This window comes from Candidatus Methanoperedens sp., assembly GCA_012026795.1.
Lineage (GTDB): Archaea > Halobacteriota > Methanosarcinia > Methanosarcinales > Methanoperedenaceae > Methanoperedens.
Genome location: VEPM01000010.1, coordinates 57672 through 114968, shown reverse-complemented (window position 1 = coordinate 114968; position 57297 = coordinate 57672). Strand labels below are relative to the sequence as shown.

Here is a 57297-nt window from a genome sequence, read left to right as displayed (position 1 = left end):
AAGTGCTGCCATCGTGCATGACAGCATGATACATGATATTCCCCGGGGTGTTCTTGAAGTGGGAGGCGGCTTGCCAAAGAATTTCCTTCAGCAGACAGGCCCGATGATATCCCAGATCATAGGGATGGAATGCCCTGGAGAGAATTATGTTGTCCAGGTAACTGTTGACCGCCCGGATACAGGCGGACTCTCAGGAGCCACCATAAACGAAGGCAAATCATGGGGTAAAATACCGAAGGCTGGAGAAGGAAATGTAATTCCCTATCTTGATGCAACTGTGGGTATCCCCATAATCTTTGCGTATGCTCTTGAAAACTGCAAACCCAGAAAACATAAGAAGTTGAGTGAGAGGCTGCCTGAGATTACGAGAGAATTGATAAAAGCGGCAAGGCTGAATGTTTAACTTTTCATTATCATCGGCCACAAACGCCCTTCTCTCTCATGCAACTCGACCGGTACTTCAAAAGTCTCACTGAGAACAGTATTTGTAAGAACATCTTCTCTTTTACCGCTTGCTATTATCCTTCCATTTCGCAAAGCCAGAGCATGGGTAATCGCGGGGATGATCTCCTCAATATGATGTGTGATATATATTAAAGTCGGACCATTGCGTTTAGTGCACATTTCCTGCACAGCATCCAGTAATCCTTCTCTGGCTTTCAGGTCAAGTCCTGCACATGGCTCGTCAAGGACAAGTAATTCCGGCTCAGGCATCAGCGCCCTTGCAAGAAGGGTTCTTTGCTTCTCACCGTCCGAAAGTGTATTGAATATGCATCCTGCCATATCAGACATTCCCAGTGAATCAAGTAAATAAGCTGCACGTTCATGATCTTTTGAATCCGGTTTCTCATACAGGCCAATACTTGCAAACCTGCCTGAAAGCACAATATCCCTTACTGTTTCCCACCCATGGATCATATCACGTATCTCGGAACTGCATTCTCCTATCTGTAAGCGGAGTTCCCGAAGATCAGTAGAACCGAATTTTTTACCCAGGACACGGGCTTTTCCTTCCGATGGATAGTGATAGCCATTGATTATACTGATAAGGCTTGTTTTACCCGAACCGTTTTGCCCGATTATCACCCAGTGCTGGCCTGGCTCTATACGCAATGATATATTTTGCAGGATCGCTTTGCCATTTCTAATGAATGATACGTTGTCCAGGCGGACAATTTGATATAAGAGCATAATGGTTTCATTATAATTTTACATGACTATAATTATATGCTTTGATATATTTGATTTAATTATCTGTATTAATATCACATTTATTATCAGATTTGTTACCAAAATATTTAAATCATTATTATCATTATGTATCTTTATAAGATATCGGTGTTCGAAACATATGTGGAAGGATAAAAAATGCTAGAGACAATTGAGGAAAGAATAAAATTGTTAAAAAAGGGTTTTACACAAAAACAAATGGAAGAGTTATATATTGAAGGAAATAATTTCAAACTTGTTAATACGCCCGTATTTTTTGAGTTAATTGAAATTAATGATCTATATGGCAGGGATATATGCATGAATTGTATAGAGGCAGTTGAATATGCCCAATCGATATGTTCTGAAGTGATAAATCTCTGTGATATTTCTAATTACATGAAAGCATATACAAAAATATTGCCATGAGTTGAATGATTTCCCGCATAAGAAAAAGAGTAAAACCATTTAAAGCATTAATAATAATTTAGAGGCTAATGGTCAAAGTTGATAAATTCATTCATGATAGCATTGAAAAAATTAGGAAAGATATTAAAGGCCGGGCAATAATCGCCCTTTCAGGTGGAGTTGATAGTTCTGTCTGTGCCGTACTTGCGCACAGGGCAATAGGAGATATGCTGACACCCATTTACATTGACACTGGCCTTATGCGAAAGGGTGAAACTGAGAGGATTAAGACAATATTTTCCGATATGAACCTCCGGGTCGTGGATGGAAAAGTAAATTTCCTCAAAGCCCTGAAAGGACAAACCGATCCTGAGAAAAAAAGAAAAGCAGTAGGTGAGGCTTTTATCAGGGAATTTGAAAAGGAAGCCAGGAAACTCGGAGCACGATATCTTATCCAGGGAACAATTTATCCGGACAGGATAGAGTCAGAAGGCGGGATAAAGAGTCACCATAATGTTGGCGGCCTGCCATCAGTTATTGATTTTGAAGGTATTGTCGAACCGATAGCAGACCTTTACAAAGATGAAGTGCGGGAGGTTGCAAGAGCGCTTGGCCTTCCGAAGGAAATCTCGGACAGGATGCCATTCCCCGGGCCTGGCCTTTCAGTCAGGATAATTGGAGAAGTCACCGAGGAAAAGCTGGATGTGATAAGGGAAGCAAATGCAATTGTTGAAGAAGAACTTGTGGAGCAATTTGCCCCATGGCAGACATTTGCTGCGCTTATTGAAAAGGGAACTGGTGTAAAAGGAGATGTGAGGGTGCATGGATGGATAATCGCAGTGCGCGCCGTAAGTTCAAGGGACGGGATGACGGCAGAGTCCATGGAATTGCCGTGGAGTGTGCTTCGAAGGATCGAGTCCAGGATAACAAGCCAGATACCAGGTGTTTCAAGGGTTCTTTATGACCTGACACCGAAACCTCCGGCGACGATTGAATTTGAGTAAAGCCATGTCACTCACAACAGTTATACGAAATATCCGCGCAAAGCAAAAGATCAAATTCACTCCCCCTGACAGGCCTACCGCTGTCTGGACAGGGAAAGACCTGCTTGATGGAAAGCCTGTAACCGCGTTAACCATTATTTTCCAGACCTCAGGCTGCCGCTGGAACAACTGCACCATGTGCGGGTATGTTTATGATAGCGCGCGCTCACCCCCATCGCATGATGACCTGATGAAGCAATTCGATTATGCAATGTCGTGCTGCAAGGATGAAGAATTCATTGTAAAAATATTCACATCAGGCAGTTTTCTTGATGATAGCGAGATCGGATCTTCAACGCGTATCGAGATGCTGTCACGGTTAAGAGAAAATGACCGGGTAAAAAAAGTGATCGCAGAGACAAGACCGGAATACGTAACTGACGAGAAGCTGGCAGAAGCAAGAGAGGCTCTTGGCAAGAGGTTTGAAGTGGCAATGGGTCTTGAAACCAGTAATGACATGATCAGAAAGGACTGCATCAATAAAGGTTTTTCATTTTCTGATTTTACAGGGGCAAGCGAAGTTGCAGGAAGGAATGATGTGACCGTAAAAGCGTACCTTATGCAAAAACCGCCATTTCTTTCAGAAGGGATCGCCATGAATGACATGATTAATTCCATTAATGATGCCGCGCCCTTTGTCAGGACAATATCCATGAACCTGTGCAATGTCCAGAAGGGAACACTTGTGGATGAGATGTTCGAGCGCGGTGATTACAGGCCGCCGTGGTTATGGAGCGCTGTTGAAGCGCTTAAGGTCGGAAAGGAATCATCCCCGGGAACGGTTATAATGTCAGACCCGGTGGGCGCAGGTTCAATGCGCGGCCCCCATAATTGCGGTAAATGCGATAATGATGTGGCAGAGGCCATCCGTATTTTCTCGCTGACCCAGGATACTGCTGTTTTTAAGAATCTTGATTGTGACTGCAAAGAGTTATGGAAAAAAGTAGTTGAGCTTGAGGATTTCACATTCGGGGCGCCGCTTGTGAAATAGACAGGATTATTTTTCATACGTCATCGATTTCCAGCATGAGGAAAGGGTAAGCCGCCACCTCAGAACTGAACACCCTGTCTGGCATAGCAGAGAGTTCTGCGCCACAGCAAGGTGAAGTGAGTCCAGCGGGGTCTAAGACTCTACAAGCTATACTTTGCGATAAAACCCGAAAAGGCAAATTCAAGCTTGGGCGGAAGACCTCACGTAAGAAATTCGTATAGAAGATGAAAGATATGAATCTATTGTTGAAGAGTCTCCGAAATCGTATTGAACTGAAAGTCTTCAATCATATCGATCACATCGTTCCTCTGGTGCCCATCTCATTATCTTTGGATTCATGGTTAATCGATTCATCATTGAATCCGCGTTCATATTGCAAACATCTTTATTATTTCATTTAACTTACCTCCATAATTCATCACTCATCATCCCATCACCCATCATTCCACCATCCATCATCCCATCACTCATCATGTCTCCCATTCCCGTTGGGTTCTCTGGAACTTCAGTTCCATACCACTCTTTGTACCAGGAGCGCATGTCATCGATTTCTTTGGCCTGTGCAGTTTTTATGTCTGCCGCAATTTTCTTTATCTCTTCACGCTCTGCCTTTTGCAGCGCAATATCAGCCATCATGATTGCCATTTGATGGTGGTGGATCATTTGTTCGATGAACTCTTTATCAAAATTATCGGTATTATTGAGGCGTTCAATGCTTGTATCCCCGCTCATCATGCCCATTCCCGTTGGATATTCCGGGACTTCGGTTCCATACCACTCTTTGTACCAGGAACGCATGTCATCGATTTCTTTGGCCTGTGCAGTTTTTATATCCGTCGCAAGTTTCTTTATCTCTTCATGCTCTGCCTTTTGCAGCGCAATATCAGCCTCCGTGATCGCCATCTTATGATGAGGAATCATCTGCTCGATGAAGTTGCGATCTATGTCTCCCATCATTCTGCCACCCATCATTGTATTACTGTAACCGGACATTATATCCTTCGGATAGTCCGCTTCCATATTTGTCATCATTTCGGAAGAACACTTATGATTTTGCATATCTCCTGTATTTCCGTCGCTTATATTTCCGGCCATTACAGAGGTCATACCAGATACCAGTAATATCCCGGTTATAATAGCCACAGTTAATATTTTATTTCTCATATTTCACCCCTTAAAGTATATTCTCACCAAAAATACCACGATCATTATACTCTCCCCACAATCGCCGTAATTTTGATATATCGTTATTACTTTTAGGATTATCTTTTTCTAATACAAAATGATTTTGGTTTAAATTTTGAAAATATTTCACCAAATTTATTCTATTTTTAAATTTTCTTTTTCCTCCCGGTCATAATAAAAAATTTCATTTTTCACCCCCTCAAAAACATTAAACACGATCGGGCAGATTGAACAATTTACAATTATATTTATCAATCTTGAAGTGAACTCATTCTTATGCAAATGAGGATAAGCCACACAATCCTTGGGACGATAGGCATAGCATGAACATGAATTATTTTTGAGGAAAGGGCATGGTATCTTATTAAAAGTGTAATCGTTTGATCCTTTATTTTTTACAAGATACCTGCTTTTGAATTCAGCAACAGGAATCCCTGAACTTTTTGAGAATTTATCTATATCTTCATTATCCAGGATTGGTACCATTTCTACGCAGCAATTGGCGCACTTTTGACAATCTATTTCTGAAACGATATCACGATATAATTTATGGACAACCGAATCTATTTTTTCATCCGATATATTGCACATTTTCAAAAATGACCGGAATTTCCAATTCTCCTCTTCTTTTTGTCTTGATATCTTCTTTATCTTATTGATGTCAGTTTCCATGCAACAACTCGCCTATCCTCACAAGCGGTATTAACTCAACGCCTTCATCCGCCAGTGCCTCCACCGCTCCCTCCTCGCGATCAACAACAACAATAACATGCCGGACCACCAGGCCCTCACCTTTTAAGAGTTTGATCGCTTTCAAAACAGAGCCGCCTGTCGTTGCAACATCTTCAACCATGATTACTGTGCTGTTTTTGATAAAATCCCCTACAATCTGCCTTTTTGTCCCATATTCCTTGGCTTCTTTCCTGATAATTATAAGGGGCAGGTCGGTTTCAAGCGATACCGCAACGGCTATCGGGACGCCGCCAAGCGCCACACATCCGATATAATCCGCTTTAATTGAATGGTGCTTCATCTTTCCTGAAATCTCAGCAGCGACCTGTTTCAAAATATGAGGAGATGCGCTTGCTTTTTTAATATCGATATAATATTTGCTCTTCTTTCCTGAGGCAAGGGTAAAATCCCCGAATTTAATTGCCCCGCATTCTTTAAGTGATTCTTTAAGTGAAGTCATTACCAGGGCTCCTTTTTTAATCTGGCATAATATCCGATAATATTAGTCAGCCGATGTAAAAGCGGTGTGAAAAGAACAACAGTGACCATTATCCATGGCGCTGCAAGGAAATTATCTGAAAACCACACCGGGTCAAAGAGATATGTTAATATCCAGGCGCCTGCCACAAAATCAAGCTGGTCAACAAGAGGAAATTCTGCACCGCGTTCATACCCAAGCCTCCTTTTAAAAAAACTTTTTGCCATATCGCCAAGAAGAGCGCCAAAAGACAGCGTGAATATCGATATGAAAGTGAATGTACCGAGATATTGCAGTGGCGTGAACTGCATCTGGATAAAACCTGCGATAACGCCGCATGCAGTACCCCCCACAAGACCGTGAAAGGTCTTGCCATCGCCAAATATTCTTCTGCCGTCTTTCCAGTTCTTCCCCAGGTCAATGGGTGTCCCACCCCCGAAAACAACAGCAGTCGGGTTCGCCATGTAAGCCGGAAGCATCAGCCATGACGCTTTCAGGATCAATCCGAAAATAGTTACAAAAATTTCAAACATTAACCTCACTGCTCATGGATTGGAGGTGTAAATTGCTCAACCTTAACACCTGCTTTATCAAAAAAAACCAGGGATTCTTTATCAGGATATACCGTCCCATACACGATTTTTTCAATTCTTGAATTGATCAGCATCTTTGCACACAGGATGCATGGCTGGTGAGTGCAATAAACAGTAGCGTTCTCAATACTCACACCATGAAGCGCAGCCTGGATAATGGCATTTTGTTCCGCATGGACGGCGCGGCACAGTTCATGACGCGTCCCCGACGCAATATTGTTTTGCTGTCTGATACATCCTATATCAAGACAGTGTTCAAGATTCCTTGGTGCGCCATTATAACCTGTGGAAAGTATCCTCTTATCTTTCACTATTACCGCCCCTACCTGGTTCCTGAGGCATGTGGAGCGTTTTGCAACAATCGTTGCTATTTCCATGAAATATTCATCCAGTGTGGGTCGCATCGGCAATTAATAACCACCAAACGATAAATATTTACTGCTTAAAGAATCAATTGTTCAATATGAAACCCATAGTTTTACTTTCATCTGGTCTTGATTCCACAGTCGCCTTCAAAGAAGCATATGATATAAGTGATGAAATCCTGTGCGTAACTTTTGATTATGGCCAGAAAGCACGAGGAAAAGAGATCTCATTTGCAAAGACGATTTGTGAGCGATATAAAGCAGGACACGTTGTCATAGAACTTCCATGGTACAGGACCTTCCGGGGTGCTCTGACCGGAGGAAGTGCTCTGCCGGAAATATCAGAGAATGAACTCGATGATAAGGAAATTACGAAAAAATCAGCGGAAAATGTCTGGGTACCGGCGCGTAATGTTGTTTTTCTTTCAATAGGAGCAGCACTTGCCGAAAACTTTAAATATGACACAATTGTCACGGGTTTTGATGTCGAAGAAGCTGCAACGTTCCCGGATAATACGATCGAATTCGTTAAGCGTTTCAATGAAATGTTAAAATTCGGAACCCTCACAAAAACTTCGGTCTATGCCCCCCTGATCTCCATGAATAAATCCGATATCGTGAAGCGCGGTCTTGAAATCGGGGCGCCTCTTGAATGGTCATGGTCATGTTACGATGGATCGGAAAAACCCTGTGGAACGTGCGAATCCTGTCTGAGGAGAAAACGCGCTTTTGAAATATCCGGCACAAAAGATCCTTTACTTGAAAGATTAGAAACTCGGGTCAAGGGGTAGAGAAAACCCGTTCCTGTAGGACGGGGATGAATCTGACCCCTGCAATTGTAATATCTATCCCGAAAAAGTAGTTGTCGATTCTGCATTTTAGGGATATACAAAACATAAATAGCATCAAAACAATATAAGGCTTGTAGATTTTGCATGAAAAAAACATATCAATTCAGGATATATCCAACTAAGAATCAAGAGGTAATCCTAAATAGAACACTTTCCACATGCAGACACCTCTATAATGATTCTCTTTCTGAACGAAAAAGAGAATCGGAACTTAATGAATTAAAGCGGTCTTTTGATGTAACTCCCTGGGGAAAACCAGAATGGATGAACTATTACGACCAGGCTAATAGCCTGTCAGGGTCAAAGACAGATTTCCAGAAAGAAGTATTCTCTCAAGTACTCCAGAACGTCCTGAAAAGAGTTGATAGAAGCTTTAAGAATTTCTTTAACGGCTTTGGCTATCCTCGATTCCAGGGAAGGAACAGGTATAATAGTTTCACATATCCACAATCAGGTTTTTCACTCAAAAAGGAAAAACTCAACTTATCGAAAATCGGAGCTATCAAGATAATATTACATCGAGAAATCGAAGGAAAAATCAAGACCTGTACGATCAAGAAGGATATTGACCACTGGTATGTTACTTTTTCCTGTGAAATCGAAATACCCGTAATATCTGTTGAGATCAAGACCAAAACAGGAATTGATGTTGGCTTAAATTCCTTAATAACAATGAGCAATGGGACACAGATAGAACCACCTGAATTTCTAAGGGCATCTGAAAAAAGACTATCAAGGGAACAGATACATCTATCAAAAAAGAAACTTCGTTCAAAGAACCGGGATAATCAGAGAATCGTTGTAGCAAAAGTACATCGAAGAATCAGGAATCAGAGGAAAGATTTCAATCAAAAATTAAGTACGAATCTTGTTAAGAAATATGATCATATTGTATTTGAGGATTTACAAGTACAAAACATGGTACAGAACCATCATCTTGCCAAATCCATATTAGATGCAGGATGGTCACAGTTAATTAATTTAACAAAGTCCAAAGCAGAATACGCTGGGAAAATAGTTGAATTTGTTAATCCGAGAAATACGAGTCAGAGTTGTAGCAATTGTGGTAAATCAGTCTCAAAAGACCTGAAAGTTCGGGTGCATAGTTGTCCTTTTTGTGGCCTTATTCTGGATAGAGATCATAATGCTGCAATCAATATTAAAAATAGATCAATCAGTACCGTAGGAACTACGGGATTTCAAGCCTGCCTGAGCAATCTCAATAGAGAAGCAATGAAGCAGGAAGCTCCCTTGCTTTAGCAGGGAGTATTTCACTCGAGTTCAAACTTGATAGTACACTCTCCCACTGTTCCGGGTTTATCAACACCTTTAGTAATAACGTTCCTTCCGATTTTCTTAACAGCCGCGTATTTTGCTGCCTGGACTATGGGACATGCTGTTGCTATGCCTTCCTTCCTGAGTATTTCATTACCATGGCAAATTGCACATCCTTTGATATCAAGAGTATAATTATTCTCGTCGCAGTTGACCTTTACATATTTTGCGAATTCCAGGTCATTCTTGAGATAATCCTCAAAACTCTTTGCAAATTCGCCCTGGTTTTTTATATCTCCTGCTTTATCAGCCCAGTTATCGGCAAATATTGAACCCACTTTTGCATTTACTTTCCTGGCATCCTCGCCCAGTGCTTTTATTACAGTGCTGTGATATTGTTTAAAGAAATTCAGGCTTGCTGTCATGTTACCTCCGATTTGATGTCATGTTTTGACAAAACTATACATAACCGTAATCCGATATAAAGATTATGGTGTTTTCAGGATCAAAATTCTATGATCAAAAGTGTGACACCTTTTTCACACCTTTAGTTAATATATTGTTCATTCAAAGTGTTGTTTAAAATATCAGGCTTACTTGAATACATTTGATCATGCGATTTGATAGGAATAATCCAGGAATTAACATAAGAGGGGCTTTGAAACACCTCCTGAAGTTAATATTGATAATAGTAATGATTTTATTCATCGGCTATCTGATTGGAAATAGCCAGTATATTCATGGGATGCTCGGTCCTTTTGATCTTTTAATAGAATTCTTTTTTGTTTTTGTCTCCTTATCCATTTTTGCTATGACGTGGTTTGCATACAGCCAGAACCAGAATGATCATACGCTATTCATGGGAGCCACTTTTTTAATAATAGGGATTTTTGAACTATTCCATATACTTTCTTATCCTTTCATGCCTGATTTTTTTACCCCGAACTCAGTTCAAAAAGCAAGGATTTTCAGTGATGTTGTTCAGGTAATTATCGCACCATTATTCCTGATAAGTGCATACCTGTTTAAGGATAGCCTGAGATTGCTCAACAAAAGTATTCTTCTTATTTCAGCAATTATCCTGTCAGTACTGCCATTTATAACAATGTATTATCTGAGGTTCCTGCTGAATGAATATCCGAAAATATATTCAGGGGGCGGACCATCTGAATTAAGAGTATCATTGGTACTGTTAAGCATATTAATAACATTATATGCAAGTTACCTGTATGCAAAAAGACTCCAACTAAATAAAGACCAGGATATTATTAATCTCATTTATGGATTTAATATCATAGTATTTAGCTACCTTATCCTGAATACATTAGAATTTCCAGGGCTCTTATTAAAAGGTGCAGGTTTCTATTTTGCATATCTTGCCCTTCATCAATCGTATATAGAGTTACCATATAAAAAATTAATGATAGCTGAAGAATCATTAAAAGTATCAAAGGAAGAAGCTGAGCGTGCAAACCAGATAAAATCCGAATTCCTGTCAACGATGAGCCACGAACTTCGCACACCTTTGAATTCTATAATTGGTTTTTCCGACCTGTTGAAACAAAAAATGATGGGAGATCTAAACGAGAAACAGGAACATTATATAGATAATATAATCAAGAGCAGTAAACATCTTCTTGATCTGATCAACGATATTCTTGACCTGAGCAAGATAGAAGCTGGAAAGATAGATTTGAACGTTGAGAAGATTTATTTATCCCCGATGATAAATGATACTATGGAACTTATAAAAGCTACAGCCGCAAAACATAATATTGCCCTGAAGAAAGAATTTGATCCTCAGGTCGAGTTCATTGAAGGTGATAAACAGAATTTTAAACAAATACTTTTCAATCTGCTGAGCAATGCAGTCAAATTCAGCCAGAAAGATGGCGGGATTATAACCATAACCACAAGAAAAGATAGTGAAATGGTGCAAATTTCAGTATCAGATACTGGTATTGGAATCAAGAAAGAGGATCTGGACAAGCTCTTCAATAAGTTCCAGCAGGTCGATTCCGGCACTTCCAGGAAATATGGTGGTACAGGTCTTGGTCTTGCTATTTCAAAGCATCTGGTGGAACTACACGGGGGCAGGATATGGGCCGAGAGTAAATACGGGAAAGGGAGTACTTTCATTTTTCAATTACCGCTGACTGTAAAAAAGAAGGTTGGGAATTAAATGGCGCAAATGAAAATACTCATTGTAGAAGATAATCCCCTGAATATGGAACTTGTCATTGAGATTCTCAAATCATCAGGATTTCTCGTATCCGGGGCAATTAATGCGGAAGAAGCGATAAAAATGATTGAAAATGAACACTATGATTTGATCCTGATGGATATAGAACTTCCGGGGATGGATGGCATATCTGCCATAAAGATCATAAAAAGTAAGCCCGGATATGATGCTGTACCAAATATCGCTTTGACTGCTTTTGCTATGAAAGGAGACCGGGAAAAATTCCTGGCAGCAGGTTTTGATGATTATATAGCAAAACCAATCGATGTACCGGGTTTCATAAAACAAGTGCAGAAATATAAACAATCCTGATATGAAATTATAAGTGATTTTTTGAGGTATTAAATGGTAAATCAAGATAATAAGGCAAAAATCCTTGTGGTTGATGATGAACCCGTAAATGTCGAGCTTATTTTTGGTTATCTTGAAAATTATTACGATTTAATACCGGCATACAGCGGAAAAGAAGCGCTTGAAAAAGTGATATGTGATAAACCTGATATTATTCTCCTGGATATTAAGATGCCCCAGGTCAATGGATATGAAGTATGTGAAAAAATAAAACAACAGGATTCCACAAGGTTCATTCCTGTAGTAATGGTCACAGCATTGTCTGAAGTAGAAGATAAGATCAAAGCTATAGAAACCGGGGCTGATGACTTTCTTTCTAAACCGGTTAACGTGCTTGAACTCCGTACCCGCGTAAAATCACTTCTGAAGATAAAGAATTATCATGACGAACTTCTCAAGGCCAAAGAACAAATTGAGGCTCAAAATGATTTCAAAACTATTATGACTGACATTCTTCCTCTTATCCTTCGGAGTATTCCCCCTGGAAAAATGACTGAAGTAATGACCCTTATGAGTGAACAGGTAGAAGATATAATCTGGACAAAATATATTCATGACATTCCAAAAGAAAGCGCACAAACAGCAAACATCACGTGCAGTATTTTGAACAAAATGGGTGGGAACTTTTCAGTAAAAGAAGCAAGTGAAAAAGGATATGTTATAATAAATAGTAAATGTCCATGGGGGGAAAACGGGTTAAATCCGGTACTTTGCATGATGACAAAAGCAATATTTGCCCGGGTCGGCATTCATATATATAAAGATATAAATATAGATATTAAAAAAACCATAGCAGGAGGGGATGATTGTTGTCTGATAGAATTATTTATGAAAGCCTGACCCGCAATTAAGGGATTGAATTTATTAACAATTAAACATAATATAAATATAACATGATCATGGAACGAATACATACTGGAATTACAGGGCTTGATGAAATGATAGGGGGTGGATATCCAAAGGGCCGTACTATGTTAATTCTCGGGATGACAGGATCGGGCAAAACCATACTGGGCTTGAGTTTTATTCATAAGGCCTGTACAGAGGGACGAAAATCCCTTATAATCGCCAGCGAAGAATTACCAGGAGATATCATTGCCCAGTCAGAATCGGTTGGTATGGACCTTGGGAAATTCAATAAAAATGGTTTACTGGCAATAAATAAAGTCTATGAAGAGCGGACAATGTATGCCAAGGAATTATTAGCTTATGAAATAACGGATACCGATAAACTGCAATCCAATCTTATCGGGTTGCTGGACAGAATACCCAAGGATGTAGAGAGTGTTTTGATTGACAATATAGGTGTTTTTACACTTAACATGTCTGCAAACGAATTCAGGGCACAGATTGACTCATTAGTTGCAGGATTAATGAAAAGGAATATTACAGCCTTACTGATAATGGACCAGTCAGCAGATAACCGCACAGAGAGCATTGCTTCATATTCTGTTTACGGGGTTCTGCGGACTTCTATCAAGGATAATCCCTTTACAGGAGCAAGAGAACGCCTGTTCGAAGTCCTGAAGATACGTAATACCAAAATTTCCTTGGCTCCCATCAGATTTGAAATTACTTCCAAAGGTATAGAATTTTTACAGAAATAAACCGGTAAAATCAATGGTAAATAAATTATGGCAACAAATAAATTATGACAACTAAATTATTACCTACAGGGCTTCCAACTCTTGATAAAGAACTGGACGGTGGCTTACTTGCGGGTTCTTTAGTATACCTTATGGCGGATTCTATGACTATGGGAGAGATTTTCTTATACCAGTTCATCCAGCAAAGACCAAGCTTTTATGTAAATACTGAGCGTAAACCTGAATATATATTAAATGATTTAAAACAATTCGGGTTTGATATAGATGGCATAAAATTCATAGATATACATGAGAAATATTACGAAAATATAAGCAAATTGCTGGACAGTGGAGAACTCAGGGATTACAGGATTATGGATTTTTTTATTAAACAGCTTGAAATTATCGAAGCTAAGGAAATAAATCTTATTGTTGATACCATAACATTTTTCCAGCATCTTGAAATAAAAAGGAACAAAACCAGGGAAATTATAGATAAACTTTATGATACTGTGAAACGAACAAAAGGGCTCGGGTTCCTTTATGGGATCAAAGATGAAAAACGTTCTTTTATTGAAAATGAAGTAATAAATATCTGCGATGCGGTATTTGATATTTCACTTATAAAAAAAGCAGATAAAACAACTACTGAACTGACAATACCAAAAGCAAGAAACCGCCCGATACATGGAAATGTGCTTAAGTTCAAGATAGAGGGCGGGATCATAATGGATACCTCAAGAGAAATAGCATAAAGAAAAAGGGATATTAATCTACCAGGAATACTGGCGCTGTATCAGACTTTCCTCAGCACCCCGATCTTTGGCTCGTAGCATCTTCCTTCCTCCATAAGCTCTTTTAAGGATAGTTCCACACTTTGGGCATTTATCCCTGCTTTCCCGGCGGTTTCAATGACTGTTAAAAAGGACGTGCCCTTCCCGGTATCAAGTTTATCAATTATGGCAGCAAGTAACTCTTTTGGCTCCAACTCAGGTGGTTCTTCTTTGGTATCGGGTCCGGAAGGATTCTGTATCTCCTCAACAATTTCATTATTTTCTCCAACACTTATTTCCTCAACAATCGGTTCATTTTCAAAAGATGATTCATGGGTTTTGAATTCTGTTTTTTTCACGGGAATATCATGTTCTTTTGTTTTTTCCGGTTTTTGGGGCTGATTTATAATCCCGCTATCAGATACAGATGTAATTGTATCAATTGCATGAATAAGCATTTTTTTAAGTTCCGGTATGGTTTTATCCAGATTTTTATAATGCTTGATTGCAAGTATCACGCCATTGAGAAGTGCGATGTTCGTCACTTTCTTAGAAAGGAATTCCTGCAATTCATTTCCCGATAATCCCGGTTTTAAGGCATCTTCGATAATGTTGATGCGTTCCAGTGTTCTTTCTGCTGTTTCCAGGACCCACCTGTCCCTTTGCTTTTCATCAGAAGCATTTATTTCTTCAGGCCGTACTGATAAATAAACGGTGCCATCTTCCGGTTCATATTTTCTTGCTTTGCCTACAAGTGCAACATAAGCAGGAACATGCAAGTCAGATAAAAATATGGCAGCATCTGGCTGGTACTGGCTGGCATATACAGTAAATACCCCTGTAGGATCGGCTATGCGCGCGCGCCAGAGATTATTATCCTTGCCGATATTTTCAACCTCGGTAACTACCCCGACAATAAAGAGCCTGTTGCATTTAACACCCGTTGGCGTAATTATATAATTCGGAGCCCGTTCATCGCCTTCACTGACATACAGGTTTGACATGTTGAACTCATGTGCGAAAATGCGCCACGCAATTTCCCTGTCCATTATTTTTTCTGTTTTTTCCATTTTAACCCGTGACCCTTCCGATGAGCTTTTGTGCTTGTTCCTGTATCGTTTGTGCAGGTTCCCAGGCATCGCTTGCTACAAGTGTGATCCCGAATTCACCTTTAGACATATTTCCTCTTGCAGCGAATCTTCTCCCCAGAAGTTTCCTTTTAATATCATCTTCCACTGCTTTCTGGGACATATTTGTCTTTGCGATCTTTTGAGCTTCTTCAATATTAAGTCCGAATATCTTCTGGGTAAGCCTGGAATCAAGAACCAGCGTGAGTGCGCCAGTTCCATCATCAATTATGGCTTTGATACGCATATCAATCTTCTCATGGACTTTTTCGTGTACTCTGCACATGCCTCTCTGGATCACACGCGAACATTCGGGGCATCTGGCTATTAATCCCGAACCAGGTCTGATGGAAAGTATATTCCCTTCAACTACGACATCATAAGCCCCGTCTTTCATAATCAAATCCCCGATTTTTAATCTGTCTTTTTCTATGTATTCAATCTTATTTTCAAGCTTTGTTACAATGGTTGATTCGTTGATGTTCAGGGTAGGAACACCCCGGAATGACCTTACATAAGCGTTTTTTACATCAATTGAATTGCCCGCTTCAAGTTCCGGAGACAATATCCAGGCTGTGACCGGGAGTTTTGTATCCTCATCTGCCGCAATTGCGCCAAGTATCTTTTTCGGGCCATCCTTTGTATTGATTTCATGCATATCAATATCGAGGATAGTGAATTGTGTATGAACATTTATATCCCCATCTCTTAAATCTGCAAGTTTTTTAAGTTCGCAGTCCTCCATAACATGGATTTTGGTGGTAAGCTTTGTGACTTTCGATCTGGGACCAAAATTTACTTCAGGCCGTTCCTGCCAGTTCCTGACATAAGCCTGCGTGACTGAAATCACATCACCCGGGTTAAGATTAAAATCAGACCAGGCTGTGAAACTCCTTGATGAGGTCTCATCGCAGATCACTCCTGAAAAAAGGATTTTTTCGACATTTTTAATATTAACGGTTTTCCTGGTTACTTCAACGACCTGTCCGGTTATTTCGATATTATGTTCTCCTATCCGGATATCTTTTAGTTTTCTGCCAGTGCTTTTTTCAGATCCGCCATATTTTTTTATCAGGCTTCGTTTTGCTTCATTCAATGGTACCCTGTATTCAAGCAGTTTTTTTAAATCCGCAATTATATTGCTGTCTTCTATTTTGTTATCAAGCGCCTTTTTTATTTCTTCAACATGAGGCGCAAATTCGATCTGCATAATGCCTCCTTCCAAGCAATAGGATACGAGTAATAGGATAATATAAGATAAAAAACCATCGCAGAACAATTAAATGATTAGAATAATTTATCACCGTTTATTACCATTCAGGTATTTGAGGATGAATTATGGAATCAGTATATTTTTATGAAGAGGATGTCAGTAAAGATGTTTCAAAAATATTGGAGGATGATTTTTTTAAGCGCCTGGGGTATACGGTAAGGGAATGCAGCCTCCTGGGTTCCCCGCGCAAAGGATATTTCCTGTATATAAAGGCAAATTCAGAAGATATCGACCGTGCAGAAAAGAAATTTGAGGGGACCGGACTTAAAAAACTTATTGGAGAAGAGCTGAAAACAGTCACATCAGCTTTCATAGCTGAGGAAGATAATGCTGCCACTGGTATGGGAATGATTTTCGGTTAGCGGAATGGAAATGATTTTCTTTTAAGGTTAGGGTCAAGGTTAAGATTAATATCCGCTAACTTGTTGGGTAATATAGAATTCTCACCATTAAGATATATTTATATATAAAGATAACATGAAATGTATAATCGGAGGTACAATATGAGGCTGAGTAAACAAAGTTTAGTTCTGGCGACGATAATTCCATTATTATTCGGAATAATAATCATCTGGAATTTCATGAGCGCAATTAATACATTGGTAACGATGGTCCCTGATGGATCAACCGCAAAAATATATGATCAACTTATTTATATAGGTATTTTTGCATTCCTTGCAATTGCAGTGTACTGGAGCGTAATGGTTTACCTGATATATCTGTTGCAGGAAAACCTGTCAACCCTTGATTCGAATCTCGATAAGGCTGCAGATATCGGAGCAAGGCACCTTTCGGACTCAAAGAACCTGTTGAACCAGGTTATAAATATCCTGAAAAGATATGAAACAAGCCAGTAATATGCGCAAAGCATATTACTGATTTATTTTCTTTTTTTCTCATTTTTTAGCAGATAGTTTTCCGATAATCCGGGCACTCCAGAAAGTTTATCTGTGATGGAGTATAGACAATCATCACGATTAAACAGTTGAAAATAATACGGTAAAATATATGTTAAGTGGTATATAATGGTAGATACAAGATTCTTAGAGCTTGCGAATGCAACACTGGGACTGTCAATTCTTTTGATTACGATTGTCCTGTTAAGAGATTTCAGGAGGCAGTTGCAAAATAAAGATAATAAATTCAGGATACCTCTTATATTGCTGTCCACAGGTATAATGGTCTTCTCGGTCAGGGAATTTATCAAATACGGATTGACGGAAGGACGCGAAACTGTTTTTGATGAATTACTTGAAACCCTGTACCTGTTGTTAACTCTTGGAGCTTTTTTTCACCTTTTGAGGATAAAAGAATTGCCGTCGGGCAAGATCATACCTAAATAAAATTCTTAATCAATGCCATTCTATAAGTTAATGAATAAAAGACATCTTGTATCGTATCTTTTTTTTCTCATAATAATTCTTGCGTTTTTCCTGAGGATATACCATCTTGATGAGAGGGTTCCCCACCAGGATGAAGCCGCCGTAGGCTATATAACATACAAATTATTCAATGACAGTTCCTATTCATATGATCCGGCGTTCCATGGTCCATTCATGTACTATGTTACATCAGAAACGTACCGGCGCCTTGGGGACACTGTTTATGCATCCAGGTTGCTTCCCGCAATTTTGGGCGCATCGATGATTTTATTGCTGATACCTTTGCGAAAATACCTTGGGAATTCAGGCATGCTTTTTGCCGGTTTCTTTTTCGCTCTTTCACCTTCATTCCTGTATTACTCCAGATTCTACAGGGAAGACATATTCATATCGTTTTTCACCATGCTGGCGCTTGTATGCGCCGTAAAATATGCAGAAGCAATTGATAAAGGCAGGCATTCAATTTCGTTTTCTAACCTTCATTTTATAGCAGGGTATCCTATTGAAAGGATTTTTTATCTTGCTCTTGGGGGGATATCACTTTCCTTTATGGCTGCCCTGAAAGAGAACGCATACATAACGATGGCTTTGATAACCCTGTTCATGTTCCTGTTTTTCATAAGGGAACGGTATTTAAGAAGTCTGATAGATAAAATGATAAAACCTGATACGAAATTTATTACTCTGATCGCAGAAGGGATATTTCTTATTCTTGTAATCCTCGTGGTTTTTTCATTGTTCTATACAGGTAATATCCTTGATATCGCAGGCATGAAAATAGCAGTTGAAAAAGCGATATCCCACTGGTATGAGATGCACAGGATACAACGTCTGGGGGGACCTTACTTTTTCTATCTGGGCATTATTGCACTATATGAATTACCCGTACTTGTGTTTGGTATTATGAGTATGTTTCATCATGGATTCGGCGGCAGGAAAAAAGGTAAGCTGCTGATAATATTGCTTCTTTATTGGATGGCTGTGGGCGTAATGTATCTCATATCAAAGAATTATTCATTTGCAGACAGATTCTTACCGGCGTCATATCTCCAGCCATCAATTATCATACTTCTCCCACTTCTTCTATTGGGGATTATTGGTGTCCTGTATATTCGAAATCTTTTTTTTGCTTTTTTAACCTATTGGGTATTGACCAACTTTTTTGTATATTCATATGTCCAGGAAAAAGTCCAGTGGCTTGTGTTGAACCCGCTTTTGCCTCTTATAATAATCTGTTCCGCATATCTTGGAGAAGTTCTGCCAGGATTGAAAATAAGGTCAAGGGTCGGGGCTTTAACAATTATTTTCCTTATGGTAAGCAGCCTGTTTTTTGTCAATTCAAGTATTCAATTGAATTTTATAAATTATGCTAATACAACCGAACCGATAGTACAGGCATCGCAGGCGCCGCAGAATTTTTCTGAATTCGTTACGAAAATGTTCGAGATATCTTCGCAGTACAGCAACGAATCCACCAGGGTGCAGGTTACAGATGAAACCCTGGAGACCCAGTTGCTATGGTACACACGTCATTACCCTAATGTAGAATGGAAGGTGAGTAAAGATGCCAGATTCGATGCACCTCTTATCATGACACGCAATTCTGATGGGAATGAGACTGAAGCTGACATCATGCAGTTCAATCTCGGCAGCGATTACATTCGGCTTAACAGCACGAGGATGTCCTGGTATCGGTTCAGACCATCTGATCTTACACCTGAATTCATCCTTTTCAGGAAGATGAACAGACCGCCTGATAATGAGCACAGGTTCGCCCTTTTCTATAAGCCCATTATCAAATATTGATAAAAGAATTTGCCATCCTGTAATATTGAAATTTAAACAGGTTTCTTAATAAACGCCTTCATTAGTTTTTCAAGTGTTGTAATTTCTTCTTTTGAAAGAGATATCCTGGCATCGATATTTTTGAACTCCGGGATACCTTTTCCCCCGGTCTCACCTGATACAAGCGCGTTTGACCATGGGCTGTTAACCATGAAAGCCAATCCGCCAGGCTCATCCCTTTTAGACTCCTTTGTTTCCACCACAATGCTTGCAAAATTATTGGATATTTTCACCCTGTCTCCGGGCTTTATACCCATTTTTTGCATATTGGTCTTACTCATAGTTATTGCAGCGGAAAGCTTTCTGTATTCTTCCCCGAACCTGTCGCTCTCAAGCGCTTCGGCATGGAAGATATCTCGATATGTGATGATCTTGATATCATATTCCGGGCTTTTAAGGAATTTCCCAAAATCCATACCCTTATCCATTAAACCGCCTCCGCCAACCGTTTCATGATTTCTTCATCAGTCAAATATCCACTTTCGATGATTTTTGATAATCTTATTACTTTTCCATCCATCCTTACTGCTGTCCCTGCAGATTCCAGTCCTGATACAGCGCAAGGGATAGTCACAGTTGCGATTTTTGATGTCATGGTTACGCATGGGTCAATACAAATCACCGGTATCGATGCAAGGCGTGAAAGTACAGGGCCGGGAAGACTTGAAACCGGATCAGAACCCGCAACAACGATTGCATCCACTGTTTTTTCATTGAGTGACTCCATAATTGAATATTTAATATCATGAACTGCTTTTCCATCAAACTTTACTTTATTAACAAACCCTGTTTCTTTAAACAGGTTTTCATTAAAGCCACGCATATTATAATGGCCAACCATAGGCATTATATTAAAATTCGGCAGCTTTTGTGCCAGAGTTGTCAATATGTCAAAATCATCTTTTATTGAATATGTAAGTCCGATACCCACAAAAATCGCCCCGAATTCGGCTTTTTTCAAAATACCTGCAAGTTCAAGCATTTTTTTCGTGTCATAAGCCGGTACTTTTCCGGATAGGGCATCAATCAATGCCAGGATAAATTCCCTGTCTCCTTTTGGGGGTATCCTGTAAAAATGTCCTTTGCAGATCTTTGCCGTATTTGATTCCCTTACATCTATGGCTATTGCCATCCTGTCTTCCTCATACCCGCGCTGTCGTAATTCTCCCCGCGGGAAATATGAGAACCTCGAAAGATGGCGCGGCTGCGAGTCCTGCGCATCAGAGCCCCAGTAAACAAGTACATCGGCTTTGTTCCTTATATCATCAAGAGAACATGTCCTGAACTTTTGCGAAAGGACACTTTCGATAAGCATTCCCTGGCAAAATGAAGAGGTATCATCCAGAATCCCATTTATTTTTTTGGCAAATTGAATTCCTTTTACCTGGGCTTCACATGTTGAGTTATCCAATCCAAAAAGCACAGGCGCTTTTGAATTACGGATGATTTGCGCTGCTTTCTTTATGGAACTTTCGATGTCAGCAGGTTTTTGATCTATGGAAGGAACAAGCCTGTTTGAACAACCTTTCATTCTTGCTGCGCCGCGCCTGCATGCATTCTTTATCTCTTTTATCCTGTTATTCTCAACAATCACTTCAATGTCATCACATAACAGCGCGCATCCTGTGCATGTAATCATATAAGCCTCCTGTACAAACTATACAAACTCTATTGCGCCTGTTGGGCACGGGTCTATGCACGCATAACACAAAACCTTATTTTTCCCAAAGCGTCGGCATTCTTTGATATTTGAAGCCAGTACTTTTCCATCAACTACCTTGAAGATAACCTTATCATTTGTAGGAGCACAGCCCATACCAGCGCCATGCGGATCATTTGCTACGTCTACGGGGCATGCCACAACACAATTCCCACAACCTGTGCATAATTCAGGATGCACAATCAGTCCTGTTTCTTCAGCTCCGGCGGCTGGTAAAAGAAGTGATTCAAGTTTCTCTTTTTGCTTTTTAAAATTCACTTCAAGAAGAGGTGTACATTCTGCTACATTCCTTTTTCTTCCTAACATTGCAACCGCAAACGCCATACAGGTGGATTCTCCGCATTTCTTGCAGTTGGTTCTGGGTAAGAGCTGGTATAGCTCCATAACTGTAACCATGAGTGGTGAATTGATTTTAATAAGGGATATAATTTATGGGTCTATTTAGAATACCTTGTAGGTCTGTACCCTTTCAAGAAGCATGCCTTCAACTATTATCGGATAATCCTTTTCCGCGCTTTTTAATGCATTTGCCAATTTCCAGCTCTTATCTGAAAAAATCGTTATCAGTGGTTCACCTTTCTTGACCATTTCACCTTTTTTCCTGTGTATCCAGACGCCTGCCCCGTTATCAGCCGGAGCCCCTGCGATCCTTGCCAGTTCCACAATGCGCTTGTTATTGAACTCAATGACATAGCCATCGGCCGGGGATGTAAGTTCTCCCCTGTGCTCCCCGGGTTTAATATCAGTATGAACAATATTCGGATTTCCGCCCTGGACTTCAATGATCTGTTTGAGTTTTTCAAACGCTTTCCCCGAACGTAGCGTTTCCAGGGCCATATCCTTTCCCCGGCCTTTTGTCGCCACGCCCCCCATTTCAAGAAGAATGCCAGCTAACCCTGTGCTCTTTTCAATAAGGCTGTTCGGGCCCTGCATAGTTTCCAATACTTTCAACGCTTCTCTTACTTCAAGTGCCGGACCAACGGTTCTTCCAACCGGTGATGCACCGTATGTCATGGCACATTCCACGCTCATTCCCAGGCGCTCCCCGAGGTCGATCAAATCCCGTGCAAGTTTTTTCCCTTCTTCCATCGAGTGAATTTTTGTTCCGCTGCCAACAGGGATATCGATAACAACACAATCCGCGCCGACTGCACCTTTTTTAGCCATTATTGAAGCAAGAAGCTGGGAATGCGGGTCTATTGAGAGGGGATACTCGGCGCGTATGAGCTTATCATCAGCCGGAGCTATATTTGTAGCTCCTCCCCATACAATCACGCCTCCAACTTTTTCAGTCATGGTCTTTATCTCATCTGCTGTGAATTCAACAGGTGCAAGTATTTCCATCAGGTCAGCCGTTCCTGCGGCACCTGTTATCGCCCGTGAGCTGGTCTTGGGTATGAGAAGACCGTTTGCGGCGATTATCGGAACCACAAGAAGGGATATCTTATTGCCCGGAACTCCTCCTATACTGTGTTTATCCATAATGGGGTGAGTATCGAACTCAATTTTTTCGCCAGTATCGATCATGGCCCTTGTCATCCATTCAATTTCATCCGTGGTCATCCCGTGGATATAGGAACTTGTAACAAATGCAGACATTTCTATCTCTGTAAGATTCTCCCTGACAATGTCCTGGATTATCTGGTGGGTCTCTTCCTGCGTCAATTTCTGATGGTCCATCACTTTCTTTATGAAACCTACTGAATTAGGTCTTGATGCCGGGATAAGATCAATCGTAAGTGGACATACCTGCCCGAGTTTTTCGCAGCATTCCTGGTAAACTCCCACAGTACCTTTCGGGATCATGTCGCCTGTTTCAACTATGGCCGTCAGGTAGCCATGATTTTTTAACTGGACACGGTCACCTCCCCTGACACCGAGTTCTTTTGCATCCTGTGAATTGATAACTACTTTATACTTACCTGCTTTTATCTGAAGTTGTTGAACTTTAAGTTCCATATTATAGTATCCTCATAATTTTATTGTATCGATTTAGTACTTACAATACTTAGCATTATCGATGGTCAATATGATGAATAAAGCTTTATTGAACGTTTTTGGACTTTTACGGATTAAAATGGACTTTAAAATTCTATTTATACTGTAAAAATGCTTATATTAGGACAGGTCAATCTGAATACAAGCAAAAAGACATCGAGGCACAAAATGAATACTCTAAGAATATCGGTGACAGGATTACTCCTGATCGCATTCGCCATGAATATTATTGGTACGGCACAGGATGATAAAATGTCACCGGATGAGCTTGTTGATGATATAGAGGAATATAATGGTTCAATGGGCCCAGATAATGTATTTTATGGTTTGAAACTTGCATTTGAGAGACTGGATGAAAGCTTCACATTTAATGAAACTGAAAAGCTTGATAAAAAAGTGTATCATTCAAAGCTTCGGATATCTGAGGCCAAGACCGAATTGAAAAAGGAGAACAATAAAGGCGCAAACAAGGCTTTTGAAAATTATAAAGAGAAAATAAATGAGACAGAAATATCTATTTCAGGTATCCTGGGAAATGATTCAGGAATTATCAATGCCCAGAAAATGATTGAAAAACACCAGTATGTGCTGGAGAGACTTCTTGAATCACATCCGAATAATACCGGATTAAAGAGTGCCTATAATAATAGTGTTGAACTTGAAGATAAATTTGAGGAAAAGACCCGGAGGAAACTTGAACGTGTTCAAACAAAAGAAGGAAAACACTATATAAAAGAAGGAAATCTGACAAGAGGGTACATCGTTGATGTTCAGGAAATAAAGAGCATTCAGGATAAGAAAGATATAAATCAGGGTGAAATGGAAAAGAAATTTGAAGAAACGTCCGATAATAAACCAGAGGATCATAATGAAAGACAAGAACGAAATGATAAGAGAGAAGACTGAAAGGGTCCCCCAGAGGCAGGATAATAAAGAGGAAAGAAAAGATAGGTTTTTGCCTATCTTTTTCTGGACAGATTAATAGTAAAGATTATTATTACTGGAAAAACAATATCGGTTCAATATCTGGAAATCTTATGTCATTGAAGATCCTGCATATTGCAATTTTTTGTCTAATTTCTGTTTCAATAGTTGGCGCTGCACCTGATAATTACAAAGTGACATATACAATAAATATTAAAGAAAACGGTTCAGCAATATGGGATGTGGAATATCGCACCCTACTTTCTACTAAAGAAGACTTTGATTCCTTTGAGAATTATTCTGCACAAATAAACTCTAAGTACCTTGTGGATTTTAAAGAATTAATGCAAAGATCTGCCCAGGAAGCAGCAGTGGCGACAGCAAGGACTATGGCTGCCAGGGATTTTAACGGTGAAGCGATAATACAGTCCACTCCCACAGGCAAGTATGGTGTGGTTCGTTATACTTTTACCTGGACAAACTTTGCAAAAACAGGCCAAAATATCAATGTAGGAGATGTATTCGTGGGAGGATTGTACCTTTCAAATGATAATACCCTTATAATCCGATATCCACAAGATTATACGGTGGAACAGGTCGTACCAGGGCCGGACCAGAACAGGGATGGAATGATATGGTATGGTCTTCGTTCTTTCAGTGCCGGAGAACCACGGATAATCCTTGCAAAACCACTATTCACATCAACAACGGTGGCTGTATTGGTTATAATTGGACTTTTTATAACTGTCAGCATGTTGTTTGTAAAGCGTAGAAAAGAAGCAGAAGAAAAGACATCAGCGGAAATATCTGAAACTAACATCCATATACCTGAAATTGAAATGCTGGATGTGGAGGACAGGATAATGAAAATGCTTAAAGAAAGCGGGGGAGCACTTTACCAGTCCGAGATAGTAAGACAACTTAATCTTCCGAAATCAACTGTCAGCTCGGTATTGAATAAATTGCATGATAAGAATGTTATCCAGAAGATCAGGAAAGGACGTGAAAACCTGATCCGGATGGTATGACTTTTATAATTATCTATAATTCTTCATATGTATTAATCCGACAATACCAAGTACTGAAAATACTGCAAACATTATTGTTTCAAACCAGCCTTCCCCATACATCCATCCAGATTGATTATGAAGTGCATTGATATCAATTATCCCATCATACCATTTGATTGCACAGAAAAAGATTATAGTTATCCCTATGGTTGATGCCAGTAAGAGTATATACACAATTTGACAAAATATTAATTTATTCATGATTGTTATTAAAAGAGTCTTTTCCCGCCTGATAACACATGTTTGAAATCCCCAACTCCAATTTTAACATTTGAACATACTCAAACATATACTTTTCTATGTGTTTTACTAGCTTCCGGGACTTAAACAAATACTATTTATTTATGTATCAACAAATAAGGATTATATTTAATGGACTAAATGAGTGTGGATGGATATGAATAGAGGAGTGAATGGACATGTAAAAATAGCGATCAGTTTAAAATGTAATTTGTTAAGATATATAATTAAGTTGTTAAGATATATAATTAAGAATGGAAAATTATGTGTGGGTTATCAATGGGCTATTATACTGAAGAATTAAATGATACTAATTCAGGCGACTGGATAAGGTTATGTGAAGAAAGGGAAGACGGAAGTTTTTTCCACACCCTGCAATGGAAACAGATCTTAGAGCAATCGTATGGTTTCAAAATGCATTGTTTTCTTTTATATCGAAATAACGAACCAGTTGCTCTTTGCCCATTCTATGAAGGTACTGTTAGTGGGATTCGAGGTTTGATGTCACTGCCTAACTCAGATTATAATCATATAATAATAACTGATGAAAGCGATCCTTTAATAGCATATCACATATTGGAAAAATGTAAAGAGATTGCCAAAAGAAATAAGTTGTTCTTTATTCTTATCACTACTTTAAGTGAATTAACAAAGGAGCATCTTAGTAAATATAACCCTCTTCCATATCCAATTGGTGGGGATATGACTCTTAATTTAGATGAATTTAGTCCGGACAGGATCTGGAAAGAAAAGTTGTCCAAGACACACAGGAAATATATAAAAAGATTCGATAATGATGGATTTATAATTAAGGAAATAAATTCTATAGAAGATATCAAAAAATTCTATAAGTATTATAAGAAAAATATCGAATTCAAAAAAGCCAACCCTTACTTATTTTCTCATTTTGAAGATTTATTGAATATATACTCAACAGAAGAAATGAAACTTACTCTTTTATTTAAAGATGAAATCGTTGCAGGAGGACAATTAGCTTTTTTATATGATTCCAGAAAGACAATGTATTTAAGATATTTATCGCTTAATAGAGATTTACCAGCCAGATATCACCCAACATTGTATTTATATTGGGATTGTATAAAAAGAGCGTCAGAAATGGGATATAACAAAATATGTTTTGGGAGGACACCTCCTTATCCGAATGATGTTCATTACAAAGTCAAAGATAGATTTGGGTGTCGTTATGAAAATGAATTCTCTCTTATGTTTTCCAGATCATATTTATTTGGGATACCATATAATATTTATTATAATATATACAATTACATGCAAAAGTATATTTATAATAACTATACTGATGAAGAGAAGGACATCAATAATAAAAACATCAAAATACCTTAACTTTTTATTTCATAATATGACTTAAAGCGGTCAGAGAAGTTGCAGCATGTTCTTCAGTTCGTCCACCCTTAACTGTCCCGGAGCCACTGGAATATCAACATATCCGTATGTCATCACAGAACCGTATAGAGGCGCCATGATACGGGAATGCTTTCCGATTTCACCCATTGCGATTGTGCATACCTGCCCGGATGAATGCAACGTAACATCAAGCAAACGCAATACATCATCGAGTGAGTGAGGCATCACTGCAATCTTGGCAATGTCTGCGCCCGCTTCGAATGATTCCCGGATAAAACCTGCCATGACCTCATTGTCCGGTGTATCCTGGAAATCATGAGTGGAAATTATAACTTTTTTTCCGGCTCGTTTTGCTTCATTGATTACTAAATCCTTTTTTTCTGCACATAGTTCGATATCAACGATATCTGCATATTGAATTAAAGATATTAATTCATGGATGCGCTCTTCTTCACTTCCTTGCCATGCTCCGCCTTCTTTTTTCATTCGATTGGTGATAATAACCGGAAGTCCGAGCTTCTTAAGTTCTATAAGTATTTTGAACGGATCTTCGTTGATCAGGTCTATGCGTAATTCCAGTATGTCAGCGCCAAGATATTTTGCTTTGATCGATGTATTTACCGGATCTTTAGCGATTGGGGCTACGACTGATCTATTAGAGGGGAAAGCCATAGTAGATATAATATCTTTGATATGTGATAAGGATTATGAAACCTTGAAAGGATTATCGGGGAAAATGAAAATATTTATATAGTTTGAAGGAATAAAACAAATCCGATGAAGAGGGTATCTGGAAAAATCATAAGAGCCGCTACAAGTCTTCTTCTTCCTGTAAAAAAGACCCGTGCCGGAGAATGTAAACGGTGTGGAGAATGCTGTAAGTTTGTGTTTAAATGTCCGTTCCTGAAATTTGAAAATCATGGATCTAATAAATCCATGTGTACTATCCACAGTTTAAGACCCCCGCAATGCAGGAAATATCCAAGGGCTAAATGGGAAAAAGCTCATGAACCATGTGGATATCATTTTATTGAATAAAAAGGTATTTAGGGCAAAAAATTAATTAAAAAGAGGAGGTAAAATTATGGGGCTAATAGATAGAACAAGTACAATGATAAAAGCAAAGATCAACAAGATATTAGGAAAATTCGAAGATCCGAGAGAAACTCTTGATTATTCTTATGAAAAGCAGGTTGAACTCTTACAGAACGTTAAGCGCGGTGTGGCTGAGGTAACAACCTCAAAGAAGAGGCTTGAACTCCAGAAGGTAAAACTGGAAGAGAATGTCAAAAAACTGGATGACCAGGCGCGTGAAGCTGTAATAGCAGGGCGCGAAGACCTTGCCAGGATAGCGCTTGAAAGAAAGAGTACATCACAGGCAGAAATTGCAAGTCTGAATTCCCAGATAGCGGATATCAAGAACCAGCAGGATAAACTAATTGCAACAGAAAAGCGGCTATCTGCAAAGATAGAATCATTCCGCTCCACAAAGGAAACAATAAAAGCCCAGTATAGCGCGGCTGAAGCACAGGTCAAGATAACCGAATCCGTGAGCGGTATCAGTGAAGAAATGAGCGACGTAGGGATGGCAGTCCAGCGCGCGAAAGACAAGACTGAGAATATGAAAGCGCGCGCCTCTGCTCTTGATGAACTTGTGGAAGCAGGAACACTTGAAGATGTGACCGGCGGCACACAGGATGATATTGACCGCGAGCTTTCAAAGATAAAATCAAAAGGTGAGGTTGACACGCAGCTTGAAGCGCTTAAGAAGGAGATGGGAAAATGATCGTAAGATTAATGGGAGAGGGCCAGTACGAACTTGATAAAAAGTATCTGGATGAGGTCAATAAGATCGATAATAACATTGTGAATATCGTCAAAAAAGGAGACGAGAAAGTATTCAAGACCGAATTCAAGAAACTTTCAGATTATGTCCGCACATATGGGAAAAAGATACCGGATGATGTAATCAAACCAAGCGATTGCATTGTACCGCCGTCTGACCTGACGCTTGATGAAGCAAAGAGGATCTTTGCAGGGGATGGACTTTTTCCGGATTGATAAATGGAATTATTAATCAAACTGCTTACCGTATTGGGATTGGGAGCAGTTGAGCTCTGGGTAGCTGTACCTGCGGGTTTTGCACTGGATCTGCCTCCGTCCGTGACAGCTATTACGGCAGCCTCCGGCGCTGTGCTTGGCCTGCTTGTTATTTTGACCCTTGGAGAACGAATAAGGAACAGGTTGTTAAAACGAGTGAGCAGTGACAATAAGCGAAATAAGTATATTAGCCGGATATGGGATCGTTATGGTGCAGCAGGTTTTGGCTTATTGTCTCCGCTGCTTATCGGGGCTCCCATTGGAACGGCGCTTGGCATTGCACTGGGCGTTCCTGCTAATCGCCTTTTTTTCTGGATGAGCCTTGGGATCATCATTTGCGCCGTCGGGTTAACAATCGTTGTTGAATTTGGTTTGATGGGTATTGGGTTTTTGGCTAATCCTTGAAAAAAATAAATTGGGCCGGGATTATTGTCGCCATGCATTTAGTAATATATATATTACGGCAAATCCAATGAAAATAAAGGATGTAACAAGTTTTGTAGATTCATTGACTTGTGTTTCTATATCATCCAGAGTATGATATACCTCAACGACTCCAACTATTACTGACCCCATTTTTATCGGGGCATAGATTTCCATAAGCGCTTTATACTCACGTTTTTCAAATATATTTTCCTCTTTATCCAGGTTTCGTTTAATCTCGACTTTAATTTCACCCGCTATAGCCTCATTTAACTCCTTGTTATCAGGAAATCTTTGACCGACAAGATTCTCAATATCAGAATAGATTATATTTCCATTTGTGTCAAAAATCTTGATCCTTACTATCTCATTTGTCTTTACATCCTGATAATATTTTTCAAAAGTATCTTTATTTTTGATATAATCACTATTTGAAAAAAAATCACTGGTAAAATAGTTGCCAGCATTCTGTTGAGCATGATTCGCGGTTGTAGTTATTGCTCTTTGTATCACCAAATCTTCAATTTTTGCTGATAATGCATAATTCATCATAAATCCTAATAAGATCAAAATTATTGCACTATATATTGAGAACTTTGTAACTATTGATTTTTTGATATCTAATTTCATAGATCAACCTTTTTTATATAATAATTATAATCATAATATATAATCTTTACCCATTTTATCTAAAGTATAATCCATGGCGAAATATTGGCTAACTGAACGCCAATTTCATATAGCTTCCTGTTTATTACAGCATAGATATTATGGCCAACGTTGCAATCATCGGAAGCGAAAAATCAGGCAGGACAAGCCTTGCAGGAAAGCTAGGGAAAAAAGGCACTGAGTCCGATATCACACTCTATAATTTTGTGAAAGGGGACAGGATATATTCATTCGTGGATGCAAACGGTTATCCGTCATCGTTTAAAACGCTTATCCAGGCGATCAATCTCTCGGATATCGCGCTGGTATGTGTTCCTTCAGGCGGTCTTAATGCACAGGTGGGAGAATGCATCATTGCTCTTGACCTGCTGGGCAATAAACGCGGATTATTCGTAATCACAATGTCGGATAAATCCAATCCTGCCGCTATTTCGGAATTATCTGAAAAAATCAAGATGATCGCAAAAGGTACCAACCTTGAAAAATGGGAGACTATCGCAGTTTCAAATACGACCTTTGAAGGTCTTGAGAATCTCAAGGAGAAAATATTTGCACTTGGTGAAGAGGTGCGAAATGCATACGCTGCAAAAAAAGACCTGCCGCCGAGAATCATAGTTGACCACTTCTTTAATGTCACAGGTATGGGATGCGTTGTACTGGGAATTGTGGCTCAGGGCACTGTCAGGGAACATGACAAGCTTATGCTCTATCCTACAGAAAGACCAACGGAAATACGTTCCATCCAGAGCAACGATGTTGATATGAAATCAGCACCTGCCGGAACAAGAGTGGGGCTTGCGCTAAAAGGAGTGCAGTCAAAAGAATTCGACCGGGGATATATAATATCCCAGAAAGAGGAAGTCTCCTCAAAATTCAATTTGAAATGCCACCTTACAAAATTCACCACAGGATTGGGTGTAGGTGATGCAGTCCACCTTTTTGCCGGGCTCCAGGATATCCCTGCAACAATCACGGCAATGACGATCGGTGGAAAAGATGCAACGCAGGCGCCTGCGGGTTCTGATTGCAATGTTATGTTAACAACACAAAAAAACATCGCATACAGCAAGAATGACCGCCTTCTTATCGTCCAGCTTAATAATCCTAAACAGAGGATTGTAGCAGGCTGCGACGTCTTGTAGATTATGAAAAATTAGATAAATCTTTTTATATAAAGCTAACACTAAAAGGATAAAGTACGAAAATGACCGAATCACAGTATTTCACTCTTTGCAATGATGTAGCAGCCGAAATAAGAAAAGCTGTTTCGGGACTGATAGGAAAACCTGAAGCAGGCGTATCATTGAGAATCGGGGCAGACGGTACGCCTACCGAGAGGATAGATGAAGTTGCGGAAAATGCAGCCCTCTCGGTTCTTGAAGCCGATGGCAGGTCGATATTATTCGTGAGTGAAGAACTGGGTGAGAAAAATATCGGGGGAAAACCTGAGTTTACGTTCGTACTTGACCCCGTGGATGGTACATTCAATGCAGTGAACAATATTCCTTTTTTCTGTGTGCCGATGGCTATTGGAAAATCTGATTTATCCGATATAAGATATAGTTTTGTCAAGAATCTTGTTAATGGGGATGTTTATTCAGCAGAGAAGGGAAAAGGAGCTTTTTTAAATGAGAAACAAATACATGTATCAGATATATCGGAGCTATCCAAACTCAGTGTATTATCATACAGCCACCGTCCCCATGCAGTTTTGATAAATAACCATTCAGTCAGGAGGGTAAGAGTATTCGGATGCGCAGGGCTTGAACTTTGTTATATCGCTTCAGGGATATTTGATGCTTTTTTCGATATGCGCGGAATGCTTCGTATAACAGATATAGCTGCCTCGAAGCTCATCGTCGAAGAAGCCGGGGGAAAAATTACGGATGAAAAAGGAAATCCGCTTAATACTCCGCTTGATGTCAGGAAACGGGTAAATATTATTGCAAGTAATAGAATAACACATAACAAATTGCTTGAACTTGTATAGCGGAGGCAAAAAGGATGAGAAAGATCGGTATAATTTCAAGATGCGACAGGGATGAAATATTTTCTCTGGTTGAAAAGATAATTGATCACCTGAAATCCAGAGTCGATGTATTGATAGACCCGAAAACTGCTCAGAAGCTCAATCTGGAAGGCACCCAAATGGCTGACATGAAAAAAAATGGCGCCGAATTTATCATATCCATAGGTGGCGATGGTACGGTTTTACGCGGGATCCAGAAAATGGATGATCCGCTTCCTGTCCTTGGGATAAATATGGGAACTTTTGGTTTTCTTGTGGATGTGGCTCCTGAAGATTCTCTCTGTGTCATTGATAAAGTATTGTGTGGTTTTGAGGTCGAAGAACGCTCTCGCCTCTCAATTGTAGTGAATGATGAGATACTTCCATGTGCAACAAACGAAGTTGTCATCCTGACAGCCAATCCCGCCAAGATGCTCTCATATCGGATATTCGTGGACAAGATCCATCTTGAGGAACTGCGGTCTGATGGCGCTGTTTTTGCAACGCCAACAGGCTCGACAGCATATGCGATGAGCGCGGGAGGGCCTATTGTTGACCCGCGGGTGGATGGTACGGTTATTGTGCCTCTTGCTCCCTTTAAATTATCATCCCGTCCCTGGGTGGTTCCGGCCCGGAGTGAAATAAAGGTGGAACTGACAGTGCCCAAAAAGGAAGCAGTGCTTGTGATCGACGGGCAATACTCAAGGAAGATAAAAGAGGATGACATAATCGTTATTACCAGGGCGGATATACCCGCGAGATTCGTAAGGACAAGAAAGGATGGGTTTTATGAAAAGGTCAGGAGTAAACTGGCGTAAATATTGAAAAATTAGAACACAAATTATATATATAGGGCTTCAATTATTAAATATTAAAATTCGCGTGCAAAGAGAGTGCACTTTCAATATTATATAATACTTTGGATAGGTGTAAAAAATGGTGAAAAACCCGGATAATAGATGTGATCTTAGTATAGCGGTTGGAGTTGTGATGGTCGTTTTATTGCTGGCAGGCGGAGCTTATGCAGGATCCACCCCTGGCTCCCAAACTGATAATGGATTAACGCCCCAGAGTGGCCAAATCCTGAAATATATTAAGGTCTTCCCATCAATAACAACTACGCTGACAGCTGGACAAACACAGAGTATCACCGGAAGAGCACTGGATCAATATAATAATCCGATGGCAGGTGTTGATATATCATGGACGGTCAGTAATACTGCTGTTGGAAAGGTCATTCCTGTGATAACAAAAACAGATGTGACTGGAGGTGCAACCACTACATTTACTGCACTCGCTAAAGGAATTATCAAGGTAAATGCCAGGAATGCCAGTGTTGTAAGCAATCCCATTACCCTGGTTGTCAATGCTATTGTTCCGGGTATTAAAGTCACCTCTCCCAATGGAGGAGAGAAATGGATAAGAGGAACGACTCAAACTATCAAATGGAATTCAACCGGAAGTCCGGGGGCGTATGTCAAGATAGAACTTCTGAAACCGGGTAAGTCAAACCAACTGATCATATCAGCAACCCTGAATGACGGTTCACACCCATGGTTTATCCCCGCAGCACAGGAGCCGGGAACAGACTATAAAATAAAGATCACGAGCACCACTAACGCTGCTTACAATGATACAAGCGATAACAGCTTCACTATCCTGCCTCCTTCCTTTAAGGTCGTATCTCCAAACGGTTCAGAGTCATGGATAAGAGGAACGACTCAAACAATAAGATGGAATTCAACCGAAAGTCCAGGGTCATATGTGAAGATAGAACTACTGAAACCCGGTAAGGCGAACCAGTTAATTATATCATCGACGCTAAATGACGGCTCACATCCATGGCTGATCCCGGTTGCACAGACACCGGGAACAGACTATAAAGTGAAAATCACAAGTACCATTAATGCTTCAAACAATGATACCAGTGATAACAGCTTCACTATCCCGGCTCCATCTTTCAAGGTAATTTCTCCCAATGGCGGAGAGAACTGGATCAGGGGAACGACTCAAACAATAAGATGGAATTCAACCGAAAGTCCAGGAACGTATGTCAAGATAGAACTACTGAAACCCGGTAAGCTGAACCAGTTAATTATATCATATACGCTGAATGATGGCTCGCATCCGTGGCTTATTCCGGCGACGCAGACTCCAGGAACCGACTACAAAGTGAAGATCACAAGCACTGCCAATGTTTCTAACAGTGACACCAGCGATAACAACTTCACAATCCCCATCCCGTCCTACACAATCGTTTCTCCGGCTGGAGGAGAGAACTGGAAAATAGGTACGACAAGGATTATAAACTGGACATCAACAGAGAATCCAAAAGGCTATGTAAAGATCGAACTCCTGAAAGCCGGGGTGCTGAACAGGGTGATTACAGCAGGCACTCTGAATGACGGTTCACATCCCTGGCTAATTCCAACGATCCAGAAGCTGGGAAGTGATTATAAAATCAGGATTACAAGCACAAGTTATTCCGTTTATACAAATTCAAGTAAGAGCAACTTCAGTATCAGTATTTAAGTCCTACAAAATGCGAAACAAGAGCATTGCGTCTAATTACGGATTGTCATGCTTTCATAATTTTTCCAAAAACCTTTTTACTTATCACGTTTACTCAATACCTGCATGATACTTGGAATCGATATTGGTGGAGCGAACACCAAAATAGCATCTGATGATGGCAGGATAGTGGAACTGCATTATATCCCCCTCTGGAAGAACACAAGGCTGCCTGAGGCGCTAATTGAGATAGCAGGGCGGCTGAAACCTGAAAAAGTTGGTGTAGTGATAACAGGAGAACTTGCTGATTGTTTCCCTGATAAGGATGCAGGCCTTTCATACATTATAGATGCAGTGAATAATACATTTGAGAATGCTTTTTTCCTTGATAGCAACGGTATCCTGACACAGGAGAAAATACGCAGCATTGCTGCTGCTAACTGGATGGCCTCTGCTCTTCTAACAGGAAAAGAGTTCGGGGATTGCATATTTCTTGATATTGGTTCAACGACTACTGATATAATCCCGATCAAGAAAGGTGAGCCTCTTGCAGGCAAGACCGATTTTGAGCGTTTGAAAAAAGGGGAACTTGTGTATTCAGGGGCGTTGCGGACAAATATTGCCGCAATTTTGAAAAAAGTGACATTCGGGAAAATAGAGTCGCGCGTCTCCTCAGAATTATTTGCTATTACGGCTGATGCATATATTATTCTTGGTCTGATAAAACCTCAGGATTATACATGCGACACGCCGGATGGTGCGGGAAAAACGATCCCGGATGCCAAAAGGAGGCTTGCACGCGTTGTTTGTGCGGATCTATGCGAAATACAAGATGAGGAGATTTTTTCAATTGCCCGTCAGGTAATGGAAGTGCAGGTCAGCGAAATCAAGGATGCTCTTTTCGAAATATCAAAAAAACATGGCATCTGGGGGATTGTCGCATGCGGTATCGGGGAATTCCTGGCTAAAAAGGCAGTAAATGAAACCGGATTAGAGATAATTTTGCTCTCTGAAAAATATGGGACGGAAATATCAAAAGTATTTCCGGCTTATGCAGTAGCAAAGTTATTAAAAGATTCTAATCCATTCGTCATCGGTTAAGAGAAAAACCATGAGATAGAACACAGATTGCACGGATGCGCACGGATCCGTGAAGATCCGCGCAATCTGTGTCATCCGTGTTCGATTTAGAACTAAACCTGTGAAATAGGATAATTAATAACTCTTTAAATAACTATGCAGAGCAAGCATGTCAAATATTAGATTTATCGTTTCAAATATGGAAGTATTTTATTTTTAATACCTAATGCTATTAAAATTGCAACACCTAAATAGATCAATATCGGGATAATAAATCCTGTGAATATGATTATTCCTCTTACGCTCTCAATAAATCCTCTCACTGCATCCCGGAGTGCATTCGAAATGCCCCATCCGTCATCGCCCCCAATTGGCGCTGGTTCCATAACAGTTACCGCAATTGTTGACATCTCCACACTCTGGTTCAGGTAATTTAGCCTGCCAGTCATACTCTCTATCTCGCCCCGCACCCGTTCAAGTTCATGCTCAACTTCAATAATATCTTTAACAGTAGTTGCCATTTTAAGAATTTCCTGAAGCCGTGTTTCCTGTTTTTGGAGATTATCAAGCCTGGCGTCAAGGTCTATGAACTCTTCCGTGACATCCTGCCCTGAAACCTGCCTGTATTTTTCAGTCCCAAGCGCATCTATTTTTTCGATAGCTGAATAAAAACTCTTTTGAGGTACTCTTGCAGTGATATGACCGTTTTTGCGATTGCTTCCGGTATCACTGATGGAAGAACTTGAAACAAACCCTCCGCTTTCAAGCGTTAAATTAGTTATATCATTAATTGCCACCTGCACGCTTGCCACTTCTACTGTTAGGGTTGCAGTTGAAATGACTTTTCTTTCTGGCAATGTTTTTCCATTTACATTACTTACTTCATCTATTGAAGGACTTCCTTTGTTTCCAAGGCCTGCGAATCGAAGGTCTGAAACAAATTTAGATTCTTCTTTCCCGCCCATCTGGTAATTCTGGGTATTGAGGCACCCTGCAAGAATTACAAAAATGAAAATTATAAATATAGCCAGTATCTTATTATTCATAGCAGGACAATAACAGCTATGAAAATATATAAGAGTTGCTTTTCAAATCCCAGAATATATGGTTTGTAAGAGAAACAGTCTGGGAGGGGGCATTTAACCCGATATTCCTCATTTTTGCTTCTGGGGCTGCACTTGGCGCATGGGGTTGCTATCACAATACTCTTTTGGCATGGACGGGAAGCCTTTTTGTCCTTATGCTTTCTATAATTACTCTACCAGGCATGATTGTGCGGATAACACTGATTCAGGCGGGGATGTATCCTAATTTATCTGCAACCCAATTTTCATATCTAGAATTTTCAGGAATTCGCTCTTTGAATCCCCTGGAATGAAGGCCCCTGCCGCAATATCATGACCGCCTCCGGTTCCTCCAACTGATTTTGCAGCTTCGCTTATTGCAGCGCCAAGGTTCAGTCCTTTCCTGATAAGATCCTGGTTTCCCCGTGATGAGACTTTAACCCCGCCGTCAGAATCTGCAAAAGCGATAATGGGAAGATTCCTGTTATTGACAAACGATGCGCTCATTCCCGCAACAATTCCTACGATGGTTTCGCGGATTAAATTTCCGGAATCGAAATACTGGAGATTTTTCATTTCAGTTATTCCCTTCTCCCTCACATAATTCAGTCCCTCTACAAGATTTTTCCTGTGCTCGCTAAGAAGTACGCATGCTTCATCCAGGCTCTTTCCCCTGTCGCCCATGCATACCGCAAGCCCGATATCAGCATGGTCATAACGCGCAGTGGAATTAAGAAGCGTTGAAAATTCCGAGGCATCCCTGACCTCTGTGCCTTCCTGTTCACATAATAATGTATATACTTCGCCCACAAGCCTTTCTACTTTAAAACCAGGAAGTCCTGATGAAAGTCCGAATTGTATAAGAGCGGATACGATTTTCTGTTTTTCACCCGGTTCAAGGTCTATCCACCGCCTCCATTTCTCACCCTGCTGCCTGATGCCGATTCGTTTGAGGAATTCTATACTTGCTTCTTCGCTTCCTGTCAATCCCGGAAAATAAATATCAGTTGAATATTGGAGGAGTTTAAATACAGGACGAGTCTGTCTTCCGAATAACATGAGGTCTTTCTCATGCTTGATGACTTTGTTCTTTACTCCTTCATCAAGAATTGTCCTGTTCAAGCCGATCAATTGCCCATGCTTTGAGTGCTGGAGATCTCCCACAGCTCCCACAATTGCAAGAGCAGCAAGATCACCATTATCACCCATTTCCCTTGCGATAAAATAGGTCATCCCTGAGCCGCTTACTTCTATACCACCATTAAGTCCGAAAATATGGGGATTCAGATGAAATTCATGTTTCCCCTGTGGCTGGTGATGGTCAGCGATCACTGCATTAAGCTTTAAGGATTTTATCGCATCAAGCATACCGCTGCCAAGATCTGTAAATATTATAAGCTGGGGATTCCTGCTGGCTATTTCCAGGAGGTTTTTCTGGTCAAGCTGTCTTAGAAAAATGATCCGGGAGTCGATACCTGCCCTCTCAAGGGCTTTTCCCATGATCGCTGCCGAAGTCAGGCCGTCAGCATCAATATGTGACACAACGAGAGCTGAAGAATGTTTCTTGATATGATCAGCACATTCTTTTGCTTTTTTCACGAGTGTCATCTGTTGTTCTGGTAGCTACAATTATTAATAAAACCTTTGGACAATTAAGAAAACCCTGAGCGGGCCGATAACAATTTTTTTATAGATTGCATTATATCAGGAAGCCATATGAGTCACGATTATAAGGCGCTCGGACTAAAATCCGGGCTTGAGATACACCAGCAGCTCGACACTGAAGAAAAACTATTCTGCGGCTGTCCTACCCTTCTTCGTGATACAAAGGAATCAAATTTTGAATTTTTCAGGTACCTTCGCCCCACCCAGAGCGAGATGGGGATCGTTGATAAAGCTGCGCTTGAGGAAATAAAACTCATTAAAAAATTCATTTATAAAGCATACGACACAACATGCCTCGTTGAGAACGATGAGGAGCCGCCGCGTGAGTTGAATCCTGAAGCCGTAGAATTTTCCCTGATGGTAGCCCGCATGATGAACATGAAGATCGTGGATGAACTCTATACCATGCGAAAAATCGTGATCGACGGCTCCAACACATCAGGTTTCCAGAGGACAGGTCTTGTCGCAACTCATGGATATATCGATTCCAGCGCAGGACGCGTGGGTATTGATGTCCTGTGCCTCGAAGAAGAGGCGGCGCAGAAAGTGGAGGATAAGGGAGATTCCGTTGTTTATTCTCTTGACAGGCTCGGAATCCCGCTTGTGGAGATAGGAACTGCGCCTGATATCGTTTCTCCTGCCCATGCCAGGGAAGTCGCTGAGCAGATTGGTATGATATTGCGCTCAACAGGAAAGGTAAAGCGCGGCCTTGGAACTATCCGGCAGGATGTAAACATATCGATAGCCGAGGGCGCAAGGGTTGAGATAAAAGGTGTACAGGAGCTTGCACTTATTGAAACCATCGTGGAGAGGGAAGTTAAAAGGCAGGCAACACTTATAGAAATAAAGAAGGAACTTAAAAACAAGAAAGCCTCAGTTTCCGATAAGATCATTGATGTCACATCTGTTTTTGCAAACACTACCTCTAAAGTGATTCTAAAAGCCCTGAAAAGCGGCGTGGTTTATGCTGTTAACCTGCCTGGATTTGCGGGATTTGTCGGGAAAGAGATCCAGCCCGGAAGGCGCCTGGGAACGGAGTTTTCCGACCGCGCCAAGAAATCAGGTGTAGGGGGCATATTCCATACTGATGAATTACCGAATTACGGTATCACCAGGGAGGAAGTCGAAGCGCTGAGGCATGCCGTAGGCGCAAAGGAAAAGGATTGTGTTGTCATGGTCGCTGATTCCAGGGAAAAAGCGCAGGGCGCAATGGAAGCAGTCATAACCCGCGCAAAGGAAGCGCTTGAATTCATTCCCGAAGAAACAAGAAGGGCGCTGCCTGATGGGAATTCGGCGTACATGAGACCGCTTCCAGGGGCGGCGCGCATGTATCCTGAGACAGATGTTCCGCCTGTTGTGATCACAGAAGAGCGAATCCAAAATATCAAGCTTCCTGAATTGATAGGCGAGCGAAAAGCACGATACATAAAACAATTCGGTCTTAATGAAGAGATTGCGAACCAGATCGCGCGCTCGGCTAATTTTGTAATTTTTGACAGTATAATGAGCCAGGTTCCGAAGGTAAATCCAAATTCGGTAGTGAGAGTGCTTGAAACCATCCTGTATGAACTTCAAAAAGAAGACATTGATATTAATAAAATTACGGAAGACCACCTGATACAGCTTTTCAGGCTACAGTCAGAGGGAAAGATCCCTAACGAAGCAATAAGCAATGTCCTGAAAACAATAGCAGGAAAGCCTGAAATGAGTGCAGAGAAGGCGGCGCAATCCCTTGGTATCGGGGGTGTTGAAAAAGGGGAACTGGAGACTGCTGTTGATAAGCTTGTTGAGGAAAAGACAGATTTTATTAAAGGAAAGGGTTTGAATGCGGTTGGGCCGTTGATGGGTATTATTATGAAGGAATTCAGGGGGAAGGTCAGCGGGGAAGAGGTCAGCAGGATGTTGAAGGAGAAGATCGGGAAGAAATTTGGGTTGTGAAATTTCATGATATGTGAAATATATGCCCACTTTTGTTAGATGAATATGACTAAAAAAGTATTACTAAAATCATTGCCATATCTTGCTGCAATAATCACAGGGGGAATTTTTTATTTTCTTGCAAACAAGATGGATCCTTATTATGATTTGCTCATAAATATTTCGGCCACATTTTTCGCTATTCCCTTACTCTATTTATTCTATGAAACAGCAAAATCCTTTTCGCATAAACGATTAAATAGAGAAATTTTCGATTATGCCAAAATGCAAATCGACAGAGAATTATTGTCTATTTTGAATCAATTACAAAAAATTGTATATACCCTTGATAAAAAAGATTTTTCAAATAGAGCAATAAATAAATTCCTATCTTTTCAAAAAGATGAAATTGAGAGTCAAATTAAACAAAATAAATATTTAGGTTTTCAAATCTTTAAAAATTGGGAAACGAGTGAAAAAGGTTTACATGAAATTCTAAAAAACCCATTCATTTTAGAAAAATTAGAAGATGAACAAATCATCTCGATAATAAATAAATTAAAACGTCTTAGATATCTTGAGTCTGTGCAAAAAATTGATGTTCTATACATTGATACAGAAGAAAGGGCAGAAGGTTATGAAATTCAAAATGGCATTGAAATAAATCCTGAAAATAATAAATTCCCCAATAGATGGTTACTATTAAAGCATTTAGATAAGGACAAATTTATTGTTTGGGATTTTGGTGATATTCCAAAGTATAATTTGAAAAAATGCCTTAATTATTACGAAATAAACTCGAAACAATTAGAAGCTTATTCTGCTGTTATTTTTGAATTACTGAAAGATATTAATGGTTGGTTGGATGTAACAGGCAAAGAATTTGTTATTGATACAAAAATGTTTAGGATGCAGGGCAAACAAATCATGCAATAGGTCATATACAGTTCCACTCGACTAGTGGACGAGAAGCTTCCTAGCTCGCTAGTTATATGCTACTACCATATAACTATTTATAGGTTAAAAATCCTATTCATACTGTGCCAGAAAGAACCATCAGAGAGACAAGAATACTTGCTGAAGATGAGATCATTGACATCTCAGTAACGCAGGTACCGATCTCACTTGAAATCCCACACGGTGTAAGATATAATTTCAATTACCGTGTGAGAACCAGTGAAGGATGGAAGACTTTGATACGCTTTGATAATGCACATACAATAAAAGGACACAATAAACGAGATCACAGGCATACGTTTGAAAATGAGGCGCAGGAGATAGATTTTAACAGCCCAAAAAAATTAATTGAAGAGATAATGAGTTTTATAGAAGCCAATCGGAGGATAATCGATGAAATTAAAAGACGTTGAAATTATAGTTATGAATGATGAGAAATATGGGGAGCACCTTGACCAGTTATTTGAAAGAGTGAAGCGCGGTGAGATTCGCGAACCAGAGCCGCATAAGATAGTGACTCGTACAGCAGAGGATATTGGAAAGATATTAACCCATGAGCGCCTGCGCCTGCTTCATATCATAAAAGAAAAGAAGCCTGAATCCATCAGCGAACTTGCAAGGATGCTAAAACGCAAAGAATCAAATGTGCACAATGATCTTACTTTCCTGGAGGGAATAGGTCTTCTTGAGCTTAAGGAAGGTAAAAATCATATCAGGAAAGTGCCTGTTGTTGATTACGATGCGCTGCATATTACGGTTCCGTTGACGGCATAGATATGAAAACCTGTTTTAATGGAAATCCTGGATGCAAGCGAGTTCCTTGCCGAGACTTCAAAGATCACGATGAGAGCCTCAGATGAGACTCCTGTGGAAGCATTATAATAACAGGGAAAGTTCCACATTCCCGCAAATGACTTGGCGCGTCCCAGTACGGGGATATCTCTGGCCGGAAGCAGGCTTGGGATCACCAGCATGCACGACCAGGGCAATTGACAGCGCTGTTTATAAAAGAGAGCGGCTGGATGAGGCTTTGTTTTCAATGGGAAGGGTTTAATAACCATAATTACCCTTCAATAATTATGAAAAATCTGGAAAAATTCAATGTTACGGCTATAATCTGGCAGGAAGATGATGTTTATGTATCAAAGTGCCCTGAACTTGAAGTTGCAAGTGCAGGTAACACACCAGAGGAAGCTCTTCTTAACCTGAAGGAGGCAGTTGAATTATATCTTGAGAACTCAAAGGCTCTGGGAATTTTAAATGATTTTGCTGCATCCTTACATTCCCCAAATAAATTCACTTCTATTATTGGTGTGGCAGTTTGAGCAAACTTCCTTCTATTTCATCTGAATTGATGGAATGAGGAATTTGTTTGTGTTTTTCATGTCCGAAGTTACATGATAGTTTAGCAAAAAGCAGCACTGTAATATCTTACAGATCTCTATAGTAAGCTATAAATCTTTCCAAAACAAACATTACACTATGGTCACAACGATCCAGATAAATGAAGATATAAAATCAACATTGACCCGGATGAAACTTTTTGAACGTGAGACCTATAATGATGTTTTAGAACGGCTCATTGAAGATGTTCAGGAACTTAATGAAGAAACAAAAAAAGAGATAGAATCCGCAATTAAAGAGCTCAAGAGCGGTAAATATATTACGCACGAAAAGCTGGCTAAAGAAATGGGATTCTGATGAAATCCGCGTTGTTTTTGATATCCAGAATGACGTCCTCCGTATACTTGTTCTTAAAGTAGGCCATCGAAAGAATATCTATAACAGATGATGGATCGACTCAGAATTTTTTTTTCAGGACTGCATATAAAATAAACCGACCGTAAGGCTTATCAGCCCTGAAGCTATGCATAATTATGGGACATTTAATTCGGGTTAGTAATATTAGATAGAGTATGAAGGCTTTAGGCTTTCTTAGATGACGCTCTAAATCTCAGTTCGATCAGCACTAACACGTAATTTAGTTGTCTCTTATAATAAATGGGGGTAAATAAATGAAAAGAAAAATAAGTTTTATGCTATTGCTACTGGCAGTTGTAACTCTTGTGAGCGTACCGAATGCTTTAGCTAATAGCATTATTAAGGACAATTTCAACATGGAATATGACACAGCGGGATCAAGGCTTGATACATGCAGTACATGCCATACAGGTCCTCCGTCTTTAAACGCGTATGGTATAGACGTGTCGGACAGTGGAATGAACTTTACAGCGATAGAGTCCCTGGATTCAGATGGTGACGGATTTATCAACATCGACGAAATCAATAATCTGAATTTCCCTGGAAATGCAGGCGATCACCCACCTGTAGTTGTTGTAGGGAGCAGTATCTCAGGGATGAAGTTCAACGACCTCAACAATAATTCAGCGAAGGACGCAAACGAACCCGGACTTGCGAACTGGACAATCGCTCTAACAGGCCAAAATAACAGCACTCTAAATACTGCTACGGACAACGATGGTAACTACACCTTCAGCAATCTGACACCTGGCAATTATACTGTTGCAGAAGTTCTTAAGACTGGTTGGATACAGACATTCCCAATGAATGGAACTTATAACGTAACCATCACAGGCAATGAAAGTATAACTGGTATTGATTTTGGCAATAACCTCACGATTGCATTACCATCAGTTGGTAATCTTACTTCTGTAAAAGTGGCAACACCGCCGGTCATAGACGGCTTACCTGAAGCAATATGGGACCAGGCAACTGCCATGACTATCGATATAGCCGGCGGGGCGAACACAGGAGCACATACAGTCACTTTAAAGAGCATTTATACGGGTGATTCGGTATATTTCCTTGCAAAGTGGAACGACCCTACAGAAAGCCTAAGACGTATGCCCTGGCAGAAACAGGCTAATGGTTCATGGGTACAGCTTAAAACGCCCAATGCTAAAGAAGGAGGAGAAGAAACATATTATGAAGATAAGTTTTCACAGTTGTGGGACATAAACATCACTGACTTTGAAACAGGTGGCTGTTTTGCGACCTGCCATGCAGGTGAAAATTCTGATGTGAAAGCTTATGGTAATATGTACACTACAAATCCCGGCGAAATAGGCGATTTATGGCACATGAAAATAGTACGGACCAATACAACTGGCTTTGTGGATGACCAGTATCTGGACTCTGTACGTTATAGCAATACTACAGCAGATGCAGGCAGACACAGCGACCCCGGGCTTGTGCCTTACTATGATAACATAAATGCGAATAAAACCGCACCGAATTTCACCGCAGCAGACCAGCCAGCGCCGCCCTATTGGATATTTGACGACCAGAAACAGCCATTCAATGATACATACAATGCCAGCGATGAAATTGCAGGCATTATAGTAAGACCACCTACGGGAGATAGGGCAGATATTGAAGGCAAAGCGGTTTACGAGGATGGTAACTGGATTTTGGAATATGGCAGAAAACTGACAACAGGAAGCCAGTTTGATGTTCAATTCTCAGATCTAACAAAGGAATATCTCTTTGGGACGGCGGTTTTCGATAATGCACAGACAAGGCACAGCTATGACAATAAAGCGAATAAACTTGTTTTTGCACTACCGACAACAGTAATCGGAAATGGTAGTATCTCAGGGATGAAGTTCAACGATCTCAACAATAATTCAGCGAAGGACGCAGACGAACCCGGACTTGCGAACTGGACAATCACTCTAACAGGCCAAAATAATAGCACTGGAACTACTCCTACGGACAATAATGGTAACTATACCTTCAGCGATCTGACACCTGGCAATTATACTGTGGCAGAGGTTCTTAAGACTGGTTGGATACAGACATTCCCAGCGAATCGAACTTATAATGTAACCATCACAGGCAATGAAAGTATAACAGGTATAAACTTCGGCAATAACTTGTCTGTGCCACCACCAACGAATGTTACAACGAATGTTACCGTTGCTATGCGTACAATCGATAAAGAATCTCTACGCTTTGGAGAATCAGCCAATGTTACTGTTAATATCAGCAGTTCTACAAACCAGGCATTATCCCTTCAGGAAATTATCCCGGCTGGATGGAATTTGACAAAAATTTCTGACGATGCAGACGCTTTCAAGAATAGCACCAATGAATGGATATGGTTCAATATGACTCCAGGAATTAACAAGATAGTTGTCTATAGGCTGACTGCCCCCAGCAATGCTACCAGTGGGACATATCACATTAACGGAACAGTAATTACATCAAATGATGTGGTAGTTGTACAGGGGGATAATACAATCACTCTTGATATTACAGCGTATTATGGCAGACTTGGCAGTGATCCCAATGTAATAGAGACTGCGGATGTGTTGACGGCCATAGATGACTGGGTAAACAGCCGGGCACCCGCTGGATTTGAGCGCTCTATAACAACGCGAGGACTGCTTTCCTTGATTGATGAATGGCTTCAGAGTAGGAGATAAGTATTAAGCATAAAAGACCAGGAAAAATTTGGAACTAATCCCGCCGTTAAGTGGTGGGATACTTTTTTTTTGCAGATGTCATTGGAAAAGTCTTTATTACTTTAAGACTAAAGTATATACTGACCTTTGCAGCCAAAAAAAATACCACCACCAATAATCCAATCTATTTTTCTGCAAAGGTTACAATTCCTTTAATAATTATATTACTTTTCCCTAACTTTACCCAAACGCATTATGACCTTCTCAATTCGGAAGGCAGCTTCATGTTTCCAATTCCGGTTCAACTCCAATTTCTTATATTGCCTGGAAGAAATACAACTCGCCCTTGTTTATGGCAATTGAGTCTTTCCACACAACATTTTCCCACATATCGCCTTTTGGCCTCCAAGGTCTTTTGCAATATTGAATGAAGCAATTTCTGTAAAATCCCTATATTACTTCTTATTTGTTAAACTGTCATTCCAAGGGATTTATTTGTTTTCTTTATAGATTTTTCGCCATCTGTTTCAATTTTCATCATTGCACGAATAGCATCTATATTTTCAGGTACAGTAACACATTCTTGGTGAATTGCCTGGAAGAAATATGCTTCATCGTCGTAGATACTTATTGAATCTCTCCAAATATTATTCTCCCACATGTCATTTCGTGGTCTTCCCAAGTCTCTTCCTAACTCAAAAATCTGGGCTGTAGATTTAATTCCTGACTTCCCATTTATCAATCTCATTCTGGATGAATTATTCAAAACATTAATTATATCATTTACTGAACATTTATTATTCAATTTCAGGTTTACTGCATGGACATGCATTAACGTTGTCGGCACTTTTAAAGCTACAGTTGCAATGTTTATATGCGGTAATATTGTTTGTACATCAGGCCCATGATGTGAAGGCATTTCTATATCTGGCACGATGGCATTTATTGGCCCTGTTTTTATATCATTCGGATCAGCGGCTCTGCGAATCAATGTAACTCTTGCTTTCTCAACTTCAAAGGCTTCGTCCAATAAATAAAGAACCCTTGTCAAACCAGTAGTATTACAAGAGACTACCCTTGTAAACTCTCTTCCAAGTGCTTCATCGTAATTAGCGAACGCATTAAAAGAAAAACCTGCGATTTCATGCTCTTCTCCACCCTGCCATATAGCTTTTATTCCAGCTTTTTCATACAGAGGTTTATTTTTTTCTCCAATGCCATCAGGAGTACAATCCACAACAATATCCGCTTCATTGAGCATATCTTCCAACCCACCACTAACTTCGAGAGATGTTTCATTTGATTTCTTTTTCTGTTCGGTCTCGGATAGATATACTTTATAACCCTTATTGGAAGCAATTTGAGCTTGAAAATCCAAACGTGTTTTCCCTATTCCAATTAATTCCATATCATCCTGTAAATTTACAGCGTCTGCTACACGTTTACCAACAGTTCCATAACCATTAATCGCGACTTTTGCTTTCTTCATTTATGACTTTTCTCCTTGACCTCAGTAGGATTTAATAATATTAAATACTTTCAGTAAATCGTTAAGAATTTTGATTTAATTAATATTTTAATTATATAATCCAATTTAACCTAAGATATCTTATCTCTAAACTCCTTATATTCTAAAGTACATGGTTTTCCATCATCATGTGAAAAATTATTCCAGGCATAATCAAAATGGTCTTTCCATATTTGATACATTTTGTTTTCAATTCCTTCGTGTGTCATCTTTTTTATCATAAGCATTGGCAATTTGCCACCAATCGAAACAACTTTACCTTCAATCTTATACATCGGATAGGTCTCAACAAATACAAAATCATCAGTTATGATTAGCAACACAGATGGAATTAAATCATATAATTTGAATTTAATTTTCTCTGGTTTTTCAATATTAAGATTACGAAGCCGGTCTAATGAAAGTTCAATATGTGTTCTTAATCCATGACCCTTTTCGAGTCCATCCCTAATCTCATATGCATTGGATTTCGGACATAATATTAGAACCTCTAAAGTACATTTGTTTTCTGATCTGTTAAGATTTTTGACAATCATTCTTGCAATAACATTTTCAGGATAGTCAATATCAAAAATATCTTGTGCTGCAACGCAATAAATTTGAATTTTCCCAGAATTCTTATCAAATTGATTAGAAATTGCCCTATAAATTTGGTCTTTATAGCGTTCTCTCCCAGCTTCGATTTCAGAAACCTTTCTTAAGAAAATGTCCTCTATTCCTAATTCATTTGTAGCTTTAAGAACATTTATACTATATTTAGATGGTTTTACTGATTTATCTGACCAAGTCTCTTTAAAATGACGCACTAAATCTATTCCAATTACAGAATCTGATGAAACTATGTCAAATGGCGTATCTGTAAGGGGTTCAGGTTTTTCATCTTTATCTATATTTATTTTTTTAAAAAGTACTGCATTATCAATAATGATAGTTGCTATGCATCTTTCTTTTTGATAAAATCTACATATGTCTTCAAATATTATATCGTTTTTTTTACACGCTGTTCTGGCATGTTCAATAGATTCATTTAATCTTATTATAAAATTCTTAGAATCGGCATGTGCTTTGCTAATAATTGTATCAGGCGCATTGGGATTTAGAAATAGAACTTTGAAATCCAATTTCTCTGCCTTTTGTCTGTTAAGAAATTTAGTTAATTCATTTCTAACACTGCTATCGAATAATTTCCAATTTTTCCGTCCAAAAATCCATAGTCTTCGTGTTGTATTTTCTAGAAGTATTTTATATAACTCAGGAGATTCAAATCCTTTTGAAAAATGAATTGAAGGAGTCTTGGAGCATATTTGACAATCTTTTATTTCTTGGATAGCTTCTATAACACTTCGGATATTTTCAGGATAAATAAAGAAATGAAATTTACCATTCTTCGCTTCTGACCCATCTGGAGTCCATTTACCGTGTTTGTTTTGTTGCACAGAAAAAACTTTTCTGTCAACTGAAACTTTTATGGTTGGTTCAAGTTCCAATGTTATTAATTGAAATTGATTTTGAACCTCAAAATCAGTACGGGCTGGTCTTAGAGAGGTGCTACCTGCTGATAGAATAAAAATCTGATTTCCATTCACCAGATTTCGTCTTAATTCAGCGCTTGCAATGTGTTGGTGTCCATGCAAAAGTAATTGAATTTTTGCATCTATTAATTTGTGCTGGATTATATCAGCATCGCGGATGTTCGTCTGATCATTATCACTATTTCTCGTAAAGTTATGGTGGACAATAGCTATTCTAAAAGTTGTATTCTTTTTTTCAATTTCTTGAATTGCGCCATCTATTTGTTTGAAAGATATCTCCCCTCGCATATCATCTTTGGTAATATTGATTGCAGAATTGAGCCCTATTATCAAAATCTGATCATTACACGCTTTGCTAACATAATAGGAATGATTAAATTTTGTACAAAATTCTTGTGATCCATGGAGAGATTGAATAAAAAAATTATATTGGAAAAATTTTGCGTCAAAATTTTTTTCTGCATCATTAAGTCCTGTTTTGTTACACTCTAAATCATGATTTCCTGGAACTATATACAGGGTAGGTTGTTTACCACACTTTTTAAATTCTGCGTCCAGCTTTTTAAAAAATTCTAATGCATCTTGATATTCTTTTTTACTGGCAGAGTGTGCAATATCGCCAGTGACTACTATCATATCCGGCGGTATTTTTACTTCATCTGCAATAGATTTAGCGAAAGTTCCAATGTTTGAATCTGGAGTAGGATTATTATATCTATTTTTTTTGCCAAATTGTAAATCTGAAAGATGAAGAATTCTAATTGTGCTCATGTATTATCTAATTTATTTCTTATCTGTTTTATAACACGATCTCTTTTTTCAATAGACATCTTTGCAGCATAATTAATTTGTCGTTTCATATAATCAAAGTCCTCAGGCGTATTTTCACCAATTACTTTTTTTATGGGAGTATACGCAGATTCTCTAAATCGTGGTGTCAAATCATGAACATCATCATTAATAATAATTTCCACTCCTTTGCCTTCCTCAACTCTTCCAACGATATCAATTTCTACATCCTGCTTTCGTATGCATTCAATAATTTCATTGGCATACTCTGGTCTTGCTATAATTAAAAGTGCATCCAAAGAAACACCAAGATAATCAATTTCAAGTTTTTCAAGCATCTCCAGTACCCGACCATTGACAAGTCGACGCAATTTATCATCATCAAAAATAAGTTTTACTCCTGCAGCTTTTGATATTTCGCTTGCATCTCCGCGTATTCCACCATTGGTAACATCCGTCATTGCATGGATTTTTGATATCAAATTAGAATTGATTAAGGCTCTGCATGCATCGAAGAATTTAACATTAAGCGTTTCTTTTACCACTTCATGCATTCCATTATAAAGAGCCGTTGTCGAAATTGTAGCACCTCCTGATCCTTCCGTCATTAGTATAACATCTCCTTCTTGTGCAGATTTGCGAGGAGTCAAATTTGTCGCGATCCCCAATGCACCAACACATCCGCTCATTCTTGTTCCAATTACAACATCTCCTCCAATACGAAGAGTACTACCAGTAATCAATGGCACACCTGTCAACTTTGATATTGCTGTAATTCCAGCAATGTGATCGAAAATCTTGGCAACATCTCCATCATCGGCGACATGGATATCTGAAAATAAAGCAATTGGATGCGAACCCATAACATAAATATCTCTAAGCGCTGCTCTTGCGTCATGAAAACCAGCCAAAAACGGAAAATCACTAAGTCTTGAGTGCATTCCATCAACTGTCATAAGTATATATTTTCCATCATCCAATTTCATGACTCCTGCATCATCTAAATGAGATGAATCGATAACTGCATCAGTTTTTCCAATTATTTCAGCAATCTTCTCATGAACGTGAAAATCGCCTTTTCCACGAGATCCAACTCCAAATTCACCCATGCAGACACCGGACAGGGTTGAAGTCAATACATCCCCCTCCACATTGAGGGTGGTTTTTGCTTCCATCAAAATGGCCTCAGCAATTTGTTTAGCTTCTACTCCTGATATGTTTTTAATTTCGACGATCCTATCAATAAGTTTATTTTTGATATTAATTTCATTCTCACCTTTATCTAAAAACCTTTTTGCATACCCTTCTAAATCCATAGAAACATCCGTTTGCTCCAATAATTTTAAATATTACTTGCTGTATTTTTTTAACATTCTATTGTAGCTTCCTGTTTTGTAATATTAACATCCACAATCCTGCCACGAACGGTCTTACTCTCACCAAGCAGGCTCTGGAGTATGATATTTTCCCTTTCCTGTGTGATTCGCACCACATCTTCCATGATCGTTTTTCCTTTAAGAATTACTTTTAGTTCACACATGAGTGTTAAATCGGTCTATTTGATATTAATATTTATCATACCCTGCAACTATACAGAGTGTGGAGGCTTTAGGCTTTTGGCTGAACTGAAAGGACTCATAATACCCGATCATACTGTCATGGAAGAACACTCTATCGTTGTCCAGGGAGATATTATTGTGGGAAATTATGCTGAACTGGGCTACGGCCTGATCGCTAACCTGATCGTCGCTGGTGAGCATGTCAAGATCAATGGGAATGTCATTTCCAGGGATGATGTCCGCATCGATATGTGGTCAGAGATACAGGGTGAAGTCAGGACAAAATCTGATGCATACCTCGGGGAATTTGTCAAAATATCAGGAAAACTCTTTGCTGCAGGAAATCTTGATGTTGGGAATGATGTAAAGATCGATGGAGGGTATGATGTAAAAGGATGGCTGGTAGTACGCCAGCCTCTCCCTGTTGTAATGTTCATTTTCTTTTATTTGATGGCGCTTTTGCAGCTTGGCAGTGAAGAAGAAGTGGAAAAAGCGCTCGAAGAGCTTTTCTCGGATAATACACCGGAGAATAAAATATTATCAATCCCGAACAGGGCAAAAATTGATCTTAATACAATAAGAGCCAATACGCGCGCAACAGTTGGAAGCTATTGCCGCCTGCTCGGGAATTTCAGATCAAGATCAATGTCTATGGGAAACCATGATACATTGTTTGGAAGCATCCGAACTTCGGGCGATATCACCGTGGGTAAAAGTTGCACAATCCATGGGAATCTTATTTCAACAAAAGGAAAAGTCAGAGTAGGACGAAACAGCAGGATTCTTGGTAAAATAACAGCGGATACTATCCAACTTCATGAAACCTCAATAACTGAGGGGGCGCTGGAAGCATTAAACGGTGTTACAATAGAAAAGGATGATCTGGAAGGATTTAGTGAGATAGAGACAAAACTATTCTATGGATTTTTGATGCTTGATGTTTGATTGTAGTGCGACTCTTAATGCGTAATTCACATATAAAATAAAGACGCATGAATTTAAGTATTATCACGACAAAAATATAATCAGGAAAGACTATGAACGATAGAATAATGCTGAGGGTTGCCGAAGCCCATCACAGGGACGTAGGCAGGGATATTGCGCGGATAGATCGGGATACCATGGAACAAATAGGTATCTTAAGCGGCGATGTCGTAATGGTAGTGGGTAAGGAAAAGGCGTGTGTTATCGCAGCACCCGGATATCCTGAAGACCAGGGGATGGATATAATAAGGATAGATGGGAGCATAAGAGCAAATGCCCGTGTGGGGATAGATGATAAAATATATCTCCAGAAATCAACCCCGCAGGTCGCAAAAAGAGTGGTACTTGCCCCGACCGAGCAAATACGCCTTGTCGGAGGCCCGCAGTACCTGATAAGGCTTCTTGAAGGACGGCCTGTCACAAAAGGACAGCGCCTGCGCGTAGAGACTGTAAGCAACCCTTTATCATTCATTGTCATATCAACACAGCCCCAGAGCCCTGTTATCGTATCAAGGACAACAAGCCTTGTTGTAAAAGAAGAGGTCATAGAAGATATCGAAGTGCGACAAACTCATCTTACCTATGAAGATATCGGGGGCCTGCGGCGCGAGATCGGCCTTATCAGGGAAATGATAGAACTTCCGCTCCGGCATCCTGAACTCTTCGAAAAACTCGGTATAGAGCCGCCTAAAGGTGTTATGCTTCACGGTCCGCCAGGAACAGGGAAGACAATGATCGCAAAAGCTGTGGCGAATGAGACTGATGCGAATTTTGTTTCGATAAGCGGACCTGAGATAATGAGTAAATTCTACGGGGAATCCGAGAAGCATATCCGCGAGATCTTCGAAGAAGCAGAAAAGAGCGCTCCTACAGTCATTTTTATAGATGAAATTGATAGTATTGCCCCTAAGAGAGAAGAAGTCACAGGTGAAGTGGAGAGGCGTGTTGTTGCGCAGCTTCTGTCTTTGATGGATGGCCTGAAAAAACGAGGCCAGGTTATTGTAATTGCAGCAACGAACAGGCCAAATGCCGTGGATGCTGCCCTCCGGCGCGGGGGGCGTTTTGACCGCGAGATCGAAATCGGCATCCCGGACAGGCTTGGACGCTTTGATGTACTCCAGATACATACAAGAGGTATGCCTCTTGCTGAGGATATGTCAGAAGAAAAAGGATTGCGCGAGATCGCAGATATGACGCATGGTTTTGTGGGCGCTGACCTCTCTTCTCTTTGCAAGGAAGCTGCAATGCACGCTATCCGAAAGATACTTCCCCTGATCAACATTGAGGAAGAGATCCCGGCTGAAATAATGGAAAAAATCTGTGTGACAAAAGAGGATTTCCAGAATGCGCTCCAGAACATCGAGCCATCGGCACTTCGTGAAGTGTTCATTGAAGTTCCCGCTGTGCGGTGGACGGAGATCGGGGGACTGGAATCGGTAAAACAGGAACTCATCGAGGCAGTTGAATGGCCCCTGAAATATCCCGAAGCTTTTGAAGCAATCCATACAAGGCCCCCAAGGGGCGTTCTCTTATTTGGCCCTCCGGGGACAGGTAAGACAATGCTTGCAAAAGCAATAGCTACAGAAAGTGAAGCAAATTTCATAAGTATCAAAGGGCCTGAACTGCTGAGTAAATATGTCGGGGAATCGGAAAAAGCTATAAGGGAAACATTCAGGAAGGCAAGGCAGGCTGCGCCAACAATCATATTTTTTGATGAGATAGATTCGATGGTACCAACACGCGGAGTTGCATTTGATAGTGGTGTGACCGAAAGAATGGTGAGCCAGATATTGACCGAGATCGACGGGCTTGAAGAACTTAAGAACGTGGTCGTGGTTGCTGCAACCAACCGTCCGGATATGGTTGACCCGGCGCTACTCAGGCCAGGGAGGCTTGAGAGGTTCATATATGTACGGCCTCCTGATATGAAAGAACGTAATATTATATTTAATATCCATCTTAAGGGCAAACCGATTTCTCCTGAAATTGATATAGGGGAACTTGCACAGAGGACGCAGGGTTATGTCGGTGCGGATATCGAGGCAATATGTCATGAAGCTGCCATAATCGCCCTGCGGGACTGGATTAAACCGGGTATGGATAGGGAAACCGTAAAAATTGAAGCTTTGAATGTCAGGATACAAAAGGAACATTTTGAGAAAGCTTTTACCATGGTAAGACCCACACAATGGGATCAAAAAGAATACGAGGCTATGGCTGACATCGCAAAAGCTATCAATAAGAACAAAAAATGAAGATATAAGATATAAACATGAAAAAAATAAATGATTTCAAGGAATTCATTGAAAAATTGGAAGAAACATTAAATGAGATCATGAATGATATGGAAATCTCGAACAAAAAGCCGGTAAACATCTGCATATCTGTTAACATTATACCGGTAATGGCTGCTAATCCGGGAGATGTTTTTATAGTAAATAAAGACAAAACGCCTGTTGATGTACTTGAAACTGAAAAAAAGATATATGTTTTGATAGGACTTGCGGGAATTAAACCAAAAGACATTACATTAACATTTTCGGGAAAAGCTCTTGGGATTTATGTAAATAATCCGGAAAATTTAGTAAATGAAATGGTAGAATTGCCTGCAAGGATTAACAAAACCGGAATCAAAACCACATACAAGAACGGAATTCTTGAAATTATATTCAATAAGACTAAACATATTAAGAAGAGCAGGAATAGTCAGCAAAGCTTTTAATCCGTGACTCCATTAAGGAATCCGAATTATTATGTTAGACATCGCTCTCCCAAAGGGTAGTCTTGAAGAACAGACTCTCCTTTTATTCAAACAAGCAGATCTTGAGATTAGAAAAACTGACCGTGAGTATAATCCAGCAGTAAAAGACCCGCGGATAAGGAAAGTCAAGATACTGCGTCCCCAGGAAATCCCAAAATATGTTGAAGAAGGTTATTTTGACCTGGGTATCTCCGGAAAGGACTGGGTCATGGAATCCGATTCTGATGTTGTGGAAGTCGCAGATATGTTCTACAGCAAGATGGGTGAAGGTATTGTCAGGATCGTTATTGCTGTCCCGAATGAAAAGGATATCAGGAGCGCAAAGGATATTAAACCCGGGAGCAGGGTTTCGACTGAATACCCAAACCTCACGAAGAAATTTTTTGATAAGCTTGGAATAGCAGTGGATCTTCGTTATTCCTATGGCGCGACTGAAGCAAAAGTCCCTGAACTTGTGGATGTAATTGTGGATCTGACAGAAACAGGATCGACTCTGCGGAAAAACGGGTTAAAGATCGTGGATACCATTCTTGAATCAAATACAAAACTCATCGCAAATAAGAAATCAATGAAAGACCCTGTAAAAAGAAAAGAGATCGAAGAGATACGGATCCTTTTGCAGGCAGTACTTGAAGCGCGCGGCAAGGTTTTCATAGTGATGAATGTCCCTGAAGACAGGCTTGATGCAGTTGTAAGTGGTCTACCCGCAATGAAAAGGCCAACGGTCTCAAAACTCTATAAATCTGATTACTATGCGGTTGAAACCGTTGTAAGTAAGAGCGAGATCAATATCCTGATACCCAGGCTCAAGGCACTTGGCGCAGAGGATATACTTGAAATAGATATTACGAAGATTGTACATTAACTTTCATTTTTTGCGCGAACTGCCTTCCGAATTCCACGCATTTATCAAGTTCCTCTTTTGAAGGCTGCCATTTGAATTTTATACCTTCCTGGAGGATTTTTATCTTTGCTTTTTCAAGCGTTTCCTCGATTTGCCTGACATTTTCACCGCTCCAACCGTAAGATCCGAAAGCTGCGCCAACTTTATTCTTGAACTTCAATCCCTTAAGGTCTTCGAGTATTGGCTTTATAGTTGGCAAAAGACCACTATTCAATGTTGGTGAACCGATAATAATACCTTTTGTCTTAAAAATCTCTGTAAGTACATCGTTCCTGTCGCATACTGCCATATTGAAAAATTTATAATTCACACCTTCTTTTTCGAGTCCCTGCGCAATGGCTTCCCCCATTTTTTCTGTGGCTTTCCACATTGTATCATATATGATTACAACTGAGCCATCGTTTTTTCCCTGTGCCCATTCATAATATTTATTTACTATCTGAAGAGGGTCTTTCCTCCAGATTATTCCGTGACTGGGCGCAATAATATCCACCGGGATGTTCAATTTCTTGAACTCATCTATTTTCCTGATAACAAGATCACTGAAAGGCGTGAGGATATTTGCATAGAATTTTATTGCTTCCTGGTACACCTCTATCTCATCGACCTCATCATTGAAACGGGAAGATGATGCAAAATGCATGCCGAAGGCATCGTTTGGCATGAGTATATTTTTACCTGTGAGATATGTGAACATGCTGTCAGGCCAGTGAAGCATTGGCGCAGCTACGAAAACGAGGCTGTTTTTCCCGAGGCTTATGCTGTCACCAGTCTTTACGACCTTGAAATTCCAGTCTTCATGATAATGTTTTGGAATACTCTCTCTTCCTTTTTCCGAAACGACTACGGTAGCATCAGGGATAAGCTTCATCAATTCAGGAAGTCCCCCGGAATGGTCAACCTCGGCATGGTTTGCGATCACGTAATCGATCTTTTTTACATCGATGATCTGTTCAATGTTCTTTATCATCTCCTGTGAATAAGGACCCCATACCGTGTCCACGAGAGCTACTTTTTCGTCAATTATAAGGTATGCATTATACGTCGTGCCCCTGTGTGTTGAATATTCGTGACCGTGAAACTGCTTGATATTCCAGTCAACAACTCCAACCCAGTAAACGCCTTCTTTTAATTCCACTGTCATATGTATCACTCCGATTTTTTGATAATAGATTGCTGTATTGACATTTTAGAGTTTATTCTATTAAATACTATCTTATGTTGGGACTGTGGGACAAAAATATTAGGTAACCCCTGATATGACCAAACTCAGTCTTTTTTCTGAGCCTTTTTTCAATATCAGCGTTTTGCAATTGCATTATTATACTCTCCTGAAATATTTATATGCTATTAAAAGCAACGCTTACGATTTAAA

62 protein-coding genes (1 of these 62 cut by a window edge) are annotated in these 57297 nt (G+C 39.9%); 38 read left to right on the top strand and 24 right to left on the bottom strand.

The window, feature by feature from the left end:
• On the top strand, positions 1-403 hold the 3' end of the coding sequence (locus FIB07_05695; GenBank protein NJD52346.1) for a deoxyhypusine synthase. The gene continues 731 nt to the left of window position 1, outside the view; 403 of the gene's 1134 nt are visible here — the last part of the coding sequence; its start codon lies beyond the left edge, outside the window; the stop codon is at positions 401-403.
• Here FIB07_05695 and FIB07_05690 read toward each other — a convergent pair.
• Positions 400-1191, bottom strand: a complete 792-nt coding sequence (locus FIB07_05690; protein ID NJD52345.1) for an ABC transporter ATP-binding protein — start codon at positions 1189-1191, stop codon at positions 400-402. The two genes, FIB07_05695 and FIB07_05690, sit on opposite strands and share 4 nt — an antisense overlap.
• A gap of 177 nt (positions 1192-1368) precedes the next feature.
• Between FIB07_05690 and FIB07_05685 the strand changes: the two genes are divergently transcribed.
• The 3 genes from FIB07_05685 to FIB07_05675 all read left to right on the top strand — a co-directional run bounded on the left by FIB07_05685 (position 1369) and on the right by FIB07_05675 (position 3651).
• Entirely contained in the window at positions 1369-1638 is a 270-nt protein-coding gene (locus tag FIB07_05685; GenBank protein NJD52344.1) for a hypothetical protein, read from the top strand.
• A 68-nt stretch (positions 1639-1706) separates the two neighbouring features.
• Positions 1707-2621, top strand: a complete 915-nt coding sequence (guaA, locus tag FIB07_05680; protein NJD52343.1) for a glutamine-hydrolyzing GMP synthase subunit GuaA — start codon at positions 1707-1709, stop codon at positions 2619-2621.
• 4 nt (positions 2622-2625) lie between these two features.
• A complete protein-coding gene (locus tag FIB07_05675; GenBank protein NJD52342.1) occupies positions 2626-3651 on the top strand; it encodes a TIGR01210 family radical SAM protein in 1026 nt (341 codons plus the stop codon).
• Between the two features lie 402 nt (positions 3652-4053).
• Here the strand turns inward: FIB07_05675 and FIB07_05670 are convergent, their stop codons facing one another.
• The 5 genes from FIB07_05670 to FIB07_05650 all read right to left on the bottom strand — a co-directional run bounded on the left by FIB07_05670 (position 4054) and on the right by FIB07_05650 (position 7049).
• Positions 4054-4815 carry a DUF305 domain-containing protein gene (locus FIB07_05670; protein NJD52341.1) on the bottom strand — a complete coding sequence of 254 codons (762 nt, stop codon included), beginning with the start codon at positions 4813-4815 and terminating at the stop codon, positions 4054-4056.
• 156 nt (positions 4816-4971) lie between these two features.
• On the bottom strand, positions 4972-5508 hold the full coding sequence (locus FIB07_05665; GenBank protein ID NJD52340.1) for a YkgJ family cysteine cluster protein: 537 nt from the start codon (positions 5506-5508) through the stop codon (positions 4972-4974).
• Positions 5498-6028 (bottom strand): orotate phosphoribosyltransferase, encoded by a 531-nt coding sequence (locus FIB07_05660; protein ID NJD52339.1) that lies wholly within the window; start codon positions 6026-6028, stop codon positions 5498-5500. The genes FIB07_05665 and FIB07_05660 overlap by 11 nt, the downstream gene beginning before the upstream one ends.
• Positions 6028-6579: a CDP-2,3-bis-(O-geranylgeranyl)-sn-glycerol synthase gene (locus FIB07_05655; GenBank protein ID NJD52338.1), complete on the bottom strand. Its 552-nt coding sequence runs from the start codon at positions 6577-6579 to the stop codon at positions 6028-6030. Before FIB07_05655 ends, FIB07_05660 begins: the two co-directional genes overlap by 1 nt.
• A 5-nt stretch (positions 6580-6584) precedes the next feature.
• On the bottom strand, positions 6585-7049 hold the full coding sequence (locus tag FIB07_05650) for a cytidine deaminase (GenBank protein NJD52337.1): 465 nt from the start codon (positions 7047-7049) through the stop codon (positions 6585-6587).
• A gap of 53 nt (positions 7050-7102) precedes the next feature.
• On the opposite strand from FIB07_05650, the gene queC reads away from it, so the two are divergent.
• Entirely contained in the window at positions 7103-7795 is a 693-nt protein-coding gene (queC, locus tag FIB07_05645) for a 7-cyano-7-deazaguanine synthase QueC (GenBank protein ID NJD52336.1), read from the top strand.
• 144 nt (positions 7796-7939) lie between these two features.
• On the top strand, positions 7940-9115 hold the full coding sequence (locus tag FIB07_05640; protein NJD52335.1) for an IS200/IS605 family element transposase accessory protein TnpB: 1176 nt from the start codon (positions 7940-7942) through the stop codon (positions 9113-9115).
• Between the two features lie 11 nt (positions 9116-9126).
• Here FIB07_05640 and FIB07_05635 read toward each other — a convergent pair whose 3' ends face one another.
• Positions 9127-9555, bottom strand: a complete 429-nt coding sequence (locus tag FIB07_05635; GenBank protein NJD52334.1) for a hypothetical protein — start codon at positions 9553-9555, stop codon at positions 9127-9129.
• 188 nt (positions 9556-9743) lie between these two features.
• On the opposite strand from FIB07_05635, the gene FIB07_05630 reads away from it, so the two are divergent.
• Genes FIB07_05630 through FIB07_05610 form a run of 5 tightly spaced genes read left to right on the top strand, consistent with a single transcriptional unit; the run spans position 9744 to position 14064 of the window.
• Complete coding sequence (locus FIB07_05630) at positions 9744-11312, top strand: hypothetical protein (GenBank protein NJD52333.1); 1569 nt, start codon at positions 9744-9746, stop codon at positions 11310-11312.
• Positions 11313-11321: 9 nt separating this feature from the next.
• The gene (locus FIB07_05625) at positions 11322-11684 is read left to right on the top strand and encodes a response regulator (protein NJD52332.1); all 363 of its coding nucleotides are present in this window, start codon (positions 11322-11324) and stop codon (positions 11682-11684) included.
• 33 nt (positions 11685-11717) lie between these two features.
• Complete coding sequence (locus tag FIB07_05620; protein NJD52331.1) at positions 11718-12563, top strand: response regulator; 846 nt, start codon at positions 11718-11720, stop codon at positions 12561-12563.
• A gap of 53 nt (positions 12564-12616) precedes the next feature.
• The gene (locus tag FIB07_05615) at positions 12617-13330 is read left to right on the top strand and encodes a hypothetical protein (GenBank protein NJD52330.1); all 714 of its coding nucleotides are present in this window, start codon (positions 12617-12619) and stop codon (positions 13328-13330) included.
• 44 nt (positions 13331-13374) lie between these two features.
• On the top strand, positions 13375-14064 hold the full coding sequence (locus FIB07_05610) for a recombinase RecA (GenBank protein NJD52329.1): 690 nt from the start codon (positions 13375-13377) through the stop codon (positions 14062-14064).
• A 41-nt stretch (positions 14065-14105) separates the two neighbouring features.
• On the opposite strand, the gene FIB07_05605 is transcribed toward FIB07_05610, so the two are convergent.
• Together FIB07_05605 and FIB07_05600 are read right to left on the bottom strand one after the other, a co-directional pair.
• Positions 14106-15152, bottom strand: coding sequence for a hypothetical protein (locus FIB07_05605; protein NJD52328.1), 1047 nt, complete (start codon positions 15150-15152; stop codon positions 14106-14108).
• A gap of 1 nt (position 15153) precedes the next feature.
• Positions 15154-16419 carry a Single-stranded DNA binding protein gene (locus tag FIB07_05600; protein NJD52327.1) on the bottom strand — a complete coding sequence of 422 codons (1266 nt, stop codon included), beginning with the start codon at positions 16417-16419 and terminating at the stop codon, positions 15154-15156.
• A gap of 128 nt (positions 16420-16547) precedes the next feature.
• Between FIB07_05600 and FIB07_05595 the strand changes: the two genes are divergently transcribed.
• The 4 genes from FIB07_05595 to FIB07_05580 all read left to right on the top strand — a co-directional run bounded on the left by FIB07_05595 (position 16548) and on the right by FIB07_05580 (position 19670).
• Complete coding sequence (locus FIB07_05595; protein NJD52326.1) at positions 16548-16844, top strand: hypothetical protein; 297 nt, start codon at positions 16548-16550, stop codon at positions 16842-16844.
• A gap of 141 nt (positions 16845-16985) precedes the next feature.
• On the top strand, positions 16986-17339 hold the full coding sequence (locus FIB07_05590; GenBank protein NJD52325.1) for a hypothetical protein: 354 nt from the start codon (positions 16986-16988) through the stop codon (positions 17337-17339).
• Between the two features lie 168 nt (positions 17340-17507).
• Positions 17508-17825, top strand: coding sequence for a hypothetical protein (locus tag FIB07_05585; GenBank protein NJD52324.1), 318 nt, complete (start codon positions 17508-17510; stop codon positions 17823-17825).
• A gap of 12 nt (positions 17826-17837) precedes the next feature.
• Positions 17838-19670 (top strand): TIGR03663 family protein, encoded by a 1833-nt coding sequence (locus FIB07_05580; GenBank protein NJD52323.1) that lies wholly within the window; start codon positions 17838-17840, stop codon positions 19668-19670.
• Positions 19671-19702: 32 nt separating this feature from the next.
• Here FIB07_05580 and FIB07_05575 read toward each other — a convergent pair whose 3' ends face one another.
• The 4 genes from FIB07_05575 to FIB07_05560 are packed head-to-tail and all read right to left on the bottom strand — an operon-like array spanning position 19703 to position 23388.
• A complete protein-coding gene (locus FIB07_05575) occupies positions 19703-20125 on the bottom strand; it encodes a formylmethanofuran dehydrogenase (protein ID NJD52322.1) in 423 nt (140 codons plus the stop codon).
• Between the two features lie 11 nt (positions 20126-20136).
• Positions 20137-21348, bottom strand: coding sequence for a formylmethanofuran dehydrogenase subunit B (locus FIB07_05570; protein NJD52321.1), 1212 nt, complete (start codon positions 21346-21348; stop codon positions 20137-20139).
• Positions 21349-21366: 18 nt separating this feature from the next.
• The gene (locus tag FIB07_05565; GenBank protein NJD52320.1) at positions 21367-21825 is read right to left on the bottom strand and encodes a 4Fe-4S dicluster domain-containing protein; all 459 of its coding nucleotides are present in this window, start codon (positions 21823-21825) and stop codon (positions 21367-21369) included.
• A gap of 45 nt (positions 21826-21870) precedes the next feature.
• Positions 21871-23388 (bottom strand): AMP phosphorylase, encoded by a 1518-nt coding sequence (locus FIB07_05560; GenBank protein NJD52319.1) that lies wholly within the window; start codon positions 23386-23388, stop codon positions 21871-21873.
• A gap of 207 nt (positions 23389-23595) precedes the next feature.
• Between FIB07_05560 and FIB07_05555 the strand changes: the two genes are divergently transcribed.
• Positions 23596-24333: a hypothetical protein gene (locus FIB07_05555; protein ID NJD52318.1), complete on the top strand. Its 738-nt coding sequence runs from the start codon at positions 23596-23598 to the stop codon at positions 24331-24333.
• A 131-nt stretch (positions 24334-24464) separates the two neighbouring features.
• A complete protein-coding gene (locus tag FIB07_05550; protein NJD52317.1) occupies positions 24465-25379 on the top strand; it encodes an ArsR family transcriptional regulator in 915 nt (304 codons plus the stop codon).
• A 9-nt stretch (positions 25380-25388) separates the two neighbouring features.
• On the opposite strand, the gene FIB07_05545 is transcribed toward FIB07_05550, so the two are convergent.
• Complete coding sequence (locus FIB07_05545; protein NJD52316.1) at positions 25389-25595, bottom strand: hypothetical protein; 207 nt, start codon at positions 25593-25595, stop codon at positions 25389-25391.
• 330 nt (positions 25596-25925) lie between these two features.
• On the opposite strand from FIB07_05545, the gene FIB07_05540 reads away from it, so the two are divergent.
• The gene (locus FIB07_05540) at positions 25926-27023 is read left to right on the top strand and encodes a GNAT family N-acetyltransferase (protein ID NJD52315.1); all 1098 of its coding nucleotides are present in this window, start codon (positions 25926-25928) and stop codon (positions 27021-27023) included.
• 30 nt (positions 27024-27053) lie between these two features.
• On the opposite strand, the gene aroD is transcribed toward FIB07_05540, so the two are convergent.
• Entirely contained in the window at positions 27054-27716 is a 663-nt protein-coding gene (aroD, locus tag FIB07_05535; GenBank protein ID NJD52314.1) for a type I 3-dehydroquinate dehydratase, read from the bottom strand.
• Positions 27717-27821: 105 nt separating this feature from the next.
• Here aroD and FIB07_05530 point away from each other — a divergent pair, with 105 nt between their 5' ends.
• Genes FIB07_05530 through FIB07_05515 form a run of 4 tightly spaced genes read left to right on the top strand, consistent with a single transcriptional unit; the run spans position 27822 to position 29549 of the window.
• A complete protein-coding gene (locus tag FIB07_05530) occupies positions 27822-28082 on the top strand; it encodes a hypothetical protein (GenBank protein NJD52313.1) in 261 nt (86 codons plus the stop codon).
• Positions 28083-28128: 46 nt separating this feature from the next.
• The gene (locus FIB07_05525) at positions 28129-28830 is read left to right on the top strand and encodes a PspA/IM30 family protein (GenBank protein NJD52312.1); all 702 of its coding nucleotides are present in this window, start codon (positions 28129-28131) and stop codon (positions 28828-28830) included.
• Positions 28827-29105, top strand: a complete 279-nt coding sequence (locus FIB07_05520; GenBank protein NJD52311.1) for a hypothetical protein — start codon at positions 28827-28829, stop codon at positions 29103-29105. Before FIB07_05525 ends, FIB07_05520 begins: the two co-directional genes overlap by 4 nt.
• Before the next feature lie 3 nt (positions 29106-29108).
• Positions 29109-29549: a small multi-drug export protein gene (locus FIB07_05515; protein ID NJD52310.1), complete on the top strand. Its 441-nt coding sequence runs from the start codon at positions 29109-29111 to the stop codon at positions 29547-29549.
• Between the two features lie 21 nt (positions 29550-29570).
• Here the strand turns inward: FIB07_05515 and FIB07_05510 are convergent, their stop codons facing one another.
• On the bottom strand, positions 29571-30197 hold the full coding sequence (locus FIB07_05510; protein NJD52309.1) for a cell wall metabolism sensor histidine kinase WalK: 627 nt from the start codon (positions 30195-30197) through the stop codon (positions 29571-29573).
• A 140-nt stretch (positions 30198-30337) separates the two neighbouring features.
• Between FIB07_05510 and FIB07_05505 the strand changes: the two genes are divergently transcribed.
• The 5 genes from FIB07_05505 to FIB07_05485 all read left to right on the top strand — a co-directional run bounded on the left by FIB07_05505 (position 30338) and on the right by FIB07_05485 (position 35856).
• Positions 30338-31378 (top strand): elongation factor Tu, encoded by a 1041-nt coding sequence (locus tag FIB07_05505; protein NJD52308.1) that lies wholly within the window; start codon positions 30338-30340, stop codon positions 31376-31378.
• 62 nt (positions 31379-31440) lie between these two features.
• Complete coding sequence (locus FIB07_05500) at positions 31441-32226, top strand: bifunctional fructose-bisphosphatase/inositol-phosphate phosphatase (protein NJD52307.1); 786 nt, start codon at positions 31441-31443, stop codon at positions 32224-32226.
• Between the two features lie 14 nt (positions 32227-32240).
• Positions 32241-33062, top strand: a complete 822-nt coding sequence (locus tag FIB07_05495) for an NAD(+) kinase (GenBank protein NJD52306.1) — start codon at positions 32241-32243, stop codon at positions 33060-33062.
• A 118-nt stretch (positions 33063-33180) separates the two neighbouring features.
• Positions 33181-34776, top strand: coding sequence for a hypothetical protein (locus tag FIB07_05490; GenBank protein ID NJD52305.1), 1596 nt, complete (start codon positions 33181-33183; stop codon positions 34774-34776).
• A gap of 105 nt (positions 34777-34881) precedes the next feature.
• The gene (locus FIB07_05485) at positions 34882-35856 is read left to right on the top strand and encodes a H4MPT-linked C1 transfer pathway protein (protein ID NJD52304.1); all 975 of its coding nucleotides are present in this window, start codon (positions 34882-34884) and stop codon (positions 35854-35856) included.
• Positions 35857-36020: 164 nt separating this feature from the next.
• On the opposite strand, the gene FIB07_05480 is transcribed toward FIB07_05485, so the two are convergent.
• Together FIB07_05480 and FIB07_05475 are read right to left on the bottom strand one after the other, a co-directional pair.
• Positions 36021-36881 carry a DUF4349 domain-containing protein gene (locus FIB07_05480; GenBank protein NJD52303.1) on the bottom strand — a complete coding sequence of 287 codons (861 nt, stop codon included), beginning with the start codon at positions 36879-36881 and terminating at the stop codon, positions 36021-36023.
• A gap of 261 nt (positions 36882-37142) precedes the next feature.
• Complete coding sequence (locus FIB07_05475) at positions 37143-38507, bottom strand: DHH family phosphoesterase (GenBank protein ID NJD52302.1); 1365 nt, start codon at positions 38505-38507, stop codon at positions 37143-37145.
• 108 nt (positions 38508-38615) lie between these two features.
• Between FIB07_05475 and gatE the strand changes: the two genes are divergently transcribed.
• The 4 genes from gatE to FIB07_05455 all read left to right on the top strand — a co-directional run bounded on the left by gatE (position 38616) and on the right by FIB07_05455 (position 42212).
• The gene (gatE, locus tag FIB07_05470) at positions 38616-40502 is read left to right on the top strand and encodes a Glu-tRNA(Gln) amidotransferase subunit GatE (protein NJD52301.1); all 1887 of its coding nucleotides are present in this window, start codon (positions 38616-38618) and stop codon (positions 40500-40502) included.
• A 45-nt stretch (positions 40503-40547) separates the two neighbouring features.
• Positions 40548-41417: a hypothetical protein gene (locus FIB07_05465; GenBank protein NJD52300.1), complete on the top strand. Its 870-nt coding sequence runs from the start codon at positions 40548-40550 to the stop codon at positions 41415-41417.
• A gap of 104 nt (positions 41418-41521) precedes the next feature.
• A complete protein-coding gene (locus FIB07_05460) occupies positions 41522-41851 on the top strand; it encodes a hypothetical protein (GenBank protein NJD52299.1) in 330 nt (109 codons plus the stop codon).
• The gene (locus FIB07_05455; GenBank protein ID NJD52298.1) at positions 41832-42212 is read left to right on the top strand and encodes an ArsR family transcriptional regulator; all 381 of its coding nucleotides are present in this window, start codon (positions 41832-41834) and stop codon (positions 42210-42212) included. The genes FIB07_05460 and FIB07_05455 overlap by 20 nt, the downstream gene beginning before the upstream one ends.
• Here the strand turns inward: FIB07_05455 and FIB07_05450 are convergent.
• On the bottom strand, positions 42173-42499 hold the full coding sequence (locus FIB07_05450) for a hypothetical protein (protein ID NJD52297.1): 327 nt from the start codon (positions 42497-42499) through the stop codon (positions 42173-42175). The two genes, FIB07_05455 and FIB07_05450, sit on opposite strands and share 40 nt — an antisense overlap.
• An 18-nt stretch (positions 42500-42517) precedes the next feature.
• Between FIB07_05450 and FIB07_05445 the strand changes: the two genes are divergently transcribed.
• The 3 genes from FIB07_05445 to FIB07_05435 all read left to right on the top strand — a co-directional run bounded on the left by FIB07_05445 (position 42518) and on the right by FIB07_05435 (position 45886).
• Positions 42518-42763: a type II toxin-antitoxin system HicB family antitoxin gene (locus tag FIB07_05445; GenBank protein ID NJD52296.1), complete on the top strand. Its 246-nt coding sequence runs from the start codon at positions 42518-42520 to the stop codon at positions 42761-42763.
• 157 nt (positions 42764-42920) lie between these two features.
• Positions 42921-43139 (top strand): hypothetical protein, encoded by a 219-nt coding sequence (locus FIB07_05440; GenBank protein ID NJD52295.1) that lies wholly within the window; start codon positions 42921-42923, stop codon positions 43137-43139.
• A 314-nt stretch (positions 43140-43453) separates the two neighbouring features.
• Positions 43454-45886 carry a hypothetical protein gene (locus FIB07_05435; protein NJD52294.1) on the top strand — a complete coding sequence of 811 codons (2433 nt, stop codon included), beginning with the start codon at positions 43454-43456 and terminating at the stop codon, positions 45884-45886.
• Between the two features lie 448 nt (positions 45887-46334).
• Here the strand turns inward: FIB07_05435 and FIB07_05430 are convergent, their stop codons facing one another.
• From FIB07_05430 to FIB07_05415, 4 genes are all read right to left on the bottom strand, one after another.
• Positions 46335-47354, bottom strand: a complete 1020-nt coding sequence (locus FIB07_05430) for a type II glyceraldehyde-3-phosphate dehydrogenase (GenBank protein NJD52293.1) — start codon at positions 47352-47354, stop codon at positions 46335-46337.
• A gap of 110 nt (positions 47355-47464) precedes the next feature.
• Complete coding sequence (locus FIB07_05425) at positions 47465-49696, bottom strand: metallophosphoesterase (GenBank protein ID NJD52292.1); 2232 nt, start codon at positions 49694-49696, stop codon at positions 47465-47467.
• On the bottom strand, positions 49693-51030 hold the full coding sequence (locus tag FIB07_05420) for a hypothetical protein (protein NJD52291.1): 1338 nt from the start codon (positions 51028-51030) through the stop codon (positions 49693-49695). The genes FIB07_05425 and FIB07_05420 overlap by 4 nt, the downstream gene beginning before the upstream one ends.
• 50 nt (positions 51031-51080) lie before the next feature.
• Positions 51081-51254 carry a CooT family nickel-binding protein gene (locus FIB07_05415; GenBank protein NJD52290.1) on the bottom strand — a complete coding sequence of 58 codons (174 nt, stop codon included), beginning with the start codon at positions 51252-51254 and terminating at the stop codon, positions 51081-51083.
• A 76-nt stretch (positions 51255-51330) separates the two neighbouring features.
• Here FIB07_05415 and FIB07_05410 point away from each other — a divergent pair, with 76 nt between their 5' ends.
• The 4 genes from FIB07_05410 to FIB07_05395 all read left to right on the top strand — a co-directional run bounded on the left by FIB07_05410 (position 51331) and on the right by FIB07_05395 (position 55883).
• Positions 51331-52218: an acyltransferase gene (locus FIB07_05410; GenBank protein NJD52289.1), complete on the top strand. Its 888-nt coding sequence runs from the start codon at positions 51331-51333 to the stop codon at positions 52216-52218.
• Positions 52219-52310: 92 nt separating this feature from the next.
• Positions 52311-54512, top strand: coding sequence for a CDC48 family AAA ATPase (locus tag FIB07_05405; protein ID NJD52288.1), 2202 nt, complete (start codon positions 52311-52313; stop codon positions 54510-54512).
• A 17-nt stretch (positions 54513-54529) separates the two neighbouring features.
• Positions 54530-54979, top strand: coding sequence for an Hsp20/alpha crystallin family protein (locus tag FIB07_05400; protein ID NJD52287.1), 450 nt, complete (start codon positions 54530-54532; stop codon positions 54977-54979).
• Between the two features lie 31 nt (positions 54980-55010).
• The gene (locus FIB07_05395) at positions 55011-55883 is read left to right on the top strand and encodes an ATP phosphoribosyltransferase (GenBank protein NJD52286.1); all 873 of its coding nucleotides are present in this window, start codon (positions 55011-55013) and stop codon (positions 55881-55883) included.
• Here the strand turns inward: FIB07_05395 and FIB07_05390 are convergent.
• Complete coding sequence (locus FIB07_05390; protein NJD52285.1) at positions 55864-57066, bottom strand: MBL fold metallo-hydrolase; 1203 nt, start codon at positions 57064-57066, stop codon at positions 55864-55866. The genes FIB07_05395 and FIB07_05390 overlap by 20 nt on opposite strands.
• Positions 57067-57297: the final 231 nt, after the last annotated feature.

What these genes read in the sequence shown, in the direction of transcription:
- FIB07_05395 (NJD52286.1), top strand. Translation starts at nt 55,011, where the DNA reads ATGTTAGACATCGCTCTCCCAAAGGGTAGTCTTGAAGAACAGACTCTC.
- FIB07_05610 (NJD52329.1), top strand. Translation starts at nt 13,375, where the DNA reads ATGACAACTAAATTATTACCTACAGGGCTTCCAACTCTTGATAAAGAA.
- FIB07_05415 (NJD52290.1), bottom strand. Translation starts at nt 51,254, where the DNA reads ATGTGTGAACTAAAAGTAATTCTTAAAGGAAAAACGATCATGGAAGAT.
- FIB07_05525 (NJD52312.1), top strand. Translation starts at nt 28,129, where the DNA reads ATGGGGCTAATAGATAGAACAAGTACAATGATAAAAGCAAAGATCAAC.
- FIB07_05450 (NJD52297.1), bottom strand. Translation starts at nt 42,499, where the DNA reads ATGGTTATTAAACCCTTCCCATTGAAAACAAAGCCTCATCCAGCCGCT.
- FIB07_05600 (NJD52327.1), bottom strand. Translation starts at nt 16,419, where the DNA reads ATGCAGATCGAATTTGCGCCTCATGTTGAAGAAATAAAAAAGGCGCTT.
- FIB07_05665 (NJD52340.1), bottom strand. Translation starts at nt 5,508, where the DNA reads ATGGAAACTGACATCAATAAGATAAAGAAGATATCAAGACAAAAAGAA.
- FIB07_05400 (NJD52287.1), top strand. Translation starts at nt 54,530, where the DNA reads ATGAAAAAAATAAATGATTTCAAGGAATTCATTGAAAAATTGGAAGAA.
- FIB07_05615 (NJD52330.1), top strand. Translation starts at nt 12,617, where the DNA reads ATGATCATGGAACGAATACATACTGGAATTACAGGGCTTGATGAAATG.
- FIB07_05690 (NJD52345.1), bottom strand. Translation starts at nt 1,191, where the DNA reads ATGCTCTTATATCAAATTGTCCGCCTGGACAACGTATCATTCATTAGA.
- FIB07_05575 (NJD52322.1), bottom strand. Translation starts at nt 20,125, where the DNA reads ATGGATTTTGGGAAATTCCTTAAAAGCCCGGAATATGATATCAAGATC.
- FIB07_05505 (NJD52308.1), top strand. Translation starts at nt 30,338, where the DNA reads ATGGCCAACGTTGCAATCATCGGAAGCGAAAAATCAGGCAGGACAAGC.
- FIB07_05585 (NJD52324.1), top strand. Translation starts at nt 17,508, where the DNA reads ATGGTAGATACAAGATTCTTAGAGCTTGCGAATGCAACACTGGGACTG.
- FIB07_05485 (NJD52304.1), top strand. Translation starts at nt 34,882, where the DNA reads ATGATACTTGGAATCGATATTGGTGGAGCGAACACCAAAATAGCATCT.
- FIB07_05435 (NJD52294.1), top strand. Translation starts at nt 43,454, where the DNA reads ATGAAAAGAAAAATAAGTTTTATGCTATTGCTACTGGCAGTTGTAACT.
- FIB07_05445 (NJD52296.1), top strand. Translation starts at nt 42,518, where the DNA reads ATGAAAAATCTGGAAAAATTCAATGTTACGGCTATAATCTGGCAGGAA.
- FIB07_05655 (NJD52338.1), bottom strand. Translation starts at nt 6,579, where the DNA reads ATGTTTGAAATTTTTGTAACTATTTTCGGATTGATCCTGAAAGCGTCA.
- FIB07_05515 (NJD52310.1), top strand. Translation starts at nt 29,109, where the DNA reads ATGGAATTATTAATCAAACTGCTTACCGTATTGGGATTGGGAGCAGTT.
- FIB07_05670 (NJD52341.1), bottom strand. Translation starts at nt 4,815, where the DNA reads ATGAGAAATAAAATATTAACTGTGGCTATTATAACCGGGATATTACTG.
- FIB07_05495 (NJD52306.1), top strand. Translation starts at nt 32,241, where the DNA reads ATGAGAAAGATCGGTATAATTTCAAGATGCGACAGGGATGAAATATTT.
- FIB07_05550 (NJD52317.1), top strand. Translation starts at nt 24,465, where the DNA reads ATGTCATTGAAGATCCTGCATATTGCAATTTTTTGTCTAATTTCTGTT.
- FIB07_05640 (NJD52335.1), top strand. Translation starts at nt 7,940, where the DNA reads ATGAAAAAAACATATCAATTCAGGATATATCCAACTAAGAATCAAGAG.
- FIB07_05480 (NJD52303.1), bottom strand. Translation starts at nt 36,881, where the DNA reads ATGAATAATAAGATACTGGCTATATTTATAATTTTCATTTTTGTAATT.
- queC (NJD52336.1), top strand. Translation starts at nt 7,103, where the DNA reads ATGAAACCCATAGTTTTACTTTCATCTGGTCTTGATTCCACAGTCGCC.
- FIB07_05430 (NJD52293.1), bottom strand. Translation starts at nt 47,354, where the DNA reads ATGAAGAAAGCAAAAGTCGCGATTAATGGTTATGGAACTGTTGGTAAA.
- FIB07_05595 (NJD52326.1), top strand. Translation starts at nt 16,548, where the DNA reads ATGGAATCAGTATATTTTTATGAAGAGGATGTCAGTAAAGATGTTTCA.
- FIB07_05530 (NJD52313.1), top strand. Translation starts at nt 27,822, where the DNA reads ATGAAGAGGGTATCTGGAAAAATCATAAGAGCCGCTACAAGTCTTCTT.
- FIB07_05605 (NJD52328.1), bottom strand. Translation starts at nt 15,152, where the DNA reads ATGGAAAAAACAGAAAAAATAATGGACAGGGAAATTGCGTGGCGCATT.
- FIB07_05440 (NJD52295.1), top strand. Translation starts at nt 42,921, where the DNA reads ATGGTCACAACGATCCAGATAAATGAAGATATAAAATCAACATTGACC.
- FIB07_05660 (NJD52339.1), bottom strand. Translation starts at nt 6,028, where the DNA reads ATGACTTCACTTAAAGAATCACTTAAAGAATGCGGGGCAATTAAATTC.
- FIB07_05625 (NJD52332.1), top strand. Translation starts at nt 11,322, where the DNA reads ATGAAAATACTCATTGTAGAAGATAATCCCCTGAATATGGAACTTGTC.
- FIB07_05540 (NJD52315.1), top strand. Translation starts at nt 25,926, where the DNA reads ATGTGTGGGTTATCAATGGGCTATTATACTGAAGAATTAAATGATACT.
- FIB07_05560 (NJD52319.1), bottom strand. Translation starts at nt 23,388, where the DNA reads ATGGAACTTAAAGTTCAACAACTTCAGATAAAAGCAGGTAAGTATAAA.
- FIB07_05490 (NJD52305.1), top strand. Translation starts at nt 33,181, where the DNA reads ATGGTGAAAAACCCGGATAATAGATGTGATCTTAGTATAGCGGTTGGA.
- FIB07_05510 (NJD52309.1), bottom strand. Translation starts at nt 30,197, where the DNA reads ATGAAATTAGATATCAAAAAATCAATAGTTACAAAGTTCTCAATATAT.
- guaA (NJD52343.1), top strand. Translation starts at nt 1,707, where the DNA reads ATGGTCAAAGTTGATAAATTCATTCATGATAGCATTGAAAAAATTAGG.
- FIB07_05675 (NJD52342.1), top strand. Translation starts at nt 2,626, where the DNA reads ATGTCACTCACAACAGTTATACGAAATATCCGCGCAAAGCAAAAGATC.
- FIB07_05405 (NJD52288.1), top strand. Translation starts at nt 52,311, where the DNA reads ATGAACGATAGAATAATGCTGAGGGTTGCCGAAGCCCATCACAGGGAC.
- FIB07_05620 (NJD52331.1), top strand. Translation starts at nt 11,718, where the DNA reads ATGGTAAATCAAGATAATAAGGCAAAAATCCTTGTGGTTGATGATGAA.
- FIB07_05555 (NJD52318.1), top strand. Translation starts at nt 23,596, where the DNA reads ATGAATACTCTAAGAATATCGGTGACAGGATTACTCCTGATCGCATTC.
- FIB07_05635 (NJD52334.1), bottom strand. Translation starts at nt 9,555, where the DNA reads ATGACAGCAAGCCTGAATTTCTTTAAACAATATCACAGCACTGTAATA.
- FIB07_05500 (NJD52307.1), top strand. Translation starts at nt 31,441, where the DNA reads ATGACCGAATCACAGTATTTCACTCTTTGCAATGATGTAGCAGCCGAA.
- FIB07_05630 (NJD52333.1), top strand. Translation starts at nt 9,744, where the DNA reads ATGCGATTTGATAGGAATAATCCAGGAATTAACATAAGAGGGGCTTTG.
- FIB07_05565 (NJD52320.1), bottom strand. Translation starts at nt 21,825, where the DNA reads ATGGTTACAGTTATGGAGCTATACCAGCTCTTACCCAGAACCAACTGC.
- FIB07_05420 (NJD52291.1), bottom strand. Translation starts at nt 51,030, where the DNA reads ATGGATTTAGAAGGGTATGCAAAAAGGTTTTTAGATAAAGGTGAGAAT.
- FIB07_05580 (NJD52323.1), top strand. Translation starts at nt 17,838, where the DNA reads ATGCCATTCTATAAGTTAATGAATAAAAGACATCTTGTATCGTATCTT.
- FIB07_05390 (NJD52285.1), bottom strand. Translation starts at nt 57,066, where the DNA reads ATGACAGTGGAATTAAAAGAAGGCGTTTACTGGGTTGGAGTTGTTGAC.
- FIB07_05520 (NJD52311.1), top strand. Translation starts at nt 28,827, where the DNA reads ATGATCGTAAGATTAATGGGAGAGGGCCAGTACGAACTTGATAAAAAG.
- FIB07_05590 (NJD52325.1), top strand. Translation starts at nt 16,986, where the DNA reads ATGAGGCTGAGTAAACAAAGTTTAGTTCTGGCGACGATAATTCCATTA.
- FIB07_05425 (NJD52292.1), bottom strand. Translation starts at nt 49,696, where the DNA reads ATGAGCACAATTAGAATTCTTCATCTTTCAGATTTACAATTTGGCAAA.
- FIB07_05685 (NJD52344.1), top strand. Translation starts at nt 1,369, where the DNA reads ATGCTAGAGACAATTGAGGAAAGAATAAAATTGTTAAAAAAGGGTTTT.
- FIB07_05570 (NJD52321.1), bottom strand. Translation starts at nt 21,348, where the DNA reads ATGATTACATGCACAGGATGCGCGCTGTTATGTGATGACATTGAAGTG.
- FIB07_05455 (NJD52298.1), top strand. Translation starts at nt 41,832, where the DNA reads ATGAAATTAAAAGACGTTGAAATTATAGTTATGAATGATGAGAAATAT.
- FIB07_05475 (NJD52302.1), bottom strand. Translation starts at nt 38,507, where the DNA reads ATGACACTCGTGAAAAAAGCAAAAGAATGTGCTGATCATATCAAGAAA.
- aroD (NJD52314.1), bottom strand. Translation starts at nt 27,716, where the DNA reads ATGGCTTTCCCCTCTAATAGATCAGTCGTAGCCCCAATCGCTAAAGAT.
- FIB07_05465 (NJD52300.1), top strand. Translation starts at nt 40,548, where the DNA reads ATGACTAAAAAAGTATTACTAAAATCATTGCCATATCTTGCTGCAATA.
- gatE (NJD52301.1), top strand. Translation starts at nt 38,616, where the DNA reads ATGAGTCACGATTATAAGGCGCTCGGACTAAAATCCGGGCTTGAGATA.